This is a genomic window from Achromobacter sp. 2789STDY5608621, assembly GCF_001299375.1.
Classification (GTDB): Bacteria; Pseudomonadota; Gammaproteobacteria; order Burkholderiales; family Burkholderiaceae_B; genus Achromobacter; species Achromobacter insuavis.
The window spans coordinates 1-54,337 of record NZ_CYTU01000013.1 but is presented as its reverse complement, the minus strand read 5'-3'; the positions used below and the strand labels follow the sequence as shown (position 1 = coordinate 54,337).

The window sequence follows — 54,337 nt, the reverse complement described above, 5'->3', positions numbered from 1 at the left end:
CTACGAGGTCGTCGGCCTGTTCATGAAGAACTGGGAAGACGACGACGATTCCGAATACTGCTCCACCCGCCAGGACCTGCTGGACGCGGCCAGCGTGGCCGACCTGGTGGGCGTGGAATTCGAATACGTCAATTTCGCCGCCGAATACAAGGACCGGGTGTTCGCCGAATTCCTGCGCGAATACTCGGCCGGCCGCACGCCCAATCCGGACGTGCTGTGCAACGCCGAGATCAAGTTCAAGGCCTTCCTCGACCACGCCATGGCGCTCGGCGCCGAACACATCGCCACCGGCCACTACGCCCGCGTGCGCGAAGTGGCGGCCGAGGGCGGCGGCTCGCGCTTCGAGCTGCTCAAGGCGCTGGACAGTTCCAAGGACCAGAGCTATTTCCTGCACCGCCTGAACCAGGCGCAGCTGTCGCGCACCCTGTTCCCGCTGGGCGAGATCCACAAGACCGAAGTGCGCCGCATTGCGCACGAGATCGGCCTGCACAACGCGGCCAAGAAGGACTCCACCGGCATCTGCTTCATCGGCGAGCGGCCGTTCCGCGAGTTCCTCAACCGCTACCTGCCGACCGAGCCGGGCCCGATCCTGACGCCCGAGGGGCAGAAGGTCGGACGCCACGAGGGCCTGTCGTTCTACACGCTGGGCCAGCGCAAGGGCCTGGGCGTGGGCGGCGTGAAGGGCCGCCAGCGCGAAGACGGCACGGCCGAGGCCTGGTACGTGGCGCGCAAGGATCTGGAGCGCAACGTGCTCTACGTGGTGCAGGGGCATGACCACCCCTGGCTGCTGTCCGGCTCGTTGCGGGCGCAGGACGTCAGCTGGATCGCCGGGCACGCGCCCGCCGCGGGGGAATACGGCGCCAAGACGCGCTACCGCCAGGCCGATGCCGCCTGCCGCCTGGGGGACGCGACCAGCGCGGGCTTCACGCTCGACTTCAGCGAACCGCAATGGGCGGTCACGCCCGGGCAATCGGCGGTGCTTTACGATGGCGATATCTGCCTGGGCGGCGGCATCATCGTCTAGGCGCGCCGGCCCGCGACAGGCCGTCGCAATACCGATAGCAGTTCCAGCCAGGCCCCGCGGGCGTCGCGTTCGCGGGGCCTGGCTCATGAAAAACGGCGCACGCCGACAACGAGAGGAGAGGGATGTGGATGTAACGATGGTGATTTGCCTGCTGGCGCTGGGGGCGGTGGCGGGTTTCGCGGCGGGTCTGCTGGGCATCGGCGGCGGCATGCTGCTGGTGCCGTTCCTGACGATGCTGTTCGCCTGGAAGGGCATGCCGGCCGACCTGGTGGTGCATGCCGCCATCGCCACCTCGATGACCTCGATCCTGTTCACCTCGATCTCCAGCGTGCGCGCGCACCAGCAGAAGGGCACCATCAAGTGGCCGATTGTCTGGGCCATGGCGCCGGGCATCATCCTGGGCGGCCTGCTGTCGGGCGGCGCGGTGTTCGCGGCGCTCAGCACCCTGTGGCTGTCGCTGTTCTTCGCGCTGTTCGTGGGCTATTCCGGCTGGAACATGCTGCGCAACAAGAAGCCCAAGCCCAGCCGCCAGATGCCGGGCGTGGTCGGTACCAGCGCGGCCGGCGCCGGCATCGGCTTCCTGTCGGGGCTGGTGGGGGCGGGCGGCGGCTTCCTGTCGGTGCCGTTCATGGTCTGGTGCAACGTGGCGCTGCACAACGCGGTCTCGACCTCGGCGGCGCTGGGCTTTCCCATCGCGCTGGCCAACAGCATCGGCTACGTGGTGTCGGGCTTGAACGAAGGCGCGACCCGGCCCGGCATGCTGGGCTACATCTATTGGCCGGCGCTGCTGGTGCTGGTGTGCGTGAGCGTGCTGACGGCGCCGCTGGGCGCGCGCATGGCGCACCGCCTGCCGGTGCAGACCCTGAAGCGGGTGTTCGCCTGCCTGCTGTTCGCGCTGGCGGCCTACATGCTGTTCAAGGCCGGCCAGGCATTCTGGGCCTGAGCTGGACGTGAAACCGGCCGCGCGAGGCGGCCGGAACAGGTCGGGTTGGCGCCGAGGGGGCGTCAGGCCGTCTTGGGGATGGTATCCACGAACGACTGGCGCTGCGACAGCTTGTCGTACAGGCGCGCCAGGTTGGGGTGGTTGGCGCGCCAGTCCAGTTCGGCAAAGCGCAGGTCCAGGTAGCCCAGGCCACAGCCCACGGCGATATCGGCCAGGCTGTAGTTGATGCCCATGCAGTGGGCGTTGTCGCCCAGGCTCTTGTCCATGGCGTCCAGGCTGGCGTGGATCTTGCCGTATTGGCGCTCGATCCATTCCGGGCTGCGCTGCGCCTCGGGGCGCTGCTTTTCCTTGACGATGGTGACGCAGGCGTCCAGCAGGCCATCGGCGATGGCTTCCCAGCATTTGACGGCCGCGCGATCACGGCCCGGCTGCGGAATCAGGCGGGCGACGGGCGACAAGGTGTCCAGGTACTCGACGATGACGCGCGAGTCGAACAGGGCGCCGCCATCTTCCATGACCAGGCAGGGCACCTTGCCCAGCGGGTTGTACGTTTGGATCTGCGTGTCGGCGGACCAGACGTTTTCGAGTTCAAGCCGATAATCCAGCTTTTTCTCGGCCATGACGATACGCACCTTGCGCACGTATGGACTGGTAAGCGAGCCGATCAGTTTCATGGATTCACAAGCGGAGTCGGAAAGCGGCCGAAGTATAGCAGGCCGCATGACGGCCAAACCGTCCGCGGGACGGAATCCCGTCCAGTTTGCCACAATGTTGCGCGGCCCTGAATGATAAAATCGCCGGGTTTTCCCATCCGCAGCTTTTTCTTTCCCAGACCATGCAAATCGCCGACCAGCTTAGCCAACTTAACGCCCTTTCGCCACTGGATGGCCGATATGCCTCCCGCGGCGACGCGCTGCGCGGGCTGCTCTCCGAGGCCGGTTTCATGGCCCACCGCGTCGAGGTCGAGGTGGCCTGGCTGGTGGCCCTGTCCGACGCCGGCCTGCCGGAACTGCCCGCCTTCTCCCAGGAAGCCCGCGCCCGCCTGCAACAGCTGGTGCGCGACTTCTCCGAAGCCGATGCCGCCCGCATCAAGGACATCGAGCGCGTCACCAACCACGACGTCAAGGCCGTCGAGTACTGGCTCAAGGAAAAGGTCGCCGACCACGCCGAACTGGCGGCCGCGGCCGAATTCATCCATTTCGCCTGCACCTCCGAGGACATCAACAACACCTCGCACGCGCTGATGCTGTCACGCGCCCGCAGCGAAGTGGTGCTGCCGCGCCTGCGTGAAATCGCCGCCAAGCTCAACGACATGGCCGTGGCCCAGGCCGACCAGCCGATGCTGTCGCGCACCCACGGCCAGCCGGCCAGCCCGACCACGCTGGGCAAGGAATTCGCCAACGTCGCGGCGCGTCTGAACCGCGCCATCGCCGCGGTCGAAGCGGTCGAGCCGCTGGCCAAGCTCAACGGCGCCACCGGCAACTACAACGCCCACCTGTCGGCCTACCCGGAAATCGACTGGCCCGCCTTCAGCCAGCGCGTGCTGGCCGGCCTGGGCCTGACCCAGAACCGCCACACCATCCAGATCGAACCGCATGACTGGATGTCGGCGCTGTTCGACGCCATCGTGCGCGCCAACATCATCGTGCTCGACCTGGACCGCGACATCTGGGGCTACGTGGCCCTGGGCTACTTCAAGCAGCGCCTGAAGGAAGGCGAGGTCGGTTCGTCGACCATGCCGCACAAGGTCAACCCGATCGACTTCGAGAACTCCGAAGGCAACCTGGGCCTGGCCAACGCCGTGCTGCGCCACCTGTCCGACAAGCTGCCGATCTCCCGCTGGCAGCGCGACCTGACCGACTCCACCGTGCTGCGCAACCTGGGCGTGGGCCTGGGCTACTGCCTGGTGGCGTGGGACGCCTGCATGCGCGGCCTGGGCAAGCTGGAAGTCAACACCGCCGCGATCGATGCCGACATCGACGCCTGCTGGGAAGTGCTGGCCGAGCCGGTGCAGACCGTCATGCGCCGCTATGGCCTGCCGCAGCCTTACGAACAGCTCAAGGCCTTGACGCGCGGCAAGGGCATCACCGAGGAAGCCCTGCGAGAATTCATCCAGGGCCTGGCCCTGCCGGACGAACCCAAGGCGCGCCTGCTGGCGATGACCCCGCGTTCGTATATCGGCCTGGCCGCGGATCTGGCCCGGGCGGTATAGTCGCCTTGCCGCGCGCGGCGCGCGCGGCATTCTTGTTGTACTTACGGGAGATTGCAATGAAGAAGTTGTCCACGCTCGCCGCGCTGGCCTGTATGACCGTCGGGTCGCTGCTGGCGACCTCGGCCCAGGCGCAGTTCGCCAAGCCTGAAGATGCCGTCAAGTACCGCCAGTCGGCGCTGACGCTGATGGCCTCGCACTTTGGCCGCATGACGCCGGTGATCAAGGGCCAGGCGCCTTACGACGCGGCCCAGATCAAGGCCAACGTCGAAGTGCTCAAGACGCTGTCGGCCCTGCCGTGGACGGCTTTCGGCGCGGGTACGGAAGGCGGCGACGCCCGTCCGGAAATCTGGAGCGACGCGGCCGGCTTCAAGCAGAAGCAGCAGGCGTTCCAGGACAACATCGTCAAGCTGTCGGCCGCCGCCGACGCCGGCGACCTCGACAAGCTGCGCGCCGCCTTCGGCGACGTGGGCGCCAGTTGCAAGGCCTGTCACGACGCCTACCGCAAGAAGAAATAAGCCGGTCGCGCGCGCCCGCGGCGCGGCGCCGCATGCAAAAAGCCCCTCGGTCGAGGGGCTTTTCTTTTGGCGCGCCGTTTGGATATCGCGCTTTGCGCGCCGGTCGGCGCGATGCGCGCGCGGGAAGGCTACGAGAACGACATGTCCGCGGCGATCTCCAGCGATCGGATCCACAGCACCAGGCCGGTGACGCACGCCCCCAGGATCAGGGCGCGCAGCCAGATCGCGAACCCGTCCTGGGTCGGCGGCGTGCCGGCCGGGACGTCTTTCGGATCGACGTTGCCGGTGATGATGGCGCGCACCAGCCGCTTGCGCCGCACCAGCGCATACCAGGCCACGGCCAACAGGTGCAGAGCGATCAGGCCGATGATGACCCATTCATTGAGCTTGTGCCACGAGGTGAGCAGGCTGGCGGTGGACTCGCTGACGTGGCCGAACAGCGGGCCCTGCGTCATGATGTCGTCGGTGGTGAACAGGCCGCTGACTGCCTGGAAACCGATCACCAGCAGCAGCGCCAGCACCGACAGCGCGCCCAGCGGGTTGTGGCCGGCGGGCGCGGCCGCGCCCTTGAGATAGTTGGCCACCGCGCGCGGACCGCGCACGAATTGCGCGAAGCGCGCATAGCGGGGGCCGACAAAGCCCCACAGCAGGCGGAAGATGATCAGGCCCAGCGCGGTACAGCCGAAGCGCACGTGCCAGTCCATGTACAGCCCGCCCAGCTTGACGCTGACGAAGGCGCCGACGATACAGACGACGAGCGCCCAGTGGAAGAGGCGGGTGGGGAGGTCCCAGATGCGGATGGCAAGCCGGTTGTTTTGCATGATGGTCGCGCGTTGACTGCGTTGCCTGCGACTGTATCACGCACAAATGACGCCGCCGCGGCACGGCCGCGGCGGGTTTGCGCTGTGTCAGCGAGCGGCGCGACGCACCGGTTCGATGCGGTGCACGTGCTCGTGACGGAAGCGGATGCGCTGGCCGGGCGCCTTTTGCGCGGCTGCTCCGCACGGCACGACTTCGGTGGTGTACGTGGTCGTGCCGTCGATCGGCGCGTTGAAGATCACGGCGGCACGGATGGCCGGGCCGTGGGCCGGTTGCAGATAAACGATGTCGCCGATGTGGATCGGCATGTTGTCCAGCTTGGTATGCGCCGGACGTCGGATCAGGTCCGAGGTCGTGAAACGAGTATTCATGGTGTTGTTCTCTTTCAAGTTCTTGTTATGGGAATTGCCGTGTAGTGCATGACACTAACGTGCATGACACTAACGCATCTCCGTTACCGGCATTTTGCGCATTCTCATGGTTTGCTTGCGCGCCACGCCGGTGGCGGAGGTACTGACCGCGGGCATGCGCCTGCGGCTTGCTGCCGGACCGCGTCGGTCAATGACGGACTGCGGTCCAGGCGGGCGGTGGCGTTGGGTCGCCGCCGCGAATGGGGTGCTGCGGGGTTACCGCGGCTTGGGGCTACCGCGGCTATCGGGCTGCGGATGAAGGTTTCCCGATCAGGCCGGACTGGGCGGAAAGATCAGAAAACGGCAGTGTGTGTCGTAAGACGAACCCTGGGTGGGGGATGGCCTTGCCATCCATCATGATGGCATCAATCAGGTCTGCGTTGTTAGGGTTGTCTGTCGCAGAACCGGGTGACGCCCATCGGGTGAAACCGGACCCAGGAAGGGTATTTTGCAAGCGTCTGGCAAGTGGGCCAGATGGGCAAAAACATGAGCCATTTACCGGCTCAACTGCTAATGATATAGCTAGTGCCGTGATTTTGCAAGAGTTTTTTTGGTGCAGGGGCGTGTCGCGCCGGGACGGGGCAGGGGGAGGCGTGCGCCGGCAGGCCTCCGGATGCCCGTCAGTGGCTGGTGGGGCCGGCCGCCTGGCGCTGGGCCTCGATGATCAGGCCTTCCAGGCGCGGCGACATCCGCAAGGCGACCTGGGCGGCGGTCGAGCCGTCCGGGCGGGTGTCGGTCTCCAGGGCCAGTTCGACGCGTTCGTCATCGAAGGCTTCGGGGGCGGCTTCGATCTCGACATAGCGTTCGAGCAGCGCGTCCACGGCTTTCTGCGCGTCGGCCAGCGCCTCCTGGTTCAGGTGGCCGGGGCGCAGGTACTGGTTGGCCACGCGCGCCAGGTCGCTCATGAAATACAGCAGCGCGGCGGCGCCGCGGCAGTCGGGCTGGGCAAAGCCCCAGGTGTCGGGGGAAACGTCTTGAGTCATTCCGTGGGATGGCTGGGAGGATGGGCGGCCCGGGCGGGCCGGTAAACCGACATTCTAGGGGGTAACGGCGGGGGATGCCGTCCGGCTGGTGCATACTTGGCGCCCCATGATTCGACACGCCCAATCCGCCGACCTGGCCTTCCTGCCCGATATCGAGCGCTCCGCCGCCCAGCGCTTTCTTGGCACGCCCATGGCCTGGGCCGCCACCGGCGAGACCCTGCCGCCAGCGGCGCTGGCACATGCGGCGCAGGCCGGACTGCTGTGGGTCGCGGTGGACGACGGCGACCGGCCCGTCGGGTTCGCGTTGGCGCAGCCGATGGAGGGCGACCTCTTTCTGGCGGAGATGTCGGTCGCCAGCCCGTGGCAGGGCCGCGGCCTGGGCGGCGGCCTGCTGCGCGCGCTGGTCGCGCAGGCGCGGGAGGCGGTGGTCTACGACGCGGTCGTCCTGACGACCGACCGGGAGCTGCCCTGGAATGGCCCGTTCTACCAGCGGCACGGCTTTGTCGAAGTGCCAGCGGGGCAATTGACGCCGGCATTGCGCGCGCGGCTGCGGGAGGAGGCGGCCGCGGGATTCGATCCCGCCCGCCGCTGCGCGATGCGTCTCGCGTGGTCGGTCTGAGCGCGACGACCGGCCTGTGTCATATCGCTTCGATGGCAACAAAATCCGCCCGCCGGCGGCACGCGGCGGACGCTTCGGGATAATCTGGCCGGGGGCGCCGGCTGCATGGCGGGCCGGTTGCCGCGCCGCAACGGACTACGCAAGGAGGAAGGGCATGGCAATGCTGCGGATCTGCCTGGCCACCCTGGCGGCGGCCACGGTGCTGGCGCTGGCGGCGTGCGGCAATCGCGAGCCGCAGGAGCGGGCGGCCTTCATCGGCCTGCTGCAGCAACGTATCGCGGCGGGCGCGCTGGCGCCGATCGGCGCGCTGAGCGAGGCCGAGTCGGACGCCATCGGCCGTTATCGCGACGCCTATGCGGTCATCACGGATTTCCAGGACGCCCTGGCCAAGGCCGCGGCGCCGCTGCGTCCGGTGCTGGCGGCCGAGCGCATCCAGTCTGTTGATGACATCGTGCGGCGACGCCAGGCCCTGGTCGACGCACGCGCGACGTTGGCTGAGAGCGCCCGCCGGTTGCAGTCCGCGCAGGCCCGCGCCGACAAGGCGCGCGGTGCGATGGAACTGGCGCCGGATCTCGCGCCGGTCTATGACGGCGTGTACGACGAGGCCGTCACGGCGCCGGCGGCCGAGTTGATGGATGCCGCGGGCAAGATGGACACGGTGGCGCGCGACGCCCTGGGCGTGGCCGACTTCGTGGCTGCCCATGCCGGCGATATCGCTTTGGAGGACGGTCAGGCCAAGGTCGCCACGCCGTCGCTGCAGCAGCAACTGAACCAGCGATTGGAGGCGCTGAATGCGCAGGCCGGAGCGCTGGAGCAGGCCCGCGCCGTGGTGGCGCGACAAGCTCCGTAGCACAGGCCCATCGACAAGCCCTTAGTACAATGCGGGTCTCGCGGCGCATGCCGCGCCTTGGACGGAACATGAGCCAATCCTCAAGCTTGCATTACCGGACTTTCCTGCTCCTCCTGGTGGTGGTCTCCATCGCGTTCGGCTGGTTGCTGTGGCCGTTCTACGGCGCGGTGTTCTGGGGCGCCATCCTGGCCATCCTGTTCGCGCCGCTGCAGCGGCGCCTGGTGCCGCGCATCGGCGGACGGCGCAATCTGGCGGCCCTGATCACGCTGGCGCTGGTGCTGCTGCTGGTGATCCTGCCGCTGGTGGTCATCAGCGGGTCGTTGGTGAGCGAGGGCGCGAACCTCTACCAGAGCATCAAGTCCGGGCAGATCAACTTCGGCGCCTACTTCCAGCAGGCCATGGAGGCGCTGCCGCCTTCGGTGCACGACCTGCTGGCGCGGTTCGACCTGGCCGACATTCCCAGCCTGCAGGAAAAGCTCAGCGCGGGCGCGATGCAGGTAAGCCAGTTCCTGGCGACCCAGGCGCTCAGCATCGGGCAGGACACGTTCCAGTTCGTGATCAGCTTCGGCATCATGCTGTACCTGCTGTTCTTCCTGCTGCGCGACGGCCCGCAATTGGGCCTGCGCATCAAGCGCGCCATGCCGCTCAGCGACACGCACAAGCATCACCTGTTCCGCAAGTTCACGACGGTGGTGCGCGCCACGGTCAAGGGCAATATCGCGGTGGCGGCGTCGCAGGGCGCGCTGGGGGGCATCATCTTCTCCATCCTGGGCATCCAGGGCGCGCTGCTGTGGGGCGTCATCATGGGCTTCCTGTCGCTGTTGCCGGCGGTGGGGGCAGGGCTGATCTGGGCGCCGGTGGCGATCTATTTCCTGTTGACGGGCGCGACCATCAAGGGCGCGGTGCTGATCGCCTTCGGCGTGCTGGTGATCGGCATGGTCGACAACGTGCTGCGGCCGATCCTGGTGGGCAAGGACACCAAGATGCCCGACTACGTGGTGCTGATCTCGACGCTGGGCGGCATGGCGCTGTTCGGCCTGAACGGCTTCGTCATCGGGCCGCTGATCGCCGCGCTGTTCATGGCCTGCTGGGACCTGTTCTCGCCCCCCGCCGAGGCCGCCGCCGAGCCGGCCGAGCCGCCGCCTCCGTCCTCGCCCGAGAAGGCGGATTGAAGGCGTTGCATCCGGTCAAGCCGTCGTCAGCGCGGCCGGTGTAAGGTGGTGATGGCGTCGGTCTTCGCGGACCGGCGCCACGCGTCAATGGCGCTGCCGGCCGCACGCCGGCAGCGCGCCTTTCCCTCTCTCACCAGGAGCACGTCGGATATGGACTGGAAACTGCACAAGTCGGGCTGGATCGAGGAACGCAACTTCGACATCGAGCTGGCCGAAACCCCCGAGGGCTACCACGCCCGAGTCCGCGTCTTCGGCTTTCCCGTGCTCGAAGACACCAAGCACGTGTTCCCGAACGAGGCGCTGGCGGAAAAGGGCGCGCTGACCCTGCTCCAGAGCCAGTTTGCCGGCACGCCGGACCTGGAAGAAAAGCCGTAACCGGCCGCCCGGGGCAGCCGGCGCGACGCGCACGGGCTGCCTCAGGAGCGCCCGCGCCGCGCCGTTCAGCGCAGCGGCAGGCGCCGCCCGCCCACGATCAGGTCGCGGTCCTGGCGCGGTTCGGTATGCACCTGGCCTTGCGCCAGCGCGCTGCCGATGTCCACATCCGGACCGTGTTCGGACTTGCGGTTGCTCTTGGAGGACACCAGGCGCCAGGTGTCGTCGCCCAGCTTTTGATAGCTCAGGAACGCTTCGTAGCCTCCCGCGCTGGCGTCCGCTCGCGGCGGTACGTACAGGACCAGGTCGTCATTGCCGAGGCCGGTGATGTCCGCGTGGATCAGCCAGCAGCGCGCGCCGCTCAAGGCCGGATTGTCGGCCGCGGCCTGTTCCGCGCGCACGCATCTGTCTGCCTCATAGGGATTTTCCGCCGCGGCGTAGCGCCACCAGGCATCCGGCACCGGACTGCCCGGCGGATATGCCTGCAGGTTGGCCGGCTTGGCCGTGGAACGTTCCTGGGGCGTGCCCCGCGGACCCCAGTCATGATATTGACCCTTCAGGGCGTCGGCGGCCGCCGTCGCGATCTTGGGGGACTGCGCCTGGGCGGCGCCATCAGCCAGTTTGCGCATGGCTTGCCGGCCGTATTCGCCGCGGTCGCGCGCGGCCGAGAGATAGCTGAATTCTTCCGGCGGAATGCGCCCGTCTATCAGGCGCTGCACCTGGCTGTTGACCTCGATGCGGTCGGGGCTCAGCAGCGGCGTGCTCACCAGCGCCAGCATGATGAGCGCGCAGAACGCCGCGAGGATGTTGGTGCCGCCCAGGATCGTGTGAAAGCGCCACGCCGCCAACGCCGCCCAGGCATAGCCCAGCGCGTAGAGCGTCAGCAGGATCGCGGCGTACAGGCCCCAGATGCGCGGAACGGTCCAGCCGTACTGCTCGATGCGCACCACCAGCCCGTACAACGCCACCAGCGCCAGCGGCAGCAGGCCGATCGCCGCCACGCGCAGCACCGCGCGCAGGCGCGGGCCGAAGGGCGGGGCCTGCGGGCTGTCCTGCCAGGCGGAGTTGATGAGCTTGATCCATAGCGCGCTGAAGGCGATCAGCGCGCCGGCCGACAGGGCACCCGCCTGCAGGTCCAGCGTCAACCGGGCCGCCAGCGCCAGTACGAAAGCGATGCCGACCAGCGCGACTAGCGGCAGCAGCCACGCGGTGAGTGTGAGCCACGAGCGTTGCAGCGTGTCCGCCAGCTGCGGGCGGCGATGCACGCCCACCAGGCAGACCGCCAGCACCAGCGGCATGACGCCGAGCACGAAACGGGTGGATTTGACGACCCGGCCGACCGCGGTGATGCCGATCATGCCGAACATGGCGCTGGCGGCCCAGAACAGCAGCCAGACCGCCAGGGCGAGGCCGCCGGCCAGCGCCAGCTTGACGGTGTTGCGCCAGGCGGCGCGGAACACGGCGGGATAGTCCCAGCCGGGCCGGGACGGGTCGAGCGCCTGGATCAGCGGCAGCAGCATGAAGCCGCTGGCGGCGGTGATCAGCGTCGCCAGGGACCGGGAGCCGCTGTCGGTATAGGGCAGGGGCTGCGAGCCCAGCAGCGCGACCAGCCCGTACGCGTGCAGCGCGGGCAGCACCAGGCCGTAGGCCGCCAACGCCAGCAGCCAGCGCCTGCCCGCGCGCATGCCGGCCAGCATGGCGCCGGCCAGCGGCACCAGCCAGATCCATTGGATCGCGAACAGGGTGGCGAACAGGTTGTGCCATGGCCAGACGCGGTTCAGCAGCGCGGCATGCAGCGCCAAGGCCAGCAGCGCGCCGAGCGTGCCATAGACCAGGATGGTCTTTTCGGGAGCCGACAGGCGGGAAGGGGTTGCCATGGGGGTTAGAAGTCCTCGCTGCGCCAGACCTTCAGCACACGGCCGAAGACCTCGAAATCCATGCCTTCGGTGATGTCCCAGGCGTCGTACTTGGTGTTCTCGGATTTGGCCCTGACCACCAGGCCAGTGGCGGTGGGAATGCGTTGCAGGCGCTTGATGAAGCCTTCGCTGCCGACGCGGAAGAAGTAGATGGCGTCGTATTCGACGGCCTGCACGCCGCGGTCGACGATCAGGGGATCGCCGGGGTTGAACATGGGGCGCATGGAATCGCCGAACCCCGTGACGATGCACAGGTTCTTCGAGGCGGAGAAACCCCGCACGTTCTTCTGCAGCCATTCAGGGCTGACGTTCCAGCTCTGGATGACGCCGGGCTGGTCGCGCAGTTCCAGGCCATTGCCCATTGCGCCGCCGGTGTCGAACTGGGCGATGAGGACGTTGCCGTGATCCGGCCTGCCCAGCCGCGCGGGGTGGAAGGAGACGAGCCGGCCCGCGGGTTCGTCGGCCATGACGTCGGGCGAGAGTTCGCGCCACAGGTCGGGGTGGGGCAGGTCCATCCAGTGGGCGGGCTGGCCCAGGCCGGCGGCCAGCCTGGCGGCCAGCGCGTCGCCGACCCGGCGTGGGTTCTTGTCGCGCCTGCCCTGGAACCCTTGAAGGATCTGGTCGAGGTATTTGCGACTGACGCCGGCGCGTTCGGCCAGGCGGTCGACGCCCCCCGCTTCGTGCACGGCGTACTTGAGGTTGTTCAGTCGTATCGAGCGGATGTCCATGGTAGCGATAGTAGCAACCCGCTACCGCAAAGTACAGTAGCGATTCGCTGTTGATTTTTTGGTAGCGACTCGCTACCATGACTTTCATCCCGGAGATAGTCGGGCCGACCGCAAGCCCCTGTCCAGGCGGCTTGCGGCTTGTACGGATCCGGCGGGGCTCGCCGCCGCGGCCGTGGCGATTTGGGGGTGACCGGCAAATGTGACCCGCCAATCGCTGCCCTGGTAGCGATTCCTGCGCCGCCGACGTTCCCGGGAATACGACGAACGGCAAGCTTGCATCAAGGAAAAAAAAGCATGAACAAGCGTCTTGGCGGGGAGGCATCCCGATGAAATATGCAACCGAAGTGCTGGACCTCATGGCGGCGGCGCCGGGGCGTCCGTGGCGCATGGCGGAACTGGTGCGCGGCGCGTCCGGCGCCCGCGAACTGACGCGGCGCGAACGCAACGCAATGCGACAGGCGATCCTGCGCGTGCTCGAAACCCTGCACGAGGGCGGCCAGGTGGCCCGCATCGAGCATGCGCGCAACTCGCTGACCTACGTCTGGGGCGAAGTGCGACGCGAGGGGGATTGCCTGCACGCCTGATGGGGCGGCAGAATGCATCCATGTCGTCGCGCCACCCGCCGACGATCCGTCCAGGCGCCGATGCGCTGGAACGCTGAAGAAAAAGGCCCGCCCACCGCGGGCCTTTTTTATGAGAGGGTACGTTCGTGCGAAGGCGCCATTCATGACGCAGCGTGACGCGGGGCCGAGCCAGGCAGACACCAGGCACATACCAGGCAGACATCTGGCAGACGCCAGGCACATCTGGCACAAGCCAGGCTCACGCGAAACACCCGCCGGATAACGGTGCAACGCGGTGCGACATGCCGGGATTGCTTGGGCGGCAGGTGTTGCGCCACAATTCGTTCATGGCGTCGCGGTTCACGCCGACGGACTTTCCGGGCCGCAGCAAGCCCGCAACAAGCAACAAACAATCAAGCGACAAACAAACAAGCAAGCAGCAATAAGCAACAAACAAGCAGCAAGCAAACCAGGCCCGCCGACAGCGGGCCTTATTTATGAGAGGGTACGTGTGCCCGGCCACCGCCGGAAGGCGGATGAATCGCCGGATACGCGTCCCTCGCGTTCTTTGCAGTTCCCCGAGACAGGCTCGCCACAGGCGGGCCTTTTTCATTTGCGCGCCCCGCGTTCTCTTCGAGAGCGCGGGGCGTTTTGCTTGGCGCCGCCCGCAAGGCGGGGCCCAGCGGCCTGCCGCCTCGCCGTTCCTTCCATGACCGGGCCTTTCTCCCGCCCGCGGTGACCTGGAATGGCTTGAGGCGGCAGCCCGGTGGGCGACAGCCGGAATCCGCCGCAACCCGGCCGCACGCATTACGCAACGCGGCACCGCGCCGATGGCGCAGCAAAGTCGGCGTTCCGCCTCCAGGCCTCTGGATTCCCCCAAACCCGCCCTCGGGCATCTCAACACGACAAAGGAGCGACGCATGGCGAATAGTTCGGCCACCGGCGGCTACCTGGCGCCGATCGCCATTTCTCCGCCCCTGGAGGATGCCGAGCTCGAGGCGCTGTTGCATGGGTTCATTGCCGGCGTGTCCGGCCTGCCCGCAGACATGGTTCGCACACACTGGCCCGCGGCCGGCGTGGAACCGCCCGCGCAAACCGATACCTGGTGCCTGATGGACATCCGGTCGCAAACCGCGGACGCCGGTCCGGTCGTTGCCCACGACCCGACCGGGGAAGGATCTGATTCATACGTTCGGCACGAAGACATCGAGGTGCTTTGCTCGATGTACGGACCGCGCGCGCTGCGCCATGCGGCGTTGCTGCGCGATGGCGCCGCCGTGCCGCAGAACCGCGAGCCCTTGCTGACGCAAGGCATGGCGGTCGGCGGCGCGGGGCCGATCCTGGCCAGGCATGAACTGGTGAATCAGCAGTGGATACGGCAGTTCGACATGACCCTGCACTTCACGCGGCGGGTCACGCGCAGCTATCCGGTCCTGAATCTCCTGTCGGCGCAAGTCACGACGCATGCCGCGTCGCTGTCCCCGACGGACAACATCAACCACCTTGAAGATTAAGGGATTTACCATGGCTAATGGATTGCCGGTATCACGCCTGATCAACGTCACGATCAACATGTCGCCGCTCGCGGCGCAAGGCGCGAGCCTGAACACCGCGCTGCTGCTGGGCTCGTCCGCGGTCATCGACACCGGCGAGCGCATGCGCTCCTATGGCGGCATCGACGCCGTCGCCGCCGACTTCGGCACCAGCGCGCCCGAGTACCGCGCGGCCCTGCTGTACTTCCAGCAGACGCCCCAGCCCTCGCAGCTGTACATCGGCCGCTGGGCCAAGGGCGCGACCTCGGCCACGCTGCGCGGCGCCGTGCTGTCGGCCGCCGAGAAGCAGATGTCGGCCTGGACCGCGGTGACCGCGGGCGCCTTCACGCTGACCGTCGACGGCACCGCCAAGACGGTCAATGGCCTGGACTTCTCCGGCGCCACCAACCTGAACGGCGTCGCCACGATCATCTCGACGGCCCTGGCCTCGGCATCGGTGCTGTGGAACGGCTCGCAGTTCGTCGTGACCTCGAACACCTCGGGCGCCACGTCGACGCTGGGCTACGCCTCGGCCGCCGGCGCCGGCACCGACATCTCGTCGATGCTGGGCCTGACCGCGGCCAAGGCCTCGGCGCCCGTGGCCGGCGTCGTCGCCGAGTCCCCGGTGGACGCCGTGTCGCTGTTCCTGGACCGCTTCGCCAACAAGTTCCTGGGCCTGGCCTTCGCCGACGCCGACATCACCAGCGCGCAGCACCTGGCCGTGGCCGCCCTGATCGAGGCCGACCAGCGCCACCTGTATGGCGTGTCGACCCAGGCGCCGCAGGTGCTGGACCCGACCAACCACGACGACATCGCCAGCCAGTTGAAGGCGCTGAAGTACAAGTACTCGATCGTGCAGTTCTCCAGCGCCAATCCGTACGCGGTGGCCTCGCTGCTGGGCCGCATGCTGACGGTGAACTTCAACGCCAACAACACCACCATCACGCTGATGTACAAGCAGGAGCCCGGCATCGTCGCCGAGACCCTGAGCAGCAGCCAGGCCGACACGCTGGCGGCCAAGAACTGCAACGTGTTCGTCAATTACGACAACGACACGGCCATCATCCAGTACGGCGTGACGCCCAGCGGCATCTTCATCGACTCGGTCTACAACGCAATCTGGTTCCGCAACCGCGTCCAGACCGACGTCTACAACCTGCTGTACACCAGCCCGACCAAGGTGCCGCAGACCGACGCCGGCAACCAGCTGATCGCCTCGGTGATCGAGGCTGCGTGCGAGGCCGCCGTCAACAACGGCTACCTGGCCCCGGGCGTGTGGAACTCGGCCGGCTTCGGCGCTCTCAAGCAGGGCGACACGCTGGCCAAGGGCTACTACGTCTACGCGCCGGCGATCGCCACCCAGTCGCAGGCCGACCGCGAAGCGCGCAAGGCCGTCCCGTTCCAGGTCGCCGCCAAGGAAGCCGGCGCCATCCACACCGTCGACGTTCTGGTCACGGTCAACCGCTAAACAGGAGTAGCAGATGTCTACCTATTCGTTCGCTGATATCAGCGCCAGTCTCGTGGGCCCGGGCGGGGTGATTTCGCTGGGTTCCGGCTCGGGCGTGGCCGATGAAGGCATCGCCATCGCCGCCAAGGCCGAGAAAAGCGCCATGACGGTGGGCGCCGACGGCGAAGTCATGCACACGCTGCGCGCCGACAAGAGCGGCACCGTCACGCTGAGCTACCTGAAGACCTCGCCGGTCAACGCGCAGCTGCAGGCCCTGTACGACGCCCAGTCGCTGGACAGCCGCCTGTGGGGCAAGAACCTGATCACCATCACCAACCCGGCCACGGGCGACGTGACGGCGTGCCGTTCCTGCGCCTTCAGCAAGAAGCCCGATCTGACCTACAAGAAGGACGGCGACGTGGTGAAGTGGACGTTCGACGCCGCGAAGATCGACACGATCCTGGGAATCTACTAAGCCATGTCACAGGAACTTGATCTGAACGGCCACCGGTACTCCATCGGGAAACTGAGCGCCAAGCAACAGTTCCACGTGTCGCGCCGCATCGCTCCGATCGTTCCTACGCTGATCCCCGTGTTCGTCCGCCTCGCGGCGGGCGGGCGCGGGATCACCGAGGATCCGGGCGGCATGGCCGATGTCCTGCAACCGCTGGCCGACGGCCTGGCGGCGATGAAGGACGAGGACGCCGACTATGTGCTGGACACCTGCATGCAGGCGGTCCAACGCAAGCAGGAACATGGCTGGACCGCCATCTGGTCGGCCAGCCAGCGCGTGCCGATGTTCCAGGACATCGACCTGTCGGTGATGCTGCCGCTGGCGGTGCGCGTCATCGTGGCAAGCCTCGGGCCTTTTATTCAAGGGCTGCTTACCAGCCAGACCGGCAGCCCCGAGGCGACACAGGCTGGCTGAAGAGCCTGCCCGGTGGCGAGGACTGGTTGCTGGCGCCGGTCCTCGAGGGGCTCTGCCAATACGAGTCCCTCAAGGACGGCACCCTGGACCTGGCCGACATCGCGCTCCTGAACGACGCGCTGTCGGTCCGGGCAGACAACAAGGCGGAAGCGTACCGCCGCCACATGGCAGAAAAAAATGGCTAATACAACCGTGCCCATCAGCCTGTCGGGGTTGATGGGCCCATTCAAACTCGACAAGGACGACCTGAAGGACCTCAAGCAGGCGATCGGCGACTCGCGCAAGCAGAGCCTGGCCGACGCGCTGGCGGTGTTCGCGGGCCGCGCGAAGAGCGTCGTCGACTTCGCCGAGAACAAGATCGCCCAGTTCGAGCAAGGCTATTTCGCCGCCAAGCTGGGCGGCACCTCGGGCCGGGACATGCGGGCGTTGGAGACAGTCGCGCAGGGCTTCGGCGTTTCCGTCGAAGCGATGCGCAGCAGTACCCAGGCGCTGCACCGCAACGTGCGCGACGATCCCAAGATCGCCGCGCTGCTGGAACAGCTGCACATCTCGTCGAGTGATGGCGCGGGCGCCCAGCGCAACAGCGCCGACCTGATGCTGGAGCTGAGCGACGCGCTCAAGCGCATGGATCCGGCGCAGGCCCGGGCGACGGGCGAGAGCCTGGGGCTGGACCCGGGCGTCATGGAGGCCCTGCGCGATCCCGAGTTCGGGCAGCGCCTGTCGGCGCAGCGCGATACCCAGGAAAACAGCACCGTCGAGGCGGCCGGTGAACGCGCGCACCAGCTGATGGGCACCATCCGTGAATTGAGCGGCTCCGTCAACGCGATGTTCGCGCAGGCGCTCCTGACGATGGGCCCGAAACTGCAGGAGACGCTCGACGGCATTTCGGCCTGGTTCAAGGAGAACGGCCAGACGGCCGGCAAGCGGCTGGGCGAGGTCGGCAATTTCGTGTTGTCGATCATGTCGTTGCTGGGACCGGTGATCAGCATGATCACCTGGCTCGACGGGCTGACCGGGGGCTTGAGTTCGCAGCTCCTGGTGCTGGTCGGCGGCTTCCTGATGCTGGGCGGCGGCGGCGTGGTGGGGGCCTTGATGGGCCTGGTCTCGCGACTGGGCGGCATGCGCTCGATCATCAGCGGACTGGGTACTCGGCTGGCCGCGCTGCCTGGCCAAATCAGCGGTTTCGTGAGCCGGGCCTGGACCGCGACCAGCAATTTCGTGGGCGGCGTGTTCGGCAGAATGACCTCGATGGGGCGGACGGCCGTCACCCAGATGAGCAACATGGCCGGCGCGGTCTGGTCCTGGATGGGCAATATGGCCGCGCGCGGTGGTGCGCTGGTGGTCGACAGCGTCAAGGCGGCCGGCGCCACCGCGTTGCAATGGGGGCAGTCCCTGTGGGCCTCCGCCAGCTCGTGGATCGGCCGCATCGTCGACGGCGCCAAGAACCTGGCCCGCGGCGTGGCGATATCGCCGGTGGCGGTGGGGGTGGGACTGGGCCTGTATCCCAGCACGCTTGGGGACGGCACGCTGAAGTCGCTGCAAGGCGACGGGCGTTTCGGCCTCGGGCAAGCGGAGCCGGGCTTCAACGGGGCCGGCGGCAGTTGGCAACCGCCTCCCATGGACGGCGCCCGGATCGAGCCGTGGCGGGACTACCACTCCGGCTTCGCGCTTGGCGAAGCGGGGGGCGCCGCGCTGGCGCCGCCGGCCGCCGCCGCGCCGGTGTCGGTCAATGCCACCACCACCATCTACGTCAACGGGTCGGCCGATCCCGGCGCGACCGGAGCGGCCGTGGCCAATCAACAGAGCCGGGTCAACGCCGACCTGACGCGCAACCTGCAGGGGTCCTATGACTGACACGAATTTCACGGGCACCGACATGGTGGGCCTGCTGTCGAAGAAGATCGGCGACATCGTGGTGCAGGCGACCATCACCGAGTCGCACGACGATACGCTGAAGATCACCAGCCATCCGGTGGAGTCGGGCCCCTATGGCCGCTCGGCGATCAGCGACCATGCCTTCAAGCTGCCGCTGTCGCTGACCATGAAGTGCGCCTGGAGCAACGCCTCGTACGAGGCGTTGCGCGGCGCCCGGGCCAGGGACGTGGCCAATGGCAAGGCGGCCGCCGACGATTACGCCACCGCGATCTATTCGCAGCTGCTCAGTCTGCAGGAGTCGCGCGAGCCGGTGGATGTGATCACCAGCCGGCGCCGCTACAGCAGCATGCTGATCGAGAAGATCGCGGTCGAGAACAGCCGGGAGACCTCCGGCGCCGTGTTCGCGACCGTGACGCTGCGCGAAGTGATCGTGGCGCAGACCCGCAGCACGTCGCTGCCGCCCTACGCGCACCAGAAAGAGAAGGAAAAGACCGCGGACAAGCAGAACCTGGGCGTGAAAGCGTCCCGGCCCGCGGCCGCGCCCAACGGCGGCTCGCTGCATTGGAACTAGGAGATCCGCATGAACTACTTCGAGATACCTCTGTCGCCGATCCCGCAGGTGTTCGCCATCTCGCTGGGCGGTGACGATTACCGGCTGACGTTGCAGTATCGCGACGGCTGGATACTGGACGTGGCCGATGACCTCGGCCAGCCGCTGGTGTCCGGCATTCCGCTGGTGACGGGCCTGAACCTGCTGGGACAGTACCGGCACCTGGGCTTCGCCGGCGGCCTGCGCGTGACGGGGGCGGAGTCGCCCGACGACGCGCCGACGGCCACCGACCTGGGCCGTGGCGCCAAGCTCTATTGGGTGGCGGACTGACATGGCTGAGACGACCACAATGGAGCCGATCGCCGTATACGGCGATCCGGTCGATGACGATGAGGGCGTGCGCCAGTGGGGCCGGAAGGTCTCGCTGATCGTCGGCGACGAGGAAGCGCTGGATCTGTCGGCGCTGAGCTTCAGCTTCGGCATCAAGCGCAACGACGCCAAGTCGCCCAACACCGCCACCATCAAGGTGATGAACGCCAGCCGCGAAACGGCCAGCCTGGTGCAGCGCGAATTCACCCGCGTGGTGCTGCAGGCAGGCTATGAAGGCAACTATGGCGTGATCTTCCATGGCAACGTGGTGCGCGCCAAATGGGGCGGTTCGGGTGACACCGAGACCGTGCTGGAAATCACCGCGGCCGACGGCGACAAGGCCTACAACTTCGCGGTGGTCAATGCCACCGTGCCCAAGGGCAGCTCCCGCGCCGACAAGGTGAAACTGCTGTGCTCGGCCATGAATCCCTACGGCGTACGCCAGGGTTACGTGCCCGACCTGGGCGGCAAGAAGTCGATCCGCGGGGCGGTCATGTCCGGCATGGTGCGCGACTATCTGCAGGATGTCTGCGGCAGCGCGAACACGCTGTGGAGCATCCAGGACGGCAAGGTGGTGGTGGTCCCAGAAACCGCCTATGTGCCGGGCTCGGTGCCCGTGCTGTCGCACGACAGCGGCCTGGTGGGCATGCCGGAGCAGACCGAGAAGGGCATCAAGCTGCGGATGCTGCTCAATCCCAGCATCCGCGTGGGAGGGCTGGTCAACCTGGACAACAGCCGGATCGCCGAGTATGGCTTCCAGGCCCGTTCCGAGGGCAAGGACGCGAACGAGATCGATCGCACCGAGCAGCGCCGCATCAGCGGCGATGGCTACTACTACGTGATGGAAGTCGAGCACCGAGGCAACACACGCGACGACGAGTGGTACACGGAGGTCCTTTGCCTGGCCACCGACGCCACCCTGTTTCCCGGCGACCTGGGCCGGGCCGGCGCCGAGGGCGACGCGGCCAAGCCTGCCGCCGTCGTCAAGTAGCGCGGTCCGGCCCTATCTCTGCAGGAAGATTCATGAACCGACTTGAGACTTTGAACGATCCGCAAGCCGCGATCGGCGCGGCGCTGCATGGCGCGCTGGCGCAGACCTGGACCGCCATGCCGGCGATCATCGGCGCCTTCGATCCGGTGGCGATGACGTGCACGGCGCAGCCCGCCATCCGGGCGCGGGTCAAGACGCCCGAGGGCCGGCAGCACAGCCTGGAATTGCCCTTGCTGGTGGATTGCCCGGTGTATTTCCCCTCGGGCGGCAACTGCACGTTGACCTTTCCGGTCAAGGCGGGCGATGAGTGCCTGGTGGTGTTTGCCTCGCGCTGCATCGACGCCTGGTGGCAATCGGGCAAGGTGCAGGACCAGACCGAGATGCGCATGCATGACCTGTCCGACGGCTTCGTCTACGTGGGCGTGCGCTCGCAGCCTCGCGTGCTGCCCGCGGTCAGCACCAGCGCGACCCAGCTGCGCAGCGACGATGGCTCGACTTTCCTGGAACTGGATCCGGCAGCCGGCAAGGTGAAGATCGTGGCGCCGGGCGGCTTCGACGTGGTTGCGCCGGTGTCCGAGTTTTCCGGACAGGTGCTGGTGAACGGCCTGCTCAGCTATCTGGCGGGGCTGGTGGGCAGCGGCGGCCAGGGCAATACCGCCCAGATCACCGGCGTGCTGAATGTGATCGGCCAGATCCTGGCCAACGGCAAGCGGGTCGACGATACCCATACCCATACCGCGCAGGGCGCCAATGCGGTGACCACGCCACCCAACTGAGGATTCCTATGCGTTACCGAAAACTGGACGCCGATGGCGACTATTCGTTCGGCTCGGCGCGGGCCGATTTCCACCGCGATACGGCGCAGGCCGTGGCCCAGGCCGTCAAGACCCGGCTGATGCTGGCGCGCGGAGAGTGGTTCCTGGACGTGACCGAAGGCACGCCCTGGAACGGCGAAGTGCTGGGCAAGCAGCCCCGCGCCAGCTACGACTGGGCCATCCGCCAGCGCATCCTGGGCACGGCAGGCGTAACCGACCTGGCCGAGTATTCGAGCCGGCTCGACCCGCAAACCCGCGGCTTGAGCGTGACGGCATCCATTTCAACCCTTTATGGCACGGCCACTGTGCAGGCGGCATTATGACGATTCTTTCCACAGCCCCGGTCATCGACGCCGCGGGCATCCGTGCGCCGAGCTATGGCGAGGTGCTGCAGTATTTCAAGGAGCAGTACCGCGGCATCTACGGCGCCGATACCTACCTGGAGGCGGACAGCCAGGACGGTCAGTTGCTGGCCGTTTTTGCCCTGGCCATCCATGAAGCCAACTCGGCGGCGATCAGCGTCTACAACGCGTTCTCGCCGGCCACCGCCGCCAACGCGGCGCTGTCGAGCAACGTCAAGATCAACGGCCTGGCGCGCGGCGCCGCGACGCGTTCGTCGGTGGACCTGCGCATCGTGGGGCAGGGCGGCGTCACCATCGTCGATGGCGTGGCGATGGATGCCAACCGCGGCCGCTGGCAACTGCCGGCCAGCGTGACGATTCCGCCTGGCGGCGAGATCACCGTCACCGCCCAGAGCCAGGCGCTGGGCGCCGTGACCGCGGCGGCCGGCAGCATCAACCAGATCGGCACGCCGACGCTGGGCTGGCAGTCCGTGGTCAACCCGGCGGCGGCAACGCCAGGCGCGCCGGTCGAGAGCGATGCCGCGTTGCGGGTGCGCCAGGCCGTCTCGGTGGCCCTGCCGTCGCGCAGCGTGCTGGAGGGCACCATTGGGGCCGTCGCGTCGGTGCCTGGCGTGTTGCGCCACGCCGCCTTCGAGAACGACGGCGCGGTGGCGGACGCCCACGGCCTGCCGCCGCACAGCATCGCGCTGGTGGTCGATGGCGGCGACGCGGCGCTGATCGCGCAGGCCATTGCCGCCAAGAAGACGCCGGGGACCGGCACGCACGGGACCACCACGGTGGTCGTGACGGACATCTACGGCATCGCGCATCGCATCCGGTTCTTCCGGCCCACGATCGTGCCGGTGGCGGTCGACGTGCAGCTGCGGGCCTTGCCGGGCTACACCACGGCCATCGGCGTGGCGGTGCAGCGGGCGGTCGCGGACTACATCAATGGTGTCGCGATCGGCGGCGGCGCCAGCGCGTCGGTGGAGTGGGCCGACGCCATTTCGGCGGCCAATGGCGTGGCCGGCAATGGCACGTTCAAGATTTCCGGGCTGACGCTGCGCGGTCCCGCCGGCAACGGCGCGCCTGACGTGTCGCTGGCCTTCAACGAGGCCGCCGCCGCGACGCCGGACGACATCAAACTCACGGTGACCTGATATGGCCAATACCGACGATTATCTCGGGCGGCTGTCGGCCTATTACCGCTCCAAGCCCAAGTTCAATGCCACCGTCACCGCGCTGTGCGGGGCGGCGGCCGGACTGCGAGAGCTGTACGGCGCCATGCCGGCGGCCTTCGATCTGGATCTGGCCGTCGGCGTCCAGCTGGACGCCGTGGGGCGCTGGGTAGGGCTGGACCGGAAGGTCCGGACGCCCATTTCGAATATCTACTTCTCGCACGACGTCGACGGCCTGGGTTTCGACCAGGGCGTGTGGCAGGGGCCATTCGATCCGGACAGCGGCCTGACCGAGCTGGACGACGAGACCTATCGGCTGTTGTTGCGCGCCAAGATCGGGGCCAACCACTGGGACGGCACGCTGGAGGCATCGGCGGCGATCCTGGACCGCATTTTCGGTGGCGGCACGCATGTGTTCATCCAGGACAACGGCGACATGTCGGTGGATATCGGCGTCGCCGGTACGCCGCCGTCCGCGCTGTTCCTGGCGCTACTTACCGGCGGGTACATCCCGCTCAAGCCGGAAGGCGTGCGCGTCAGTTACTACGTCATCCCCTCGGCTGAGGGGCCTTTGTTCGGTTTTGACGTTCAAAACCAATACATCTCCGGGTTCGACGGCGGACTCTGGGGCTCGCTTTTTGCCGGTTGAATAAGGACATTTCGTGGCTATCAATCAAATTCTTCCCTTCGGCACCGTTTCCGGCGCCAACGTGCTCGCTCCCGCCGACTACCAGGCGCTGGCCGCCAGGCTGGGCGGCTTCTCGGCCGGCACGGCCAAATCGAAGGAACTCAACACCGTCTGGCGCCAGGCCTCGTTCGTGGCCGCCATGATCGGCCAGTACATCGCCGACAAGGCCGGCCAGGACGTGCTGGACAACGGCGACCTGGCGGCGCTGCAGGCCAAGTTCGTGGCCGCGCTGGCGGCGTCGCCGGCGCTGACCGGGACGCCGACCGCGCCCACGCCGGCGGCGGGCGACAAAAGTACCCGGCTGGCCACCACCGCGTTCGTCGCGGGCAACTTCCCCAGGATCTACTCGATTACCGCGTTGCCGACGCAGGATGTCGGGCCGATCATCGTCTCGGAATGCGCGGAAGTGTGGACCTGGGTGTCGGGGCAGTATTTCACCGGCTACCGCTCGCCGTTGTGCGGCCGTCCCCTGGACGGCCATACCTCGCTGCCGCTGGCCAGCGAAGTCGATGCCATCGGCGGCCTGCTGTCGAAGACCGACTACGCCGCCCTGTGGGGGTATGCGCAGGAGCAGGGGCTGGTGAAAAACGAGGCCGTGTGGTCGGCGAATCGCGGCAGTCATTGGTTTTCGGACTATTCGGCGACGCAATTCCGGGTGCCCGATCTGCGCGATATGTTCCGGCGTTTTACGGGAACTGACGCTGACACTGCAAATGCGAGAGTTATTGGTACGCGACAATCAGGTAGCGCCATCGCAGTGAACGGCGGTCCAACCGGACTGTCGTCGATTGCTGACTACTCGACCACCGGTGCCGCCTTCTGGGGGCTTGAACCCACGACGGTGGTGTCCGGCATGAAGATCAGCAGCGCACCGGGCACCGCTGGTGTTCCCACCTCCGGTAACGTGGCCCGGGTTCGGCCGATGAACACGGCCTATTACCCGCGGATTCATGCTTGAAATCAGGCATGAATCTGGGGCAGAAAAGCGACGTTCGATGGGCGTGTTTCCTTGGCGATACGGGGTGCTCCTTGCCCCGCTTCTCGAAGACTGCCCGAGGCATAGTTGATCGATATCCCGGATGCGGGGTTGGTGGATAGGGATACGGACAAAGAGCCACTGCCGGAGGTTGTGCCGGTGAAGGGATCCCAAAGCTCATGACCATGCCCTTGCAAGGCGTCTGCCTGGCGAGAGGCATGCGCCCGCGCATTAACAGTGAAAAGGGCATCAGGTATGGACGCGCGGGTGGTAAGCGGTGTTGACAGGGCGAGTCTCCGCACCACCGGCGCCATCGGTCGTCATCCCAGAGCCGTCGAGCAAGGCCCAGGCTTGTGTGCCTGTGACCGCCTCAACACGGTTCGGGCTGATGCGATTGGAGATGCCATGACTGTGTTGCTGATACGCCGCCCCCTGCCGGCTACCCATCACCCGCGCATTTGCAGTGCAAATTTCATTCAAAAGGACAAGCAATATGCAAAAAGACGTATTCCAGACCGACAACGACGGTCTGTATCTCTATCAATCTGTCGCCAACGAGTTGGCGCTCACGCCCGGCACGTTCAATATCCCTTACGGCGCGTACGAAGATGCGCCGCCCGCGCCGTCCGTCGGTAAATGGGCCCTGCGTCAGGGAGAAATCTGGACCATGGTCGACGACCATCGCACCACGCCGCTCTGGGTGGTGGCCACGGGACTGCCGTATTCGATCGGCGCCGAGCATGACGGCGCCGACGGCAAGGTCAGCTATCCGGGCTGGGGCACGTTGCCGGCCTGGTTGACGTTGGTGGAGCCGCCGCCGGTCGAGCAGACCGCGACGACGTAGGCGTCAGGCGGCCAGGGGCAGCGCCTCCAGGCCGGCCTCGCGCTCGCGCCGCATTTCCTCAAGCTGGCGGCGGCCCAGCGGGCTGCGCGCCAGCTTCTGGGCCAATTCGCGTCCATGCGGGTGGTAGTAGCGCAGCAGCATGCGCGTGTCGACGTTGCCGTTGACCTTGGCCAATTCGTGGATCTGGAACACGGTGGCGAGCTGCGAGGTGCCTTCGTGGCGCAGGTCATGGAATCGCAAGTCGCGGAAATAGGCCGCGTTGGGCCGCCGGCCGTAGCGCCGGCACATCTGCTCGTACCCCAGTCTCGCGCGGCGACGCGCGCGGATGAAGGCGCGGGTGACCGAGCCGGGCTGCATGGTGAAGATGCGGCCTCGCATTGGTTTGCCGGTGACCCAGCGACGCAGCGCCTCGCGGGCGCGAGGCGTCAGCGGCACGTCGCGGGCGCGGCCGTTCTTGGTGTGGGGCAAATGCACCACGCCATGCATGAGATCCAGGTGTTCGCGCTGGATGCCAACCACTTCAGACCGGCGCATGCCGGTTTCCTTCGCCACCGTCAGGATGGTCGGCAATTCCGTCGAGCGGGTGGCGCGGATGATCCATTCAAGCTCCTTGCTTGGACAGTCGTCATCCGACACGCCGCGCAAGGTGATGCGGTCAAACAGCCGGCGGTCGCGCGCGTCGTCGACCGCCGGCCGCCGCACCAGCTGGACGGGATTGGCCAATTGGTCGAAGCCCCAATCCTTGCGAATCACCGTGTAGACGTGCGACAGGAATGCCATGCGTCGCACCACGGTGGCCGGCGCCCGGTCCTTGAGCCATTCGTCGCGCAATTCCGTCAGGTCGGAACTGCGGATGCGATCGACCGGGCGGATGGCCAGGCGCGTGGCGCGCCAGATGCGGGCAATCGACTGTTCCGAGGCATGGCCCTTCTTGGTGGCGGAAACCTCGACCAGGTAGCGGGAGAGCGCTTCGGCGAGGGTCGGGGCGGCTTTGCGGCGGGGCTGGCGGCGGGTCCAGGGTTTCATGGCGATTCAGACTGGGAGATAAGACCAATAGACAACGCAATAGTAACGATGGATACAGGCGGCGCCTGGAACCAACGGACGACAGTGTCGCCCGGATTTCATTTTTCTCATCCGGCGCGCCCCTGCGGCGCCCGTGATGCTCACGGGAGGCAGCAATGCGCACCGTCGACAGGAGCGGTGTAACCATGGAACCGGCATCTACGGGATTGGGCGGTTGGGCCGCCCTGAAAATTGCGCTGGCTTTCGGCATGCCGGCCGCGATGGCGGCGTTGATCGGCATGTTGCTGATGCCGCCGCGCACGCCGCGCGAATTCGTCGCGCGCACCGCCTGCACGGTGGTCAGCTCATTTCTGTTCGGGCCTTTGCTGGCGATCGGCATGATCGCCTGGATGCCCGACCTGATGTCCTCGGCCTACTGGATGGCGCAACGCACCGGCCTGGGCGAGGACGGGCTGCTGGCCATGTTCTATGTGCTCGGCCCGTGCATGTTGCTGGCGGGGCTGCCGGCCTGGTGGGTGCTGGGCGCCTATCTGCGCCTGACCGCCAAGCTGCAGAACCAGGACCTGGTGGATTGGGCGGTCGAGATCCGCCGCAAGACGCTGGGCATGGAAACCCAGACAGACAAGGAGGGCAGGCATGACGCTTGACCAGATCATGGACGACGCGCTGCGGCCGGCGATGGCGCTGTTGCCCGCTCGCATGAACACGCCCGCGGCGGATTGCATGCTGCTGGCCATTGGCCTGCAGGAAAGCCGCTTCGTGCACCGGCGCCAGATCGGCGGGCCCGCCCGCGGTTTCTGGCAATTCGAGAAGGGCACCCGCGCCAGCCGCGGCGGCGTGTGGGGCGTGTTCCTGCACGCGGCCAGCAGGGATCACCTGGCCACGCTGTGCAAGGCGCGCAGCGTGGCGGGCGATCCGGATGCGATCTATGCGGCGCTGGAGTACGACGACGTGCTGGCCGCCGGCGTCGCGCGGCTGCTGCTCTGGACCGATCCGAAGGCGCTGCCGCCGGTCGGCGACACGCAGGCGGCCTGGGCGCTGTATCTGCGCACCTGGCGGCCGGGCAAGCCCAAGCCGGACAGCTGGGGCGGCCTTTACCAGCAGGCCGTGACGGCCATCCGGACGCGGACCGACAGGAGCATGGCGCATGTTGCAACAGTGGATTAAGCGGGGCCTCGGCTTGATGGCGGCAGTGCTGGCGGCCCTGGCCGCCGTCGCCGGGGTGTATTGGCGGGGGCGGGCCATGGGCCGGGCGCAGGAACGCTCGGACAGTGAGGCCCGCCTCCAGGCGCGGGCGGGACAGGCCCGCAAGGAGGCCAGGGATGTGCAGGAAAAAGTGGCTCGCAGCGATGACGATGCCGTGGCTGATCGGCTCAAGTCTGACTGGGTGCGGATCGCTCCCCCCGCGGACCGGGATTGAATATTGTGACCATGCCCGGCCGGTATATTTCAATTCCGCCGCCGAGGTCGACGCGACGCCGGCGGCAATACGCCGGCAGGTGCTCGAGCATAATGAAATGATTTCCCGGCTTTGTTTTTGAGGTAAATTGGGGACGCGATTTTTTCCACCGTCGGCGCGCCTATTTGCCGGCGCCGTCGGGTCGATGGATGGTTTGCTGCGGTCTGGTTCTGCAATAATTTCTGGTTTTCCGTCCCTTCGGGCCGCCGGCCCGGATGACTGTTCCAGGAGAGGCGCGATGGGTCAGAGGGTGCAGTGTCGGCAAGCGTTTTGCCCCGTGCAAATGCGCGGCAGGGAAAAATAATATGGCAGACGGCGAAAGCCTGGTCGCCGCGCGGGTCCGCCCGAAGCTCCGGTATTCGATGCGAACCGGATTGCTGGTGCTGGTGTTCGCCTGTATTACACCGGCGCTGGTGGTGTCTTCGATCGCCGTTTACGAAAGCTACCTGATCCAGAAAGAGCGGATATTCCGCGATACGATTTTCCTGGCCCGCAATCTGACCGCCATTCTCGACCGGGAAATGACCGGCGTCGAAGCCGGTTTGCAGATGCTGGCGTCGTCCCCGGACCTGGTGGGCGGCGACCTGGCGGGGTTCCACCAGCGCGCCCGCGAAGCCATCAAATTCCAGATCGTCGACAGCTATGTGCTGACCGACAAGGAAGGCCACCAGGTGGTCAATACCATGGTGCCCTACGGCACGCCCCTGCCGCCTTCCGGGGTGTCGCAGGAGCTGGCCCGGGTGTTCCGCGCGCGCGAGCCGGTCCTGAGCAGCCTGTTCACCGGTGCGCTCAGCGGCGTGCCGACCATCGCGCTGGGAGTGCCGGTGGTGCGCGGCGACGAAGTCATCTACAGCCTCAACGTCGGCCTGTCGCCCGACCGCATCGGCAACGTGCTGGGACGGCGCGGGCTGCCGGACGGCTGGGTGGCGGCGGTGCTGGACAAGAACGGCACCATCATCGCCCGTACGCGCGACACCGAGAAATTCGTTGGCCAGAAGGCCGTGCCGACGCTGGCGCGGGCGGTGCAGCTGGAGAACGAGGGCTCGCTGGAATCGACCACCAAGGAAGGCACGCCGGTCTACACCGCGTTCAGCCGTTCCGGCCTGACCGGCTGGACGGTGGCGGCGGGCGCGCCGATGACGCTGGTGACGACCGACCTGTACCGCTCCATCGCCTGGCTGGCGCTGGGCACGCTGGCGGCGTTCGGGCTGGGGCTGTGGCTGGCCTTGCGGCTGGCCAACCGCCTGACGTCGGCGGTGCAGGGGCTGGTCGGCCCGGCGCTGGCGCTGGGCGAAGGCCGCACCGTCGAACTGCCCGGCACGCGCGTCAAGGAGGCCGAGGAGGTCGGCACGGCGCTGCTGCAGGCTTCACGCATGCTGGCGCACGCGCAGCATCTGGCGCATTACGATCCCCTGACCGGGTTGTGCAACCGGGTGCTGTTCGGCGAGCTGGTGTTGCGCGAGCTGGCGGTGGCGCAGCGCAGCGGCGAGACCTTCGCCATCCTGGCGATCGACCTGGACGGTTTCAAGGCGGTCAACGACCTGCATGGGCATGCCGCCGGCGATACCGTTCTGAAGGAAGCCGCCGATCGCATGGCCCACGCCATCCGTGTCTCGGACGTGGCGGCGCGGCTGGGGGGCGACGAGTTCGCCGTGCTGCTGCTTGGCGCCAACCAGGAAAACGCGCAGGCGGTGGCCGAGTCCCTGGTCGAGAGCCTCTCGTTGCCGTACCCCAAGATCCGCGTCGCGGTCTCGGCCAGCGTCGGCATTGCCGTCTATCCGCAGTCGGGCGTCACCATGCTGCAGTTGCTGGAGCGTGCCGACGTCGCCCTGTACCGGGCCAAGGGCCTGGGCAAGCGGCGGGTGGCGTCCGACGAGCGTTGAGGCGGCCGCGACGGGCGCATCAGGCGTCGTGGCGGGGCGCGGCGGCGGGCGGCAGGGCGGTCAGCACCTCGCCCGATTTCAGGCGGTAGCGCCGTTCGCCCAGCGCGATCACGCGCTCCCCTTCCGTGGTCCTGAGAATGTAGCCGGTCGTGATGGGCGTCCCCGCGCGCCGGTCGGCGTGCGAGAACACTTCGATCCGGTAGAGCCGGCCGGATGCCGTGGTGGCGAGCACGTCGCTCAGCCTGCGTACAGAGATGGTCATGCGGCGAGATCTCCTTCTTGTTGATCTTCGGTCGGTCGCGCCGCGCCGGCCTGCAATTCCCGTGCCGGCCCTGCCGCGGCGGTTTCCCTGTTTTCGCTACACTGCGTCGTTCTGGCGCGCGCCCCGGCGCGGCGCCCTGGATGGACATCGGGAAATCGGAAAAAAGTAATGCAATCTGCTCCCAGCCGGAACACGGCGACTTTCATGGGATTGATGGCCGTGGTGCTGTGGGGCACCGTCGTCGGCCTGATTCGCAGCGTCAGCGAGAGCTTCGGGCCGATCGGCGGCGCGGCCCTGATCTATACGGTCGGTTCGGGTTTCCTCGTCCTGTTGCTCGGATGGCCCCGCGTGCGTTCATTCCCGCGCGCCTACCTGGTTTCCGGCAGCCTGCTGTTCGTGGCCTATGAAATCTGCCTGTCGCTGTCGCTGGGATTCGCCGCCAATCGCGGCCAGGCGATCGAGCTGGGCATCGTCAACTACCTGTGGCCGTGCTTCACCGTCATCCTGGCGATCCTGATCAACGGCCAGCGCGCCAGCGCCTGGGTCGTGCCCGGCATCGCGCTGTCGCTGTGCGGCATCGTCTGGGTGGTCGGCGGCGACGGCGGCGTTTCCTGGGCGCGCGTGGCGGCCAATGTCTCCAGCAATCCCCTCAGTTACGGCCTGGCGTTCAGCGGCGCCGTCATCTGGGCCGTCTATTGCAACGTCACGAAACGCTATGCCGATGGCAAGAACGGCGTGGCCCTGTTCTTCATGCTGACCGCGGCCGTGCTCTGGATCAAATACGGGTTCAGCGCCGAGCCGGCGCTGCCGTTCGCCTGGCCCGCCGTGCTCGAACTGTGCGTGACGGGCGGCGCCATGGCCGCGGGCTACGCGCTCTGGAACGTGGGCATTCTCAACGGCAATCTGACCTTGCTGGCCACGGCGTCCTACTTCACGCCAGTGTTGTCGACTTTTTTTGCGGCCGTATGGCTGTCCACGCGCTTGACCATGACATTCTGGCAAGGCGTGGCGATGGTCACCGCCGGTTCGCTGATCTGCTGGGCGGCGACGCGCGGCAGGCCGGCCCGGGGCGGGTAGCCCCTGGGTGGCCTTCAGGCGCATCGGATGACGGGGATCCGGGAGGACCCGTCAGCTCAATCCAGGGCGATGGTCTGCGCCACGGCGTAGCCGAGCGGAATGAGCAACAGGGATGCGAACAGGGAACTGACGATGGCCGCCGATATCTTCAGCCAGGGCTCGGGCCCCGCGCTTTGTATCGTTTGAACCACCAACGCGACGATACCCACAACCATCAAACAGCTGATTACCACTGCTACGTAAGTCATGATGTCTCCGTCCTCGCCTGATTAAAGGGATGCGGCGCCGCTACTGCGGTCTGTCACTTCGTCGCTACGTTTAGTCTGATTGTGCGCCTGTATGGCAGGGTGTGGCGCTAGGGTTTTCCTGGCTCTGGCGGGCGCTGTGGCGTTTTCGCCGCGCACCTTGCAGCATGAAATCGGTGTGCGGCGCAGCATTTTTCGAGGCCCGCCGCGCCCGCGCTTTGCGCTACGATGGCGGCGTCCACCCACTCTCCAGATCGCGAAATGCCGCAACGACTCCGCCCGGGCACGCGCGCCACACTGCAGGTCAGGCAGCTGCTGCCGGGCGAATTCGCCTGGATCATCACCTTGCTGGACCCCGACACCGGCAATGTGCGCAGCACCAATTATTCCGAACGGCGCTATGCCAGCCAGGACGAGGCCTCCGCCGCCGGCAAGGCCGCCGTGGTGGAATTCCTGGGCAACAGCGATCCGAACGGGGTGGAACCCGCCAGGGACGGCAAGCCGTCCAAGTCCTGACCCGCGCCGGCCATGCCCGCAAGCCCTCGTCCGAGGGCTTTTTTGCGTCGGGCCGATGGCGGTCGGCATGCCGGGCACGGCAGTTGCTGGGCAGCGGACCAGCGCGATAGACGCGCCGAGGAGATCCGCCATGTTCCCATCCGACCACCGCCCGCCGGGCGCGCCCGACGACGTGCCGCCCGATGATCCGCCGCTGCCCGGCCATCCGGCCCGGCCCGACGACCCGCGACCCAATCCCAACCATGCGCCCGATGATCCGGGCGAGCCCGACGTCGTCCCGCCGCCGCCCGATCCGCGCGCGCCGGGCACGATCGACCTGGCCTGAGCGCCACCGAATCCCATCCCACACCCAAGGAGGCTTGCATGCGTTCGATCCTGTTATGGCTGCTGGGGGTACCCATTCCCATCATCATCCTGCTGGCGCTGTTCTGGCATTGAGCCAGTCCGGTCCCGCGCCACGGCGCGCAATGTGAACGAGGAATCACCATGGAAAATGCACTCTCGGCCAACCGGCCCTACGACGGCGTGCCGCCGGTGCGGGAATCGGCGGTGTCCGCCGTGTCCTGGGCGGCGGTGTTCGCCGGCGCCGTCATCGCCGCGGCCTTGTCGCTGGCGCTGTTCGCGGGCGGCTCCGGCCTGGGCTTCCTGTCGGTCTCGCCCTGGAGCGGGGAAGGCGTCTCCGCGCCCGCGGCAGGCATCGGCCTGATCGTCTGGATGCTGTTCACGCAGATCGTGGCCTATGGCGTCGGCGGTTATGTCGCCGGCCGGCTGCGCACCAAATGGGCCGACGTGCACGGCGACGAGGTCTATTTCCGCGACACCGCGCACGGCTTTCTGGTGTGGGCGCTGAGCGCGGTCGTGAGCGCCGCGCTGTTGGGCTCGGCGATCGCCACGCTGGCATCGGGCGCGGCCAAGGCCGGCGCTTCCATCGCGGCCGGGGCGGGCGCGGCGGTGACCGCGAGCGCCGCTGCCGGCGCGGGGGCGGCAGCCGGCGGCGCGGACGGCGCTGGCGATTACTTCACGGACGTCCTGTTGCGCAACGAGCGGCCCGATGCCGCCGGTGACCGCGGCGCGGCCCGCGCCGAAGTCGGACGCATCGTGGCGATGAGCTTGGCGCGCGGCGACATGACGCCGGCGGATCGCGACTATGTGGCCCGCGTGATCGCGGCGCAGGCGGGCATCGATGCCGCCGCCGCGCAGCAGCGCGTGAATCAGACGCTGCAGCAGGCCCGTCAGGCCGCCGATGACGCCAAGCGCAAGGCGCGCGAAGCGGCCGACACGGCACGCAAGGCCGCCGCGGCGTTTGCGCTGTGGGGCTTTGCCTCCATGCTGATCGGCGCGTTCGTGGCCAGCCTGTGCGCGACCTGGGGCGGGCGGCGCCGCGACATGGTGGTCAAGCCCTGATCGCCGCACGGAAGGCCGGCGCGGGGCCATGACGCCCCGCGCCGCGCGGCGTCATGGCTGCTTCTGCTGGAACATCCATTCGCGCCAGGGCCTGGCGGTCAGCAGTTCCGGCGCGATGCGGTGATCCATGCCCTGGTAGGTGATGAAGACCGGATGGCCGCCCGCGGCCGCGAGGGCCTTGGCCCAGATCTGGCTGCCCTCGTAGGGATTCTCCTGGTCGGCGGTGCCGTGGATGAGCAGCGTGGGAACGCCCGCCAGCGGCCTGGCGAGCGAGCGCTCCGGCGGCACGCCCGACATGGCGACGATGGCCGCGAAGCGTCCGGGTGACGCGACGGCGGCGTCCAGCGCGGCCGACGCGCCCATCGAGAAGCCGACGGCGTAGATCCGCCTGGCGTCGACCGGATGGTGCCTGGCGATGTCCTCGACCAGCCGCATGACGTCGGGCAGGTCGGCGCCGGCCTTCGAGATCCGCACGCCATGGCCGTCCTTTTCATAGTTGGCGGTGCGCCCCGGCGTCTGCGGCACCAGCACGTAGGCGGGAAAATCGCGGCGCGACTCGGCCGAGCCGAAGGCGCGGGTGAACGCGTTCAGCGGCAGCAGGTTGTCGCTGCCGACGCCGCCTGAACTGTGGAAAATCACCACCAGTGGGTATTTTTTTCCGCTTTCGGGTGCGATGGGCGATACCAGGCGATAGGGCAGCGGCGTCTTGCCGGCGCGGGCGAATTCCGCCGGCGCGAAGGCGTCGATGGAGGCCTGCTTGAGCATTTCCACCGTCTGTAGCTGCGCCGCGGTGGGGGCGTAGGTGACGCTCGATGCCTGCACGCCGCCTTGCGCGGCACAGGCGTGGCCGGCGCTCAGGCCCAGGGCCGCGGCAAGCATGGCGCGCGCGGTGACTGCAGCGATACCGGTCCTGATGGCAGCCTGGTGGCCAGGTGCAGCTGGGGTAACGGCCGGGGCAACGGGGCGGCAAGCTTGCGCGAGGCACGAAACTTGAATGCGGCTGGGGGGCATGTCAGATTCTCCGCGGGGGCGTGGTGGGCGAAGATTCTAAGAGGGCGGACCGTGCGGGTATGCGGGAAAAATGTGGGGATTATGTGGAAATGTGTGAAGGCCGTGCCCGTCACGGCCAGAGACAGAGGTGGCTGCCAGAGGGGGGATCCGGCGATCCAATGAAAAAAGGCCTTCACTTGCGTGAAGGCCTTTTTGAATTCTCTGGTGGCGCATCCCTGATTCGAACAGGGGACCTGCGGATTATGATTCCGTCGCTCTAACCGGCTGAGCTAATGCGCCATCCCTATCGTCGCCGGTTTCAATGAAAGCCAAGCAACGAAGAACGAAATTCTAGCACGGAAAATTTTAGGATTGCAAGTAGGGGGCGGGCTTTTTTGTTTGGGCCCGCGTGCCGTCCCGCGCAGGCCCCCCTGACGCGCCCTCAGGCATCCCGCGCCAGGCGGATGCCGGAGAACTGCCAACGCGCTTCCGGCGGGAAGAAATTACGGTAGCTTGGCCGGATGTGGCCGCGCGGCGTGGCGCAGGAGCCGCCGCGCAGCACGTACTGATTGCACATGAACTTGCCGTTGTACTCGCCCACCGCGCCGCCATCGGGCTTGAAGCCCGGGTAGGCATCGTAGGCGCTGGCGGTCCATTCCCAGGCATCGCCGAACAGCTGCGCCGGGCCGCCGCTGCTCAATCGGGCGGGCGCGGGACGCGGATCCAGGTGGCCGTTTTCCAGCAGATTGGCGCGGTTCGACCAGGCGCCGTCGGGCAACTGCCGCGCGGCATGCTCCCACTCGGCCTCGCGCGGCAGGCGCACCCGGGCCCAGCGCGCATAGGCGTCGGCTTCGTAGTAGCTGATGTGCGTGACCGGCGCCTGCAATTCCAGCTCCTGCATGCCGCGCAGCGTGAAGACGCGCCAGTCGTCGCGCTGGCCTTCCCAGTACAGCGGCGCGCGCCAGCCTTCCGCGCAGACCCGTTCCCAGCCCAGCGACAGCCACAGTTCGGGCCGCTTGTAGCCGCCGTCGCGGATGAAGGCCAGGTATTCGTGCTGCGTCACCAGGCGGTCGGCCAGGTGGAAGGGCGCCAGCAGCACGTCGTGCGCGGGGCCTTCGTTGTCGAAGGCGAAGCCCTGTCCGTCGTGGCCGATGCGGACCACGCCGCCGTTGTAGCGGGTCCAGCCGGCGGGCGTGCCCGGCGGCAGCGCCGGCGAACCCGAGGCCACGTAGGCCGGCTTGAGCGGGTTGGCGGACAACAGGTGCTTGAGGTCGGTCAGGATCAGCTCCTGGTGCTGCTGCTCGTGGTTCAGCCCCAGCTCGAGCAAGGCGTCGAAGGCCGGATCGTTGCCGCCCAGCCGCGCGATCAGGTCGTGCATGGCCTGGTCGACATGCTGGCGATAGCGCATCACGTCGGCCAGCGGCGGCCGCGTCAGCAGGCCGCGCTGCGGCCGAGGGTGCTTGGCGCCGATGGCGTTGTAGTAGGAGTTGAACAGCATCCGGTACTGCGGGTGGAACACGGGGCAGGGCGGATGGAAGTGCGTTAGCAGGAAGGTCTCGAAGAACCAGGTGGTGTGCGCCAGGTGCCATTTGACCGGGCTGCAGTCCGGCATGGACTGCACCTGGCAGTCCTCCGGACTCAACGGGGCGGCCAGCGCCGTGGTGGTGGCGCGCACGGCATCGTACCGGTCGTGCTGGCCGGCCTGTCCGGCGGCGTAGGGGCCGTTGGCCGGGTGGGTCAGCAGGCAGGCAGGTTCCATGGCGATCCTCCAGGGGCGGGTTGAGGGGGCGCGACGTCAGGCACGGGCGCTGAACACCGAGAACCAGCCGCGGGTGTCCGACCAGTGGCGGATGTCGTGGTAGCCCGCGCGTTGCAGCAGCTCGGTAAACGTTTCGGGCGTGAATTTGTACGAATTCTCGGTATGGATGCGCTCTTGCGCGTCGAAGCGCCGCTGGCCGCCGGGCCAGGCCACGGTGACGGGCCGTCGCGCTTCCAGGTGCATCTCGATGCGCGACTGATCGCTGTTGAACAGCGCCACGTGGCGCCAGTCGTCGACGTCGAAGTCGCTGCCCAGCAGGTCGTTGACGTGGCGCAGCAGGTTCAGGTTGAAGGCCGCGGTCAGGTGCAGGGCGTCGTCGTAGGCCGGCTCCAGCACCTGCCTGGGCTTGACGCGGTCGACCCCGACCAGCAGCCCGCCGCCGGCGCATTGGCGCTGGATCCGCCGCAACATGGCCAGCGCGGCGTCCGGGTCGAGATTGCCGATGCTGGAGCCAGGATAGAAGAACAGCCGCTGCTCGGCGCCGATGTCGGCGGGCAGCGCCAGCGCCTGGGAGAAGTCCAGGCCGATGGGCGTGATCCGCAGGTCGGGATACGACAGGCGCAGCCGCCGCGCCGCGGCTTGCAGGTAGTCGGCGGAAATGTCGATGGGGACGTAATGGCGCGGGCGCAGGCTGGCAAACAGCCGCTCGGCCTTGACGCAGTCGCCCGCGCCCAGGTCGATCATGGCCTGCACCGGACCGATGTGGCGCGCGATGTCCTGGCCGTGCCGCGCGAAGATCTCGGCCTCGCAGCGGGTCGGGTAGTACTCCGGCAATTGCGTGATGGCGGTGAACAGCGACGAGCCGAGCGCGTCGTAGAGAAACTTGGGATCGATATGGGCGGGATGATCCAGCAGTCCGTCGCGCAATTCCTGCTGCTCGGCGTTCAGGGGCTGGGGTTGCGGCGCCAGGAACCGCGGGGCGGCGCCGGCGAGCAGGGCGGAGGGAGAGACCATGCGTTCAGTTCCTTTTTGAGGCTGATGAAGCGCATTGCAAAAACACATTGTGGCCGCCAGAGGGGTTCCGGTGTCAAGTTAAGCCACTGAAATGCAATGGACTTTTACGAAATTGGCGGGGGCGGAAAGGCCGTCCGCACACGGGGACGGTACCTATGGCCGTCACCGCGCCTGCCGGGCTCAGCAAGCGCCGCGCCACTGAAATATCGGTTAACGGCTGGTTGCGAAAGCTCGGGCGCGCGGCGGCGGGAATGGCCACAATGGGTTCACGGCCTGGCGGCAAGCCGCAAGGCCCCCCTGAGCAACCCGCGACAAGGAGCGACTATGAATCGAAAGCACCAACGCGCCGAAATGGCCCTGCACCGCGACCGCGTGAACGACAGCCTTCACGAGTTGCTTGCCGGTACGGAAGACCTGTTGCGTTCGACCGCCTCATATACCGGCTCTGAAATCGAGGCGGCGCGCGCGCGCCTGACGCGCCAGCTGGCCGAGGCGCGCGAATCCGCGGGCGACTGGGAAGGCGTGGCGCGCGAGCGCGCCCGCCGCGCCAAGGCCTACGCCGATGAATACGTGCACGAGCACGCCTGGAAATCGGTGGGCGTGGCGACGCTGGTGGGCGTATTGCTGGGCTGCTGCCTGCTGGCCAACCGGCGCTGAGTCCCCGTGCGATGAGGCCGCCTCCGGCCCCGCCGCCGGGCCCGCCCGCGCCGGCGGCGCAGGGGCGGACCGCATGGCGATGCGCCGTGCGCGCGGCCGCGCTGGCCTGTTGCGCGGCCCTGCTGGCCGCCTGCGCCAGCGTGCCCGATGCGCAGGAACGCGCTGCCCGCAAGGCGCAGGCCGGCCTGTCCGCCGATGCGTCGCAGGCCAGCTACCGCCGCGGCCACGACATCGCGGCGGATCCCCGCAATGCCAAGGATGACTTCCTCGCGCGCCACCTGGCCGTCGAGGAAGCGGTCAGCGGCGCGCCGCTGGTGGCCGGCAATCGCGTGCGACTGCTGGCCGATGGCCCGAGCACCTACCAGGCCATGTTGCGCTCGATCGCGCAGGCGCGGCGCTACGTGCACATGGAAACCTATATCTTCGACGATGACGAGGAGGGTGCGCGCTTTGCCGAGGCCCTGATCGCGGCGCGCAACCGCGGCGCCGACGTCGCGTTGATGGTGGACGCGGTCGGCACCCTCAAGACGCCCGATGCGCTGTTCCAGCGCCTGCGCGACGCGGGCGTGCAGGTCGCCGTCTTCAATCCGGTCAGCCCCGTCAGCGGCAGCCGCGCCGGCTGGTCGCCGAACCAGCGCAACCACCGCAAGGTCCTGGTGGTGGACGGCAAGGTGGGCTATCTGGGCGGCATCAACGTCAGCGCCGTGTACGCCTCATCGCCCGCCGGCGGCAGCGGCGCGTCGGGCGGCGTGGGCAGCGGACCCGACGCGAAGCGGACCGACGCCCAGGCCGCGCCCTGGCGCGATACGCACCTGCGGATCGAGGGGCCGGCGGTGGCCCAGCTGGAAGCGGTGATCCAGGATGGCTGGCAATCGCAGGCCAAGGAACCCCTGCGCGGCGGCGGCACGGACATCGCGCCGGCCACCGGGCCGACGCGGGTGCGGATCCTGGCCAACCAGCCCGATCGCAGCGACGGCTACACCGTCTACCTGACGCTGATGTCCGCGTTCGAGAGCGCGCAGCGCTCCATCCACATCACCATGGCGTACTTCGTGCCGGACCCCGCCTTCGTCGACGTGCTGGCGGCGGCCGCGCAGCGCGGCGTGGACGTGGTGCTGGTGCTGCCGGGCTTCAGTGATTCCTCGCTGGTGTTCAATGCCGGCCGCTCCCATTACGGCAAGCTGCTCAAGGCGGGCGTGAAGATCCACGAGCGGCGCGACGCGCTGCTGCACGCCAAGACCGCGGTGGTCGACGGCGTCTGGTCCACCGTGGGATCGAGCAACATGGACTGGCGCAGCTTCGCCCTGAACTACGAGGTCAACGCGGTGGTGCTGGGGCCGGAGTTCGCGGCCGAGATGGAGGCGCTGTTCCAGCGCGACGTGGCCGAGTCGGTGCGCATCACGCCCGAGGCCTGGCGGGCCCGGGGCGTGGATGACCGCTTCATGGAGTTCTTCTCGCGCATGTTCGAGCGCTGGCTGTAGGCCGGGCGACGCGTGCCGCGGCGGCCCATCCCGCGCTCAGGCCGGCGTGCCCTGGGGCGGATGCGCCATGACGTATTCCTGCGCCAGCGCGGTGCTGATGTCGTGGGTCGGCTGGAACGAGTCGGCGCGCGCCATCGACCAGCCGGCGCGGAACACCTGGTGGCGGAACTCGCCGCGCAGCAGTTCGCCCGGCGCCAGTTCCGGGAACAGCGCCGACAGCAGCCGGATCTCGCTGGACGAGATGCGGCGCGCGATATGGTGCGGGCGCAACTGGTTCGGATGCGTCAGGCCGGCGGCGGCCAGCAGTTCGGCCAGCGCGTGCAGCGTGTTCTTGTGGAAGTTGGCCACGCGCTGGGCCTTGTCCGGCACCACCAGGGCGCGCTGGCGCAGCGGATCCTGGGTGGTGACGCCGGTGGGGCATTTGCCGGTGTGGCAGGCCTGGGCCTGGATGCAGCCGATGGCGAACATGAAGCCGCGCGCGGCGTTGCACCAGTCGGCGCCCATGGCCATGACGCGGGCCATGTCGAACGCGGTGATGATCTTGCCCGAGGCGCCCAGCTTGATGCGGTCGCGCAGGTTCACGCCGATCAGCGTGTTGTGCACCAGGCGCAGCGCCTCGCGCAGCGGCGTGCCGACGTGGTCGACGAATTCGACGGGCGCCGCGCCGGTGCCGCCCTCGGCGCCATCGACCACGATGAAGTCGGGCGTGATGCCGGTTTCCAGCATGGCCTTGACGATGGCGAACCATTCCCACGGATGGCCGACGCAGAACTTGAAGCCGACCGGCTTGCCGCCGGACAGCTCGCGCAGGCGGGCGACGAACTTCATCAGGCCGATGGGCGAGTCGAAGGCCGAGTGGCTGGCGGGCGAGTTGCAGTCCTGCCAGGGGGCCACGCCGCGCGCCTCGGCGATCTCGGGCGTGACCTTGCCGGCTGGCAGGATGCCGCCGTGGCCCGGCTTGGCGCCCTGCGACAGCTTGATCTCGATCATCTTCACCTGCGGCGTACAGGCGTTCTTGACGAAGGCCTCCTCGGAGAAGGCGCCGTGCTCGTCGCGGCAGCCGAAGTAGCCCGAGCCGATGTTCCACACCAGGCTGCCGCCCGGCTGGCGATGGTAGCGGCTGATGCCGCCCTCGCCGGTGTCATGGGCGAAGTTGCCCTGGCGCGCGCCTTCGTTCAGCGCCAGCACGGCGTTGGCCGACAGGGCGCCGAAGCTCATGGCCGAGACGTTGAAGGCCGACATCGAATACGGCTGGGTGCAGTCGGGGCCGCCGACCGCCACGCGGAAGTCGGTGTCGCCGATGTGGGTGGGCGACATGGAATGGTTGATCCATTCGTAGCGGTCGCCGTACACGTCTTCCTGGGTGCCGAAGGGCCGCTTGTCGATCTCGCGCTTGGCGCGCTGGTACACGATCGAACGCTGCGCGCGCGAGAACGGCGAGGCCTGCGTGTCATCCTCCAGGAAATACTGGCGGATCTCGGGCCGGATGAATTCGAACAGGAAGCGCAGGTTGCCCAGCACCGGATAGTTGCGGCGGATGGCGTGGCGCGTCTGGATCAGGTCGTACACGCCCAGCAGGCCCAGCAGCACCAGCGGCACGGCGGCCCACAGCCACCAGTACGAGTCCGTGAACACCAGGATGGTGGTCGCGGCGGCGGCCACCAGGGTCAAGATAAAGGCCGTGAAGCGGCCGGCGATCCATTGCATGTCCTGTCTCCGTAGGGCGGAATGCAGCAACCATACACCACGGCGGCTGTAAAACCGGTGAACGGGCAGGCGCGTGCCGGCATGGTGCCGAGATCCCGAACCCGTCCACAAGCCGCGCCAGTGCTGGCGCTGCGGGGCGAGGACGTAAAAAAGCCCCCTTTCGGGGGCCGTTGCTGGAACAGTGTTTCTCAGCAGCTGGATGCCGACGGCGTCTTTTCCACCGCCAGGCCAAAAAGCGGACGCAGCCGCACGCCTAGCGCGCTGCCGGCAAAGGCCGCCGGCAACCACAGCCAGGCATGCAGGCTGCCCGACAGGATGCCGCTGAAGTAGGCGCCGATGTTGCAGCCGAAGGCCAGGCGCGCGCCGTAGCCCAGCAGCAGGCCGCCGATGACCGCGCCGGCCAGCGAGCGAGCGGGCACCTTCCAGACCGGCGCGAACTTGCCGGCGGCGCTGGCCGCGGCCAGCGCGCCCAGCATCAGGCCGATATCCATTACCGTGGTCACGTCCTGGCGCAGCGGCGCGCCGAGCGCGGCCTGCTTGCTCCAGTAGGCCCAGGTGGCCACGTCGCCGCCCATCGCGTCCAGCGCCTTGGCGCCCCACAGCGCGAACGCCGAGGTGATGCCCCAGGGCCGGCCGGCCAGCGCCAGCGTGGCGAAGTTCAGCACCACCAGCGCCACGCCGCCCCAGATCAGCGGCCACGGGCCTTGCAGCAGCGAGGCCGGGCGCGCGGTGCGCGAAGCGAACGAGATCACGTGGCCGTGGCGGCGCTTTTCCAGCACGGTGGCGATCCAGGCGATCAGCGCGAACACCGCCAGGTTGGCGATGATGGCGGGCGCCAAGCCCCAGGTCTTGATGAGCGAGGTCGGCGCCAGCGCGGGCAGGGTCGACCACTAGCCGAAGTTGGCGGTGGCGATGACCGAACCGATGATGAAGAACAGCAGCGTGACCAGCATGCGGGTATTGCCGCCGCCCACCGCGAACAGCGTGCCCGAGGCGCAGCCGCCGCCCAGCTGCATGCCGATGCCGAACAGGAACGCGCCCAGCAGCACCGACACACCCGGGGGCGAGACCAGGCCGTTGACCGGCTGGCCGAACAGCGAGCCTTGCGCCAGGAACGGGAAGAACAGCAGTACGCCGATCGCCAGCATGAACATCTGCGCGCGCAGGCCGGCGCCGCGGCGGTCCGACACGAACACGCGCCAGGCCTGGGTGAAGCCGAACGAGGCGTGGTACAGCGCCACGCCCAGCAGCGCGCCGACGATCCACAGCGCGCCCTGGCGCCAGCTGACGGTCTGGTTCAGGTACAGGGCGCCGGCCAGCACCAGCAGCAGCGCGATCCAGAGCGGCTTGCGGTTGATCTGGATGGGCGGCAGCGCCGAAGGCAGGGGCAGGGCGGAAGTGTTGGTGCTCATGGGAGAGTCCCGGGGATTCGATAAGGGAAAAGCAAACGGGCGCGTCGCCGCACCCGTCATCGTGGATAAAAGTCTAAAGCCGGCGGATCATTTCTCAAAGCATCTATTTGTGCTTCTTTAATAACTAAAAATTATATAAAACTGCGCGGCTCAGGAGATCGGGTGCGCGCTGATCCAGGCCACCAGCAGGCTCACGGTCAGGACCGACAGCACCGTGGACACCAGGATGGCGCGCGAGGTGACGCGGGCATCGCGGCCGTACATCTGGGCCAGCATGAAAGGGCCGGTGCCGATCGGCAGGGCGCTCATCAGCACCGCGGTCCAGGCCCACAGCGGCGGCATGGAAAACACCTGGAACGCCAGCAGCGCGGTCACGGCCGGCTGCAGCAGCAGCTTGCCGGCCACCAGCCGCAGCACGCCCGGCCCCGGGCTGGCGGTCTCGGTCTGCGCCAGGAACAGGCCGATGGTGACCAGCGCGCAGGGGCTGGCGGACGCGCCCAGCAACGACACGTAGCGATCCAGTCCCTCGGGCAGCGCCAGCCCGGTGCCGGCCCACGCCAGGCCCAGCACCGGCGCGGCCAGCAGCGGATTGCGCATCAGTGCGCGGCCGACCTTGACCAGCGTGGCGCCCAGGCCGGGCGCCTGCTGGCGGTCGAATTCGATCAGGGCGATGGCGAAGCCGAACAGCACGCTGGCCGTCATCAGCGTGGTGAACGCGGCCGGCGCCAGGCTTTCGGCGCCGAACAGCGCCAGGCACAGCGGGATGCCCATATAGCCGGCGTTGGCGTAGGCCGCCGCCAGCCCCTCGATGCTGCGGTCCGTCAGCCCGCGCGGGCCGCGCTTGCGCGGCAGGAACGACAGCGCGAATGTGACGGCGATACCGCCGGCGAAGGCGCCGACGAAGCCCCAGTGCGCCATGTGCGCCAGATCCACCTGCGTCATGGCGCGGAACAGCAGCGCCGGCAGCGACAGGTAGACCACGTAGCGGTTCAGCGCGTCGGTGGCGGCCGGCCCCAGGATGCGCCAGCGCGCCGCCAGCCATCCGGTCAGGATCAGCGCGAAGACCGGCAGGGCGGCGGTGATGACGGCATTCATGGCGGCGGGCGAAGTGGGCGCGAAAGGGCGCTCATTCTACTTGCCGCGCCGGCGCGGGCGTGCGCGCCGAGCGCGTCACCAGCAGGATGCCCAGCGCCGCGAGCGCCATGCCGGGCCAGGCCAGCGGCGGGATCGGCTCGTCCAGCACCAGCAGCGCGATGACGGCGGTCGAGGGCGGCACCAGGAAGAACAGCGCCGACACGCGCGACGCTTCGCCGTGGCGCAGCATGGCCAGCAGCAACGTGATGGCGACCAGCGAATTGCCAATCACCAGGTACGCCAGCGATCCGAACAGCGGGCCGGTCCAGTCGATGTGCATCGGCTCCAGCCAGAAGGCCAGCGGCGCCGTGACCGCCAGGCCCACGGCGTATTGGACGGTGTTGGACGTGACGGGGTGGGTCTGCACGCCGAAGCGCTTTTCATACAGCGTGCCGCTGGTGATGCAGAGCAGGGCGGCCACCGCGAACACCAGGCCGAGCGTCGAAGCCAGGTCGACCGAGGCCTTGGCGATGATGACCAGCGCGGCGCCCGACACGCCCAGTCCCAGCCCCGCCCAGCGCCGCGCGTCGACGCGTTCGTGCGCGATCACCGGCGCCAGCAGCCCGATCAGGATGGGCTGCAGCGACGTGATCAGCGCCAGTCCGCCGGCGGACATGCCCTGCTTGAGCGACAGGTAGGTGAAGCAGAAGTAGCCCGCCTGCAGCAGCAGGCCGACCATGGCCAGGTGGCCCCAGGCGCTGGCGCCTCGCGGCAGCGGCGGCCGCAGCGCCAGCAGGAAGGGCGCCAGCAGCGCCACCACACAGGCGTAGCGCAGCGCCAGGAACGTCATCGGGTCGGCATAGGCCAGGCCCACTTTCAGCACCACGAAGCCGCTGGACCACAGCAGCAGGAAAAGCGCGGGCGCGAATTTCAACCAGGCGGGCGTTGCGGCTTGCGGCATGATGGAGGTCAGCTGCGGGTTGGGCCAGCCGCGATGGTACGCCTGTTTCGCCAATGCGCCATCCCTGCGAAAATGCCGGCAAAGGATTCATGTTCAGCGGCGACGCGAAGGAAAACAAATGGCTAGCGAAAAACCGGCGGTACGTATCGCCCTGGGAACCTGGGACCGCCTGCGCGACGACGCGTCGTCGGTGCGCTATGACGTGTTCGTGGTCGAGCAGAACGTGCCGCCCGAGGTCGAGATGGATGACGACGATGCGGTCTCGGTGCACGCCGTGGCCTATGCCGCCGACGGCACGCCGCTCGGCACCGGTCGCCTGCTGCCCGATGGCCACATCGGCCGCATGGCCGTGCACAAGCGCGCGCGCGGCCTGGGCGTGGGCGGCCAGTTGCTCGACGCCCTGATCGGCCAGGGCCACGGCGACGGCCACCGCATGCTGGTGCTGCACGCGCAGACCCACGCCAAGGGCTTCTACGAGGCCCATGGATTCCAGGTGGAAGGCGAGGAGTTCATGGAAGCCGGCATTGCGCACGTCGTCATGACGCGGGTGCTGGCCTAGGCGCGGCAAGCGATCGGCCGGCCGTCGCGGCTGGCCTGCGATGGCTGGTTTGTCATGGCCAGCCAGCCGCGGCGGGCTTGTATCCGGCCCGGAAAAGAAAAAACCCCGGACGCTTTCGCGAACGGGGTTTTTCTTGGCGCATCACGACAGGTACCTCGTGATGTAATAATTGGTGCCCAGGAGAGGACTCGAACCTCCACACCTTGCGGCACATGGACCTGAACCATGCGCGTCTACCAATTCCGCCACCTGGGCGCTGATGTCTTACCTTCCGCGTCGCTTTCCGATTTGCTTGTTGTCTTTCGACTTCTTGCTACCGGCTGCGTTTCGTTTCGTGTTCAACAGCAGAGGAACGAGATTATGCATACTTTTTTGGAAGTGTGCAAGTCATGCAGCATTTTTTTCACTTTTTTTTCGATGCGGCCGGCTTCGCTATAGTGTCGCCCCATGTCACGCCCCCTCTGCCTGCGCTGCAAGCGCCCTGAATCCCACTGTCTGTGCGCCCTGATCCCGGCGTTGACGCCGCGCACCCGCGTGGTGGTATTGCAGCATCCCAGCGAGGCGCGCCACGCGCTGAACACGGCGCGGCTGGCGGTGCTGGGATTGGGCGGCGCGCGGCGCCTGGTGGGCGAGCGTTTCCAATATGAGCAGTGGGCCGAGCCTGGCTATGCGCCGCACGTGCTGTTTCCCGGCGAGGGCGCCGAGGTGCTGGCGCCGGGCTGCGCCGCCGCGACGGGCGCGCCGGTGCAATTGATCGTGCCGGACGGCACCTGGACCCATGCGCGCAAGCTGCTGCACATCAATCCGCAGCTGGCCGCGTTGCCGCGCGTGATGCTGCCGCCCGGCCTGGCCACGCGCTATCGGGTGCGGCACGCGGATATTCCGGGTGCGCTGTCCACCATCGAGGCAGTGACGCACGCGCTCAATGCACTCGAGGCGCCTCGCAATTTCGATGAACTGCTGCGACCCTTCGAGGCATTGATCGATGGCCAGATCGCGGGGATGGGAGCGGATCTGTATGCGCGCCATCACCTGAATCGCAAGGTGCCGTGGCGCTGATTTGGCGCTGAGGTGGCTCTGAAGGTTGTCCCGGCTCGGCAGGCGAAAGGGGAGGTTCCGCCCGAGGCTCGCCGCGGCGCGGGTATTTAGACCGTGTAATTTGGACTGTGTGGAACGAAGCCGCGCGGCGCGGGGCCGCCGCTCACACTGCGCAAAAAAACTGCACGAGCAAAAAGCGCATGAGTAAAAAGCGCACGAGCAAGAAGCACACGAGCAAAAGGCACACGAGCAAAAGGCACACGAGCAAAAGGCACACGAGCAAAAGGCACACGAGCAAAAATCCCGCACAAAGCAAAAACCCCGGAAATCTTGCGATTTCCGGGGTTTTCAACTTTTTTGCCAACGCTGCCTGTTTGATTTCACGGCGACTTCAACATCGTCGCGAACCAAAGCAGCCTCAGCTGAAATTCCGTGGTGCCCAGGAGAGGACTCGAACCTCCACACCTTGCGGCACATGGACCTGAACCATGCGCGTCTACCAATTCCGCCACCTGGGCACTGAGACATTCCAGTCAGAACTTTGTGATACGCTGCCACTTCGATTGCATGAGGTTTTTCTCATGTATTCAAAGCGCAATTGCAAAACCACTTTACAATCCGTCTGACCATTTCTGCTTCAGTGTTCAGCCTTGGGCGAACCACAGAAGCTGCGCATTATATACGGAAAAATTAGCTTTGGCAAAACGATCGAATAACGAATCGAACAACAACAGATCCACTCCGTTGCCGGAAGCGCCGCCAGACTTCGACCCCGATGTCCCGTCCCGTGAAGCCATCCTGAAAGCGCTGCGATCCGCGGGGGCGCCGTTGTCCCCGGTGGAACTGGCCGAGCGCATGGGCGTGGAGCGTCCCGCGACGATGGTGGGATTCGAACGCCGCCTGGGCGCCATGGAGCGCGACGGCCAGCTGATGCCCAACCGCAAGGGCGTGCTGCTGCTGGCCACCAAGCTGGATTTCGTGGCCGGCAAGGTGCTGGGCCACCGTGATGGCTTCGGTTTCCTGTTGCGCGATGACGGCGGTCCGGACCTGTTCCTGTCGCCGCGCGAAATGCTCAAGGTGCTGCATGGCGACCGCGTGCTGGTCAAGCCGTCGGGCGAATACCGCGGCAAGCCGGAAGGCACCATCGTCGAAGTCATCGAGCGCCGCACCAACAAACTGGTGGGCCGCTTCCTGCACGAGCATGGCCTGTCCATCGTGGTGCCGGAAGACCAGCGCATCAAGCACGACATCCTGATCCCGCCCAGCGACACCAACGGTGCCCAGCACGGGCAGGTGGTGGCGGTCGAGATCATGGCGCAGCCCACCCGCCACACGCAGCCGCTGGGCCGCGTTGCCGAGGTGCTGGGCGAGATCGACGATCCCGGCATGGAAATCGAGATCGCGGTGCGCAAGTTCGACGTGCCCGTCGAATTCTCCGAGGGCGCGTGCAAGCAGGCCGCCCGCCTGCCCGACGTCGTCCGCAAGGGCGACCTGAAAGACCGCGTCGACCTGCGCGACGTGCCGCTGATCACCATCGACGGCGAAGACGCGCGCGACTTCGACGACGCCGTCTACTGTGAGGCGGTCGAACTGGGCACGGGCCAGCGCAAGCGTCCGGGCTGGCGCCTGCTGGTGGCCATCGCCGACGTCAGCCACTACGTGCGTCCCGGCGACGCGCTGGACGAAGACGCGCTCGAGCGCGGCACCAGCGTGTACTTCCCGCGCCGCGTCATTCCGATGCTGCCCGAGTCGCTGTCCAACGGCCTGTGTTCGCTGAACCCGGACGTCGACCGCCTGGTGCTGGTGTGCGACATGGTGATCCCGGCCTCGGGCGCCAAGGCCGGCACGGTCACGGCCTACCAGTTCTACAACGCGGTGATGCACTCGCATGCCCGCACCACCTATACCAATATCTGGGCGGCGCTGCAGCAGCCCGGCGGCCCGGCGGCCCACGCCATGCGCGCCGTCATGCCGCAGGTGCAGAGCCTGTACGAGCTTTACCACCTGCTGTCGCAGAGCCGCAAGAAGCGCGGCGCGATCGATTTCGACACGGTCGAGACCAAGATCGTCTGCAATGAGCTGGGCCGCATCGAGCAGATCGTGCCGTCGGTGCGCAACGATGCCCACAAGCTGATCGAAGAATGCATGCTGGCCGCCAACACCTGCGCGGCCGACTTCATGACGCGCAGCAAGCATCCCGGCCTGTACCGCATCCACGAAGGTCCGACGCCCGAGCGCCTGCAGTCGCTGCGCGAATTCCTGCGCACCATGGGCCTGTCGCTGGGCGGGGGCGAGACGCCCACGGCCAAGGACTACGGCGACTTCCTCGACTCCGTGCGCGGCCGTCCCGATTACCAGCTGCTGCAGACCATGTGCCTGCGCTCGATGCAGCAGGCCATCTACAGCCCGGACAACATGGGCCACTTCGGCCTGGCGTATCCCGGCTACAGCCATTTCACCTCGCCGATCCGGCGCTATCCCGACCTGCTCACGCACCGCGTCATCAAGGCCCTGCTGGCCGGCCAGCGCTATGTGCCGAGCCTGGACGACCAGCCGGTCGTCATTGGCCGCACCCAGCGCGAGCACGAACACGCCATCTGGGAAAAGATGGGCCTGGTGCTGTCGGCCAGCGAACGCCGCGCCGATGAAGCCTCGCGCGACGTCGAGGCCTGGCTCAAGTGCTGGTTCGTCAAGGAACGCGTGGGCGAGGACTTCAGCGGCACCGTCACCGGCGTCGCCAGCTTCGGCATCTTCGTCACGCTGGATACGCTGCACGTCGAAGGGCTGGTGCACGTGTCCGAGCTGGGCGGCGAGTACTTCCAGTTCAACGATGCGCTGCACGAGCTGCGCGGCGAGCGTACCGGCATGCGTTACCGCCTGACCGACAAGGTCCAGGTGCAGGTGTCGCGCGTGGACCTGGAGGCGCGCCGCATCGAGTTCCGCCTGGTGCAGGGCACCAGCTTCGACGCCCTGCGCAAGGCGGCCGCGCGCGGCCCGGACGAAGGTCCGCGGCGCGTCAAGAAGGCGGCGGCGCCCAAGCCGGCCGCGCTCAAGGGCCAGACCGCCAAGGAACGGCGCGCCGAAGCCAAGAAGGCCGGCAAGCCGCCCAAGGCCCCGCAGCGCGCCGCGCCGGCCAAGAAGGCGGTGCGCAAGCGCCACTAAGGGGTAACATTGCAGCTATGGCCGGATACGTCCGGCGGCCCGCCCCGCTCTGGGGCGGGCATCCGTCTTTCTAAAGGTATTTGCATTTATGGCGTCGACCCAAGTCCTTGCCGGGTTTCACGCGGTTGTCGCGCGGCTGCGCCACGCGCCCGACTCGATCAAGGAAATCTACGTAGAAGCGTCGCGTCGCGACAAGCGCATGCAGACGTTCATCGAGCAGGTTGAAAAGGCGGGCTGCCGCCTGCATCCGGTCGCCATGGAGCGTCTCGATGGCCTGGCGCGCGGCACCCGCCACCAGGGCGTGGTGGCGCTGGCCGAGGAACGCCAATTGGCGGTGGACGTGGACGAGGTGCTCGACGTGATCGAGGGCCCGCCGCTGCTGCTGATCCTGGACGGCGTGACCGATCCGCACAACCTGGGCGCCTGCCTGCGCACGGCCGATGCCGCCGGCGTGCATGCCGTGATCGCGCCGCGCGATCGCGCGGTCGGGCTCAACAGCACCGTGCAGCGCGTGGCCTGCGGCGCGGCCGACACCGTGCCGTACCTGATGGTCACCAACCTGGCGCGCACCATGCGCGGCCTGAAGGATCGTGGCGTGTGGCTGGTGGGCACCGATGACCAGGCGACCGACAGCATGCACCAGATCGACGCGCGCCAGCCGATGGCCTGGGTCATGGGCGCCGAAGGCGAGGGCATGCGCCGCCTGACGCGCGAAACCTGCGATCAGCTTGTGAACATCCCCATGCTGGGATCGGTCGAGAGCCTGAACGTCAGCGTGGCCAGCGCCGTCTGCCTGTACGAAACCGTGCGCCAGCGCCGCGCCTGAGAACCGTCTTTCCCTTCGCTATCTTCCTTCCCGCGTAGCCCATCATGCACCAGAACGGCTTTACCACCACGATCCTCCATTCCGACCGCCAGCAATCCGTCGAGCACGGAGCGGTGCACAAGCCGATGCATCCCTCGTCGGAATTCGCCTACGCCGATGCGCGCGAACTGGCCGCGGTGTTCCAGGGCAAGCCGGGCTTCACCTACGCCCGCCAGGGCACGCCGACCACCACCGCGCTGGAAGCGAAGATCAACCATATGGAAGCCGGCAAGGGCACGGTGAGCTTCGCCACCGGCATGGCCGCGCTGGCCGCCATCTTCACCACGCTGCTGCGCCGCGGCGACCACCTGGTGTCGAGCCAGTACGTGTTCGGCAACACCAACAGCCTGCTGGGCACGCTGCTGGAGCTGGGCGTGGAGATCACCTTCGTCGACGCGACCGACTCGGCGCAGGTGCGCGCGGCGATCCAGCCCAACACCCGCATGGTGTTCACCGAGACCATCGCCAACCCCGGCACCCAGGTCGCCGACCTGGCGGTCATCGGCGAGATCTGCCGCGAGAAGGGGCTGGTCTATGTCGTGGACAACACCTTGACCTCGCCCTGGATGTTCCGGCCGTCGACGGTGGGCGCGTCGCTGGTGATGAACTCGCTGTCCAAGTACATCGGCGGCCACGGCAACGCGCTGGGCGGCGCGGTCACCGATACCGGCCTGTATGACTGGGCCGACTATTCGAACATCTACGACGCCTACCGCAAGGGTCCGTCGACCGGCTGGGGCCTGACCCAGATCAAGAAGAAGGGCCTGCGCGACATGGGCGGCACGCTCGCGGCCGAACCCGCGCACCGCATTGCCGTCGGCGCCGAGACGCTGGCGCTGCGCATGGCCAAGCATTGCTCCAACGCGCTGGCGCTGGCGCGCTTCCTGGAAGAGCATCGCGGCGTGGCCAAGGTGCATTACCCGGGCCTGGCCAGCCATCCGCAGCACGCGCGCGCCACCGCGCTGTTCGGCGCGCGCTTCGGCGGGCTGCTGGGCGTGGAGCTGGCCGACGGCGTGGACTGCTTCGATTTCCTGAACCGCCTGCGTATCGTGCTGATGGCCACCCACCTGGGCGACACGCGCAGCCTGGCGCTGCCCGCCGCGCACACCATCTATTACGAGATGGGCGCCGAGCGCCGCCAGCAGATGGGCATCGCCGACAGCCTGATCCGGGTGTCGGTGGGCATCGAGGACGAGACTGATCTGCTATTTGACTTCGATCAGGCGCTCAACGGCTGCCTGCAGGGATAATTCGCGGGGCGCCGGCGCGGCGAGCGCCGGCCGCAACCTGGGCAGGAATCCATGCTGATACAGATCGCCGAAGTTTTCACTCCCGATGAGGCGGCGGCCATCCGCCATCGCCTCGATGCCGCCGACTGGGTCGACGGCAAGGTCACGGCGGGTTTCCAGTCCGCCGAGGTCAAGCACAACCGCCAGCTGTCCGAGCAGCATCCGCTGGCGCAGGAGCTGGGCAACCTGATCCTGCAGCGCCTGGCGGGCAACAACCTGTTCATGTCGGCGGCGCTGCCGCGCAAGATCTTTCCGCCGCTGTTCAACCGCTACGAGGGCGGCGAGGCCTTCGGCTATCACGTCGACAACGCCGTGCGCGGCATCACCGGCACCGCCGAGCGCGTGCGCACCGACCTGTCGGCCACGCTGTTCTTCTCCGAGCCCGATTCCTACGACGGCGGCGAGCTCGTCATCGACGACACCTACGGTCCGCGCACGGTCAAGCTGCCCGCCGGCCACATGGTGCTGTATCCGGGCACCAGCCTGCACAAGGTCAATCCGGTGACGCGCGGCGCGCGCGTCAGCTCGTTCTTCTGGATGCAGAGCCTGGTGCGCGAGGACAGCCAGCGCGCCTTGCTGCTCGACATGGACGTCGCCATCCAGCGTTTGAACCAGGACGCGGCGGGTCATCCGTCGATCGTGCAACTCACCGGCATCTATCACAACCTGCTGCGCCGCTGGGCCGACGTGTGAGCGGATTTCAGGGCGTTGCGCCGGTGTCGCGCAAACCCCGAAATGCGCGTTTTTGTTTATTGCGAAAAGGCCTAAAAGCTAGTATTGGTGCGGCTTGTGGTGAGGTTTTCGCTTGACAGCCGCTCTACGCCAAGGCCTAATACACGTCTGCGTCGCTGACGGTTCACGGGCTCGAAAGCCCTTGAAACCTAGGCGGCGCAGCAGTTTAAAAGTTGTGCTTTGCAGCGCAAGAAAAAGTTTATCCACTAGTCTGTTCGTCGTTTGTCGGGTCTACGCGCAAGTCGTGATGTCCAGCATGACAGCCATGATGAACTGCACTCCCGGCAGACTCCATACCTTGTGAGGGGTACACCTGAATGAACAAAACCGAACTCATCGATCACATTGCCAGCAAGGCCGATATCTCCAAGGCTGCCGCCGGTCGTTCGCTTGACGCCCTGATCGGCGCCGTCAAGACCACCCTGAAGAAGGGCGGTACGGTCACCCTGGTGGGCTTCGGCACGTTTGCCGTGTCGGCTCGCGCTGCTCGCACCGGCCGCAATCCGCGCACGGGCGAAACCATCAAGATCAAGAAGGCCAAGGTGCCGAAGTTCCGTCCGGGCAAGGCCCTGAAGGACGCCGTCAACTAATTGACGACAAGGCGGTTGCCGAGGGCGCGGTCCCGGTAATTTGCCGACACATACGCGGTCCGGTATACTCCGGCCCGCGTATTGCTTTTGAGTACCCCGGCTGGCGTTTCACACATCGTTTTTTTCGATGGATCCGCAACCAAGACGGGTGCTTAGCTCAGTTGGTAGAGCGGCGCCCTTACAAGGCGTAGGTCACAGGTTCGACCCCTGTAGCACCCACCATCAAAAGCGATAATGCAAGCGGAAAAACAAGCGGTCAGGAATCTCCTGGGCGCTTTTTTTTCGTCCATTGATCGCGCGGCGATCAGCTTGCCGGTGGTCCGAGATATTGCGGGGCGGGCCCGCCTCAAGGTGGCATGACGCCTGCAATCGCGTCAGCGCGTGCGAAATCAGATCGCGGTTTGCGCGCGATCATGCCGTTTGAATCGACCGCGGGTTAGGCTGGCCTGGCGTTGTCCCGGTGAGCGCCGCGCCTTGACGCGCGTCAGAGTGTTACGCTGTTGCAGACGAAATATGACGTGCGAATCATTCGCATTTAAGCTATGATGTTTGGCTTGTACCGGTCAGCCGGCGCGGCCTGTCGCGCGCCATTTTTTCTGGCTGGCCAGATAAGTCAATGCTCCCTGGCTGATTCATGCCTAGCTTTCAACGTGGTTTGAACTCTTCACCGCCGTCTTCAGTTGGTATACGCCTAGGCGCCGGCCTGGCGGTCGTTGCGCTACATGCCGCAGTGGTCTACGCCATCTACATGGCGCCTGCGACTCGTCCTGAACTGGAGGAACCCGAAGCCATCATGGTGAGCGTGGTGGATGCTCCCATCCCGCAGGTCGCCAAAGCCGATCCCACGCCGGAGGTGCCGCAACCGGTGACGGAAACGCCGCCCGAGCCGCAGCCCGAGATCGAACCGGATCCGGAACCCGAGCCCGAGGTCAAGCCCGAGCCGGAACCCGAACCGGAACCGGTCGTCGAGAAGCCGCCGATGCCGGCGCCCAAACCCAAACCCAAACCGAAACCCAAGCCGCAGCCGAAGCAGGAAGTCAAACCCGAGCCCAAGCAGGAAACGCCGCCGGTCGAGACGCCGCCCGCCGGCGCGGAAGAAGGCGCGAAGACCACGCAGGCGCCGCGGCAGGGACCGCCGCCCGACCAGATCCTGCAGGAATCGCAGATCGAGTTCCTGGGGGCGCGGCCGATGCCCAACTACCCGATGGCCTCGCGCCGCATGCGGGAAGAGGGCCGGGTGGTGGTGCTGGTTGAAATCAATCCGCAGGGACTGGTCGAGCGGGCAACCATCGACGCGTCCTCGGGATTCCCCAGGCTGGACGAGTCGGCGCTCACCGCCGCTCGCAAGGCCCGCATGAAACCCTATACCCGCAATGGCGTGGCCTATCCCGCCAAAGCAAAAATTCCGTTCGATTTCGTAATGAGGAACTGAGATGTCCAACGCAATGCATAGCGCCACCCTGGTGGCGCAGGCGGCCACCAGCCCGGCAGCGGCGCCGGCCGCCGCGGCTCCGG

57 protein-coding genes, 4 tRNA genes and 1 pseudogene (1 of these 62 cut by a window edge) are annotated in these 54,337 nt (G+C 67.3%); 43 read left to right on the top strand and 19 right to left on the bottom strand.

What is annotated here, in order from left to right; genetic code table 11:
* Positions 1 to 1,024, top strand: partial view of a tRNA 2-thiouridine(34) synthase MnmA gene (mnmA, locus tag AOZ53_RS14905; protein WP_054488338.1) — the 3' portion only. Its footprint begins 95 nt before the window's first position; 1,024 of the gene's 1,119 nt are visible here — the last part of the coding sequence; its start codon lies beyond the left edge, outside the window; it ends in the stop codon at positions 1,022 to 1,024.
* A gap of 124 nt (positions 1,025 to 1,148) precedes the next feature.
* Positions 1,149 to 1,967, top strand: coding sequence for a sulfite exporter TauE/SafE family protein (locus tag AOZ53_RS14900; protein ID WP_054433304.1), 819 nt, complete (start codon positions 1,149 to 1,151; stop codon positions 1,965 to 1,967).
* 62 nt (positions 1,968 to 2,029) lie between these two features.
* On the opposite strand, the gene AOZ53_RS14895 is transcribed toward AOZ53_RS14900, so the two are convergent.
* Positions 2,030 to 2,641: a glutathione S-transferase gene (locus tag AOZ53_RS14895; protein ID WP_049072515.1), complete on the bottom strand. Its 612-nt coding sequence runs from the start codon at positions 2,639 to 2,641 to the stop codon at positions 2,030 to 2,032.
* Between the two features lie 161 nt (positions 2,642 to 2,802).
* On the opposite strand from AOZ53_RS14895, the gene purB reads away from it, so the two are divergent.
* Positions 2,803 to 4,179 (top strand): adenylosuccinate lyase, encoded by a 1,377-nt coding sequence (gene purB / locus AOZ53_RS14890; RefSeq protein WP_054473944.1) that lies wholly within the window; start codon positions 2,803 to 2,805, stop codon positions 4,177 to 4,179.
* A gap of 56 nt (positions 4,180 to 4,235) precedes the next feature.
* Positions 4,236 to 4,694 (top strand): c-type cytochrome, encoded by a 459-nt coding sequence (locus tag AOZ53_RS14885; protein WP_006393799.1) that lies wholly within the window; start codon positions 4,236 to 4,238, stop codon positions 4,692 to 4,694.
* A 128-nt stretch (positions 4,695 to 4,822) separates the two neighbouring features.
* On the opposite strand, the gene AOZ53_RS14880 is transcribed toward AOZ53_RS14885, so the two are convergent.
* From AOZ53_RS14880 to AOZ53_RS14870, 3 genes are all read right to left on the bottom strand, one after another.
* On the bottom strand, positions 4,823 to 5,515 hold the full coding sequence (locus AOZ53_RS14880; protein WP_054488337.1) for a cytochrome b/b6 domain-containing protein: 693 nt from the start codon (positions 5,513 to 5,515) through the stop codon (positions 4,823 to 4,825).
* Positions 5,516 to 5,602: 87 nt separating this feature from the next.
* Positions 5,603 to 5,884 carry a hypothetical protein gene (locus tag AOZ53_RS14875; protein ID WP_006393801.1) on the bottom strand — a complete coding sequence of 94 codons (282 nt, stop codon included), beginning with the start codon at positions 5,882 to 5,884 and terminating at the stop codon, positions 5,603 to 5,605.
* Positions 5,885 to 6,543: 659 nt separating this feature from the next.
* Entirely contained in the window at positions 6,544 to 6,906 is a 363-nt protein-coding gene (locus AOZ53_RS14870; RefSeq protein ID WP_054433301.1) for a hypothetical protein, read from the bottom strand.
* Positions 6,907 to 7,012: 106 nt separating this feature from the next.
* Here AOZ53_RS14870 and AOZ53_RS14865 point away from each other — a divergent pair, with 106 nt between their 5' ends.
* From AOZ53_RS14865 to AOZ53_RS14850, 4 genes are all read left to right on the top strand, one after another.
* The gene (locus AOZ53_RS14865) at positions 7,013 to 7,525 is read left to right on the top strand and encodes a GNAT family N-acetyltransferase (RefSeq protein WP_054488336.1); all 513 of its coding nucleotides are present in this window, start codon (positions 7,013 to 7,015) and stop codon (positions 7,523 to 7,525) included.
* A 16-nt stretch (positions 7,526 to 7,541) separates the two neighbouring features.
* Entirely contained in the window at positions 7,542 to 8,375 is an 834-nt protein-coding gene (locus tag AOZ53_RS14860; RefSeq protein WP_231690201.1) for a DUF3053 family protein, read from the top strand.
* Positions 8,376 to 8,443: 68 nt separating this feature from the next.
* A complete protein-coding gene (locus AOZ53_RS14855; protein ID WP_054433298.1) occupies positions 8,444 to 9,547 on the top strand; it encodes an AI-2E family transporter in 1,104 nt (367 codons plus the stop codon).
* 150 nt (positions 9,548 to 9,697) lie between these two features.
* Positions 9,698 to 9,922, top strand: a complete 225-nt coding sequence (locus tag AOZ53_RS14850) for a hypothetical protein (RefSeq protein WP_054488335.1) — start codon at positions 9,698 to 9,700, stop codon at positions 9,920 to 9,922.
* A 65-nt stretch (positions 9,923 to 9,987) separates the two neighbouring features.
* Here AOZ53_RS14850 and AOZ53_RS14845 read toward each other — a convergent pair whose 3' ends face one another.
* Positions 9,988 to 11,796, bottom strand: coding sequence for a DUF4153 domain-containing protein (locus tag AOZ53_RS14845; RefSeq protein ID WP_054488333.1), 1,809 nt, complete (start codon positions 11,794 to 11,796; stop codon positions 9,988 to 9,990).
* A 5-nt stretch (positions 11,797 to 11,801) separates the two neighbouring features.
* Positions 11,802 to 12,563 carry a S24 family peptidase gene (locus tag AOZ53_RS14840; RefSeq protein ID WP_054488331.1) on the bottom strand — a complete coding sequence of 254 codons (762 nt, stop codon included), beginning with the start codon at positions 12,561 to 12,563 and terminating at the stop codon, positions 11,802 to 11,804.
* Between the two features lie 326 nt (positions 12,564 to 12,889).
* On the opposite strand from AOZ53_RS14840, the gene AOZ53_RS14835 reads away from it, so the two are divergent.
* From AOZ53_RS14835 to AOZ53_RS14760, 16 genes are all read left to right on the top strand, one after another.
* Positions 12,890 to 13,147, top strand: a complete 258-nt coding sequence (locus tag AOZ53_RS14835) for a hypothetical protein (protein ID WP_006393809.1) — start codon at positions 12,890 to 12,892, stop codon at positions 13,145 to 13,147.
* Between the two features lie 809 nt (positions 13,148 to 13,956).
* On the top strand, positions 13,957 to 14,640 hold the full coding sequence (locus tag AOZ53_RS14830; RefSeq protein WP_338128563.1) for a phage neck terminator protein: 684 nt from the start codon (positions 13,957 to 13,959) through the stop codon (positions 14,638 to 14,640).
* A gap of 10 nt (positions 14,641 to 14,650) precedes the next feature.
* Positions 14,651 to 16,126 carry a DUF3383 domain-containing protein gene (locus tag AOZ53_RS14825; protein WP_054488329.1) on the top strand — a complete coding sequence of 492 codons (1,476 nt, stop codon included), beginning with the start codon at positions 14,651 to 14,653 and terminating at the stop codon, positions 16,124 to 16,126.
* 13 nt (positions 16,127 to 16,139) lie between these two features.
* Entirely contained in the window at positions 16,140 to 16,580 is a 441-nt protein-coding gene (locus tag AOZ53_RS14820) for a tail tube family protein (RefSeq protein ID WP_054433292.1), read from the top strand.
* Between the two features lie 3 nt (positions 16,581 to 16,583).
* A complete protein-coding gene (locus AOZ53_RS14815) occupies positions 16,584 to 17,033 on the top strand; it encodes a phage tail assembly chaperone (RefSeq protein WP_054433291.1) in 450 nt (149 codons plus the stop codon).
* Positions 17,034 to 17,059: 26 nt separating this feature from the next.
* Complete coding sequence (locus AOZ53_RS14810; protein WP_180180126.1) at positions 17,060 to 17,218, top strand: DUF6889 family protein; 159 nt, start codon at positions 17,060 to 17,062, stop codon at positions 17,216 to 17,218.
* Entirely contained in the window at positions 17,211 to 18,887 is a 1,677-nt protein-coding gene (locus AOZ53_RS14805; protein ID WP_054488327.1) for a hypothetical protein, read from the top strand. Before AOZ53_RS14810 ends, AOZ53_RS14805 begins: the two co-directional genes overlap by 8 nt.
* Positions 18,880 to 19,479: a phage baseplate protein gene (locus AOZ53_RS14800; protein ID WP_054488325.1), complete on the top strand. Its 600-nt coding sequence runs from the start codon at positions 18,880 to 18,882 to the stop codon at positions 19,477 to 19,479. Before AOZ53_RS14805 ends, AOZ53_RS14800 begins: the two co-directional genes overlap by 8 nt.
* A gap of 9 nt (positions 19,480 to 19,488) precedes the next feature.
* Entirely contained in the window at positions 19,489 to 19,788 is a 300-nt protein-coding gene (locus AOZ53_RS14795) for a phage baseplate plug family protein (protein WP_054433287.1), read from the top strand.
* Position 19,789: 1 nt separating this feature from the next.
* The gene (locus AOZ53_RS14790; RefSeq protein WP_231690617.1) at positions 19,790 to 20,818 is read left to right on the top strand and encodes a phage protein; all 1,029 of its coding nucleotides are present in this window, start codon (positions 19,790 to 19,792) and stop codon (positions 20,816 to 20,818) included.
* A gap of 32 nt (positions 20,819 to 20,850) precedes the next feature.
* Positions 20,851 to 21,594, top strand: a complete 744-nt coding sequence (locus tag AOZ53_RS14785; RefSeq protein WP_054433286.1) for a Gp138 family membrane-puncturing spike protein — start codon at positions 20,851 to 20,853, stop codon at positions 21,592 to 21,594.
* A gap of 8 nt (positions 21,595 to 21,602) precedes the next feature.
* Entirely contained in the window at positions 21,603 to 21,956 is a 354-nt protein-coding gene (locus tag AOZ53_RS14780; RefSeq protein WP_054417648.1) for a contractile injection system sheath initiator, read from the top strand.
* Positions 21,953 to 23,134, top strand: coding sequence for a baseplate J/gp47 family protein (locus AOZ53_RS14775; RefSeq protein WP_054488323.1), 1,182 nt, complete (start codon positions 21,953 to 21,955; stop codon positions 23,132 to 23,134). Before AOZ53_RS14780 ends, AOZ53_RS14775 begins: the two co-directional genes overlap by 4 nt.
* A gap of 1 nt (position 23,135) precedes the next feature.
* Positions 23,136 to 23,801, top strand: coding sequence for a DUF2612 domain-containing protein (locus AOZ53_RS14770; protein ID WP_054488321.1), 666 nt, complete (start codon positions 23,136 to 23,138; stop codon positions 23,799 to 23,801).
* A gap of 13 nt (positions 23,802 to 23,814) precedes the next feature.
* The gene (locus tag AOZ53_RS14765; RefSeq protein ID WP_054488319.1) at positions 23,815 to 24,798 is read left to right on the top strand and encodes a hypothetical protein; all 984 of its coding nucleotides are present in this window, start codon (positions 23,815 to 23,817) and stop codon (positions 24,796 to 24,798) included.
* A 511-nt stretch (positions 24,799 to 25,309) separates the two neighbouring features.
* The gene (locus AOZ53_RS14760; protein WP_054433258.1) at positions 25,310 to 25,660 is read left to right on the top strand and encodes a hypothetical protein; all 351 of its coding nucleotides are present in this window, start codon (positions 25,310 to 25,312) and stop codon (positions 25,658 to 25,660) included.
* Positions 25,661 to 25,663: 3 nt separating this feature from the next.
* Here AOZ53_RS14760 and AOZ53_RS14755 read toward each other — a convergent pair whose 3' ends face one another.
* Positions 25,664 to 26,686 carry a tyrosine-type recombinase/integrase gene (locus AOZ53_RS14755; protein ID WP_054433259.1) on the bottom strand — a complete coding sequence of 341 codons (1,023 nt, stop codon included), beginning with the start codon at positions 26,684 to 26,686 and terminating at the stop codon, positions 25,664 to 25,666.
* A 185-nt stretch (positions 26,687 to 26,871) separates the two neighbouring features.
* Between AOZ53_RS14755 and AOZ53_RS14750 the strand changes: the two genes are divergently transcribed.
* The 4 genes from AOZ53_RS14750 (at position 26,872) to AOZ53_RS14735 (ending at position 30,028) form a co-directional block, all read left to right on the top strand.
* Positions 26,872 to 27,333, top strand: a complete 462-nt coding sequence (locus AOZ53_RS14750; RefSeq protein ID WP_054433260.1) for a hypothetical protein — start codon at positions 26,872 to 26,874, stop codon at positions 27,331 to 27,333.
* Positions 27,323 to 27,853: a hypothetical protein gene (locus tag AOZ53_RS14745; RefSeq protein ID WP_054488317.1), complete on the top strand. Its 531-nt coding sequence runs from the start codon at positions 27,323 to 27,325 to the stop codon at positions 27,851 to 27,853. Before AOZ53_RS14750 ends, AOZ53_RS14745 begins: the two co-directional genes overlap by 11 nt.
* Positions 27,834 to 28,106 carry a hypothetical protein gene (locus tag AOZ53_RS14740; RefSeq protein ID WP_054433262.1) on the top strand — a complete coding sequence of 91 codons (273 nt, stop codon included), beginning with the start codon at positions 27,834 to 27,836 and terminating at the stop codon, positions 28,104 to 28,106. The genes AOZ53_RS14745 and AOZ53_RS14740 overlap by 20 nt, the downstream gene beginning before the upstream one ends.
* Before the next feature lie 344 nt (positions 28,107 to 28,450).
* Positions 28,451 to 30,028 carry a diguanylate cyclase gene (locus AOZ53_RS14735; RefSeq protein ID WP_054433263.1) on the top strand — a complete coding sequence of 526 codons (1,578 nt, stop codon included), beginning with the start codon at positions 28,451 to 28,453 and terminating at the stop codon, positions 30,026 to 30,028.
* A gap of 19 nt (positions 30,029 to 30,047) precedes the next feature.
* Here AOZ53_RS14735 and AOZ53_RS14730 read toward each other — a convergent pair whose 3' ends face one another.
* Positions 30,048 to 30,290 (bottom strand): hypothetical protein, encoded by a 243-nt coding sequence (locus tag AOZ53_RS14730; RefSeq protein WP_054433264.1) that lies wholly within the window; start codon positions 30,288 to 30,290, stop codon positions 30,048 to 30,050.
* A gap of 168 nt (positions 30,291 to 30,458) precedes the next feature.
* Here AOZ53_RS14730 and yddG point away from each other — a divergent pair, with 168 nt between their 5' ends.
* Positions 30,459 to 31,367, top strand: coding sequence for an aromatic amino acid DMT transporter YddG (gene yddG / locus AOZ53_RS14725; RefSeq protein WP_054433265.1), 909 nt, complete (start codon positions 30,459 to 30,461; stop codon positions 31,365 to 31,367).
* Positions 31,368 to 31,423: 56 nt separating this feature from the next.
* Here the strand turns inward: yddG and AOZ53_RS14720 are convergent, their stop codons facing one another.
* Positions 31,424 to 31,615, bottom strand: coding sequence for a hypothetical protein (locus AOZ53_RS14720; RefSeq protein WP_054433266.1), 192 nt, complete (start codon positions 31,613 to 31,615; stop codon positions 31,424 to 31,426).
* Positions 31,616 to 31,873: 258 nt separating this feature from the next.
* On the opposite strand from AOZ53_RS14720, the gene AOZ53_RS14715 reads away from it, so the two are divergent.
* The 3 genes from AOZ53_RS14715 (at position 31,874) to AOZ53_RS34185 (ending at position 33,532) form a co-directional block, all read left to right on the top strand.
* The gene (locus tag AOZ53_RS14715) at positions 31,874 to 32,128 is read left to right on the top strand and encodes a hypothetical protein (RefSeq protein WP_054433267.1); all 255 of its coding nucleotides are present in this window, start codon (positions 31,874 to 31,876) and stop codon (positions 32,126 to 32,128) included.
* 130 nt (positions 32,129 to 32,258) lie between these two features.
* Complete coding sequence (locus AOZ53_RS14710; protein ID WP_054433268.1) at positions 32,259 to 32,453, top strand: hypothetical protein; 195 nt, start codon at positions 32,259 to 32,261, stop codon at positions 32,451 to 32,453.
* Positions 32,454 to 32,614: 161 nt separating this feature from the next.
* Positions 32,615 to 33,532: a hypothetical protein gene (locus AOZ53_RS34185; RefSeq protein ID WP_054433269.1), complete on the top strand. Its 918-nt coding sequence runs from the start codon at positions 32,615 to 32,617 to the stop codon at positions 33,530 to 33,532.
* A gap of 51 nt (positions 33,533 to 33,583) precedes the next feature.
* Here the strand turns inward: AOZ53_RS34185 and AOZ53_RS14700 are convergent, their stop codons facing one another.
* The 4 genes from AOZ53_RS14700 to egtD form a co-directional block, all read right to left on the bottom strand.
* On the bottom strand, positions 33,584 to 34,411 hold the full coding sequence (locus AOZ53_RS14700) for a carboxylesterase family protein (protein ID WP_054433270.1): 828 nt from the start codon (positions 34,409 to 34,411) through the stop codon (positions 33,584 to 33,586).
* A gap of 334 nt (positions 34,412 to 34,745) precedes the next feature.
* Positions 34,746 to 34,822, bottom strand: a tRNA-Met gene (locus AOZ53_RS14695).
* Between the two features lie 142 nt (positions 34,823 to 34,964).
* Positions 34,965 to 36,281, bottom strand: a complete 1,317-nt coding sequence (gene egtB / locus AOZ53_RS14690) for an ergothioneine biosynthesis protein EgtB (protein WP_054433271.1) — start codon at positions 36,279 to 36,281, stop codon at positions 34,965 to 34,967.
* Between the two features lie 36 nt (positions 36,282 to 36,317).
* Positions 36,318 to 37,295, bottom strand: a complete 978-nt coding sequence (gene egtD, locus AOZ53_RS14685) for an L-histidine N(alpha)-methyltransferase (RefSeq protein WP_054433272.1) — start codon at positions 37,293 to 37,295, stop codon at positions 36,318 to 36,320.
* Positions 37,296 to 37,619: 324 nt separating this feature from the next.
* Between egtD and AOZ53_RS14680 the strand changes: the two genes are divergently transcribed.
* Together AOZ53_RS14680 and AOZ53_RS14675 are read left to right on the top strand one after the other, a co-directional pair.
* Positions 37,620 to 37,952 (top strand): ElaB/YgaM/YqjD family protein, encoded by a 333-nt coding sequence (locus tag AOZ53_RS14680; protein WP_054433273.1) that lies wholly within the window; start codon positions 37,620 to 37,622, stop codon positions 37,950 to 37,952.
* Between the two features lie 11 nt (positions 37,953 to 37,963).
* On the top strand, positions 37,964 to 39,433 hold the full coding sequence (locus tag AOZ53_RS14675) for a phospholipase D-like domain-containing protein (protein ID WP_369816827.1): 1,470 nt from the start codon (positions 37,964 to 37,966) through the stop codon (positions 39,431 to 39,433).
* Between the two features lie 36 nt (positions 39,434 to 39,469).
* Here AOZ53_RS14675 and AOZ53_RS14670 read toward each other — a convergent pair whose 3' ends face one another.
* From AOZ53_RS14670 to AOZ53_RS14655, 4 genes and pseudogenes are all read right to left on the bottom strand, one after another.
* The gene (locus tag AOZ53_RS14670; protein WP_054433274.1) at positions 39,470 to 41,140 is read right to left on the bottom strand and encodes an FMN-binding glutamate synthase family protein; all 1,671 of its coding nucleotides are present in this window, start codon (positions 41,138 to 41,140) and stop codon (positions 39,470 to 39,472) included.
* 188 nt (positions 41,141 to 41,328) lie between these two features.
* Positions 41,329 to 42,552 (bottom strand): annotated as a pseudogene (locus AOZ53_RS14665) (YeeE/YedE family protein).
* Between the two features lie 150 nt (positions 42,553 to 42,702).
* Positions 42,703 to 43,647 carry an AEC family transporter gene (locus AOZ53_RS14660; RefSeq protein ID WP_054433276.1) on the bottom strand — a complete coding sequence of 315 codons (945 nt, stop codon included), beginning with the start codon at positions 43,645 to 43,647 and terminating at the stop codon, positions 42,703 to 42,705.
* 31 nt (positions 43,648 to 43,678) lie between these two features.
* Positions 43,679 to 44,587, bottom strand: coding sequence for a DMT family transporter (locus AOZ53_RS14655; protein WP_054474077.1), 909 nt, complete (start codon positions 44,585 to 44,587; stop codon positions 43,679 to 43,681).
* Positions 44,588 to 44,705: 118 nt separating this feature from the next.
* Between AOZ53_RS14655 and AOZ53_RS14650 the strand changes: the two genes are divergently transcribed.
* A complete protein-coding gene (locus AOZ53_RS14650) occupies positions 44,706 to 45,146 on the top strand; it encodes a GNAT family N-acetyltransferase (RefSeq protein WP_054474024.1) in 441 nt (146 codons plus the stop codon).
* Between the two features lie 170 nt (positions 45,147 to 45,316).
* On the opposite strand, the gene AOZ53_RS14645 is transcribed toward AOZ53_RS14650, so the two are convergent.
* Positions 45,317 to 45,401 (bottom strand) — tRNA-Leu (locus AOZ53_RS14645).
* 192 nt (positions 45,402 to 45,593) lie between these two features.
* On the opposite strand from AOZ53_RS14645, the gene AOZ53_RS14640 reads away from it, so the two are divergent.
* Positions 45,594 to 46,205 (top strand): tRNA-uridine aminocarboxypropyltransferase, encoded by a 612-nt coding sequence (locus AOZ53_RS14640; protein WP_054488315.1) that lies wholly within the window; start codon positions 45,594 to 45,596, stop codon positions 46,203 to 46,205.
* A gap of 412 nt (positions 46,206 to 46,617) precedes the next feature.
* Here the strand turns inward: AOZ53_RS14640 and AOZ53_RS14635 are convergent.
* Positions 46,618 to 46,702 (bottom strand) — tRNA-Leu (locus AOZ53_RS14635).
* A 178-nt stretch (positions 46,703 to 46,880) separates the two neighbouring features.
* Between AOZ53_RS14635 and rnr the strand changes: the two genes are divergently transcribed.
* From rnr to AOZ53_RS14600, 7 genes are all read left to right on the top strand, one after another.
* Complete coding sequence (gene rnr / locus AOZ53_RS14630; protein ID WP_054488313.1) at positions 46,881 to 49,346, top strand: ribonuclease R; 2,466 nt, start codon at positions 46,881 to 46,883, stop codon at positions 49,344 to 49,346.
* A gap of 88 nt (positions 49,347 to 49,434) precedes the next feature.
* Entirely contained in the window at positions 49,435 to 50,172 is a 738-nt protein-coding gene (rlmB, locus tag AOZ53_RS14625; protein ID WP_054433280.1) for a 23S rRNA (guanosine(2251)-2'-O)-methyltransferase RlmB, read from the top strand.
* A 44-nt stretch (positions 50,173 to 50,216) separates the two neighbouring features.
* The gene (locus AOZ53_RS14620; RefSeq protein WP_054488309.1) at positions 50,217 to 51,461 is read left to right on the top strand and encodes a cystathionine gamma-synthase family protein; all 1,245 of its coding nucleotides are present in this window, start codon (positions 50,217 to 50,219) and stop codon (positions 51,459 to 51,461) included.
* 51 nt (positions 51,462 to 51,512) lie between these two features.
* Positions 51,513 to 52,193, top strand: a complete 681-nt coding sequence (locus AOZ53_RS14615; RefSeq protein WP_054433282.1) for a Fe2+-dependent dioxygenase — start codon at positions 51,513 to 51,515, stop codon at positions 52,191 to 52,193.
* 356 nt (positions 52,194 to 52,549) lie between these two features.
* The gene (locus tag AOZ53_RS14610) at positions 52,550 to 52,822 is read left to right on the top strand and encodes an HU family DNA-binding protein (protein WP_003812968.1); all 273 of its coding nucleotides are present in this window, start codon (positions 52,550 to 52,552) and stop codon (positions 52,820 to 52,822) included.
* A 146-nt stretch (positions 52,823 to 52,968) separates the two neighbouring features.
* Positions 52,969 to 53,044 (top strand) — tRNA-Val (locus AOZ53_RS14605).
* Positions 53,045 to 53,456: 412 nt separating this feature from the next.
* Positions 53,457 to 54,254 carry an energy transducer TonB gene (locus tag AOZ53_RS14600; RefSeq protein WP_054488307.1) on the top strand — a complete coding sequence of 266 codons (798 nt, stop codon included), beginning with the start codon at positions 53,457 to 53,459 and terminating at the stop codon, positions 54,252 to 54,254.
* Positions 54,255 to 54,337: the final 83 nt, after the last annotated feature.

Coding starts and splice junctions, on each gene's coding strand:
- AOZ53_RS14895 (WP_049072515.1), bottom strand. CDS start 2,641: ATGAAACTGATCGGCTCGCTTACCAGTCCATACGTGCGCAAGGTGCGT.
- purB (WP_054473944.1), top strand. CDS start 2,803: ATGCAAATCGCCGACCAGCTTAGCCAACTTAACGCCCTTTCGCCACTG.
- AOZ53_RS14885 (WP_006393799.1), top strand. CDS start 4,236: ATGAAGAAGTTGTCCACGCTCGCCGCGCTGGCCTGTATGACCGTCGGG.
- AOZ53_RS14880 (WP_054488337.1), bottom strand. CDS start 5,515: ATGCAAAACAACCGGCTTGCCATCCGCATCTGGGACCTCCCCACCCGC.
- AOZ53_RS14875 (WP_006393801.1), bottom strand. CDS start 5,884: ATGAATACTCGTTTCACGACCTCGGACCTGATCCGACGTCCGGCGCAT.
- AOZ53_RS14870 (WP_054433301.1), bottom strand. CDS start 6,906: ATGACTCAAGACGTTTCCCCCGACACCTGGGGCTTTGCCCAGCCCGAC.
- AOZ53_RS14865 (WP_054488336.1), top strand. CDS start 7,013: ATGATTCGACACGCCCAATCCGCCGACCTGGCCTTCCTGCCCGATATC.
- AOZ53_RS14855 (WP_054433298.1), top strand. CDS start 8,444: ATGAGCCAATCCTCAAGCTTGCATTACCGGACTTTCCTGCTCCTCCTG.
- AOZ53_RS14850 (WP_054488335.1), top strand. CDS start 9,698: ATGGACTGGAAACTGCACAAGTCGGGCTGGATCGAGGAACGCAACTTC.
- AOZ53_RS14845 (WP_054488333.1), bottom strand. CDS start 11,796: ATGGCAACCCCTTCCCGCCTGTCGGCTCCCGAAAAGACCATCCTGGTC.
- AOZ53_RS14840 (WP_054488331.1), bottom strand. CDS start 12,563: ATGGACATCCGCTCGATACGACTGAACAACCTCAAGTACGCCGTGCAC.
- AOZ53_RS14835 (WP_006393809.1), top strand. CDS start 12,890: ATGAAATATGCAACCGAAGTGCTGGACCTCATGGCGGCGGCGCCGGGG.
- AOZ53_RS14830 (WP_338128563.1), top strand. CDS start 13,957: ATGGCGCAGCAAAGTCGGCGTTCCGCCTCCAGGCCTCTGGATTCCCCC.
- AOZ53_RS14825 (WP_054488329.1), top strand. CDS start 14,651: ATGGCTAATGGATTGCCGGTATCACGCCTGATCAACGTCACGATCAAC.
- AOZ53_RS14820 (WP_054433292.1), top strand. CDS start 16,140: ATGTCTACCTATTCGTTCGCTGATATCAGCGCCAGTCTCGTGGGCCCG.
- AOZ53_RS14815 (WP_054433291.1), top strand. CDS start 16,584: ATGTCACAGGAACTTGATCTGAACGGCCACCGGTACTCCATCGGGAAA.
- AOZ53_RS14805 (WP_054488327.1), top strand. CDS start 17,211: ATGGCTAATACAACCGTGCCCATCAGCCTGTCGGGGTTGATGGGCCCA.
- AOZ53_RS14800 (WP_054488325.1), top strand. CDS start 18,880: ATGACTGACACGAATTTCACGGGCACCGACATGGTGGGCCTGCTGTCG.
- AOZ53_RS14795 (WP_054433287.1), top strand. CDS start 19,489: ATGAACTACTTCGAGATACCTCTGTCGCCGATCCCGCAGGTGTTCGCC.
- AOZ53_RS14790 (WP_231690617.1), top strand. CDS start 19,790: ATGGCTGAGACGACCACAATGGAGCCGATCGCCGTATACGGCGATCCG.
- AOZ53_RS14785 (WP_054433286.1), top strand. CDS start 20,851: ATGAACCGACTTGAGACTTTGAACGATCCGCAAGCCGCGATCGGCGCG.
- AOZ53_RS14780 (WP_054417648.1), top strand. CDS start 21,603: ATGCGTTACCGAAAACTGGACGCCGATGGCGACTATTCGTTCGGCTCG.
- AOZ53_RS14775 (WP_054488323.1), top strand. CDS start 21,953: ATGACGATTCTTTCCACAGCCCCGGTCATCGACGCCGCGGGCATCCGT.
- AOZ53_RS14770 (WP_054488321.1), top strand. CDS start 23,136: ATGGCCAATACCGACGATTATCTCGGGCGGCTGTCGGCCTATTACCGC.
- AOZ53_RS14760 (WP_054433258.1), top strand. CDS start 25,310: ATGCAAAAAGACGTATTCCAGACCGACAACGACGGTCTGTATCTCTAT.
- AOZ53_RS14755 (WP_054433259.1), bottom strand. CDS start 26,686: ATGAAACCCTGGACCCGCCGCCAGCCCCGCCGCAAAGCCGCCCCGACC.
- AOZ53_RS14750 (WP_054433260.1), top strand. CDS start 26,872: ATGGAACCGGCATCTACGGGATTGGGCGGTTGGGCCGCCCTGAAAATT.
- AOZ53_RS14745 (WP_054488317.1), top strand. CDS start 27,323: ATGACGCTTGACCAGATCATGGACGACGCGCTGCGGCCGGCGATGGCG.
- AOZ53_RS14740 (WP_054433262.1), top strand. CDS start 27,834: ATGTTGCAACAGTGGATTAAGCGGGGCCTCGGCTTGATGGCGGCAGTG.
- AOZ53_RS14735 (WP_054433263.1), top strand. CDS start 28,451: ATGGCAGACGGCGAAAGCCTGGTCGCCGCGCGGGTCCGCCCGAAGCTC.
- AOZ53_RS14730 (WP_054433264.1), bottom strand. CDS start 30,290: ATGACCATCTCTGTACGCAGGCTGAGCGACGTGCTCGCCACCACGGCA.
- yddG (WP_054433265.1), top strand. CDS start 30,459: ATGCAATCTGCTCCCAGCCGGAACACGGCGACTTTCATGGGATTGATG.
- AOZ53_RS14720 (WP_054433266.1), bottom strand. CDS start 31,615: ATGACTTACGTAGCAGTGGTAATCAGCTGTTTGATGGTTGTGGGTATC.
- AOZ53_RS14715 (WP_054433267.1), top strand. CDS start 31,874: ATGCCGCAACGACTCCGCCCGGGCACGCGCGCCACACTGCAGGTCAGG.
- AOZ53_RS14710 (WP_054433268.1), top strand. CDS start 32,259: ATGTTCCCATCCGACCACCGCCCGCCGGGCGCGCCCGACGACGTGCCG.
- AOZ53_RS34185 (WP_054433269.1), top strand. CDS start 32,615: ATGGAAAATGCACTCTCGGCCAACCGGCCCTACGACGGCGTGCCGCCG.
- AOZ53_RS14700 (WP_054433270.1), bottom strand. CDS start 34,411: ATGCTTGCCGCGGCCCTGGGCCTGAGCGCCGGCCACGCCTGTGCCGCG.
- egtB (WP_054433271.1), bottom strand. CDS start 36,281: ATGGAACCTGCCTGCCTGCTGACCCACCCGGCCAACGGCCCCTACGCC.
- egtD (WP_054433272.1), bottom strand. CDS start 37,295: ATGGTCTCTCCCTCCGCCCTGCTCGCCGGCGCCGCCCCGCGGTTCCTG.
- AOZ53_RS14680 (WP_054433273.1), top strand. CDS start 37,620: ATGAATCGAAAGCACCAACGCGCCGAAATGGCCCTGCACCGCGACCGC.
- AOZ53_RS14675 (WP_369816827.1), top strand. CDS start 37,964: ATGAGGCCGCCTCCGGCCCCGCCGCCGGGCCCGCCCGCGCCGGCGGCG.
- AOZ53_RS14670 (WP_054433274.1), bottom strand. CDS start 41,140: ATGCAATGGATCGCCGGCCGCTTCACGGCCTTTATCTTGACCCTGGTG.
- AOZ53_RS14660 (WP_054433276.1), bottom strand. CDS start 43,647: ATGAATGCCGTCATCACCGCCGCCCTGCCGGTCTTCGCGCTGATCCTG.
- AOZ53_RS14655 (WP_054474077.1), bottom strand. CDS start 44,587: ATGCCGCAAGCCGCAACGCCCGCCTGGTTGAAATTCGCGCCCGCGCTT.
- AOZ53_RS14650 (WP_054474024.1), top strand. CDS start 44,706: ATGGCTAGCGAAAAACCGGCGGTACGTATCGCCCTGGGAACCTGGGAC.
- AOZ53_RS14640 (WP_054488315.1), top strand. CDS start 45,594: ATGTCACGCCCCCTCTGCCTGCGCTGCAAGCGCCCTGAATCCCACTGT.
- rlmB (WP_054433280.1), top strand. CDS start 49,435: ATGGCGTCGACCCAAGTCCTTGCCGGGTTTCACGCGGTTGTCGCGCGG.
- AOZ53_RS14620 (WP_054488309.1), top strand. CDS start 50,217: ATGCACCAGAACGGCTTTACCACCACGATCCTCCATTCCGACCGCCAG.
- AOZ53_RS14615 (WP_054433282.1), top strand. CDS start 51,513: ATGCTGATACAGATCGCCGAAGTTTTCACTCCCGATGAGGCGGCGGCC.
- AOZ53_RS14610 (WP_003812968.1), top strand. CDS start 52,550: ATGAACAAAACCGAACTCATCGATCACATTGCCAGCAAGGCCGATATC.
- AOZ53_RS14600 (WP_054488307.1), top strand. CDS start 53,457: ATGCCTAGCTTTCAACGTGGTTTGAACTCTTCACCGCCGTCTTCAGTT.